The organism is Afipia clevelandensis ATCC 49720, from assembly GCF_000336555.1.
In the GTDB taxonomy this organism is placed as follows: Bacteria; Pseudomonadota; Alphaproteobacteria; order Rhizobiales; family Xanthobacteraceae; genus Afipia; species Afipia clevelandensis.
Genome location: NZ_KB375281.1, coordinates 1,166,103 through 1,220,612 on the forward strand (window position 1 = coordinate 1,166,103; position 54,510 = coordinate 1,220,612).

Annotated in this window: 48 protein-coding genes (1 of these 48 cut by a window edge); 16 read left to right on the forward strand and 32 right to left on the reverse strand. The window is 62.2% G+C overall.

Features of this window, described 5'->3' with window-relative positions; translation table 11 throughout:
* Positions 1-36, forward strand: the 3' end of a protein-coding gene (locus tag HMPREF9696_RS05280) for an HdeD family acid-resistance protein (protein ID WP_002711925.1). It extends 537 nt beyond the left edge of the window; the window shows 36 of its 573 coding nt (coding positions 538-573); the start codon falls outside the window, past its left edge; its stop codon occupies positions 34-36.
* Positions 37-52: 16 nt separating this feature from the next.
* Here the strand turns inward: HMPREF9696_RS05280 and HMPREF9696_RS05285 are convergent, their stop codons facing one another.
* Genes HMPREF9696_RS05285 through epmA form a run of 4 tightly spaced genes read right to left on the reverse strand, consistent with a single transcriptional unit; the run spans position 53 to position 2,654 of the window.
* Positions 53-301: a hypothetical protein gene (locus HMPREF9696_RS05285; protein WP_002711926.1), complete on the reverse strand. Its 249-nt coding sequence runs from the start codon at positions 299-301 to the stop codon at positions 53-55.
* A 39-nt stretch (positions 302-340) separates the two neighbouring features.
* Positions 341-538: a hypothetical protein gene (locus tag HMPREF9696_RS05290; RefSeq protein ID WP_002711927.1), complete on the reverse strand. Its 198-nt coding sequence runs from the start codon at positions 536-538 to the stop codon at positions 341-343.
* Positions 535-1,602, reverse strand: a complete 1,068-nt coding sequence (locus tag HMPREF9696_RS05295; protein ID WP_002711928.1) for a lysine-2,3-aminomutase-like protein — start codon at positions 1,600-1,602, stop codon at positions 535-537. The genes HMPREF9696_RS05290 and HMPREF9696_RS05295 overlap by 4 nt, the downstream gene beginning before the upstream one ends.
* The gene (gene epmA, locus HMPREF9696_RS05300; protein WP_002711929.1) at positions 1,599-2,654 is read right to left on the reverse strand and encodes an EF-P lysine aminoacylase EpmA; all 1,056 of its coding nucleotides are present in this window, start codon (positions 2,652-2,654) and stop codon (positions 1,599-1,601) included. Before epmA ends, HMPREF9696_RS05295 begins: the two co-directional genes overlap by 4 nt.
* Positions 2,655-2,792: 138 nt before the next feature.
* On the opposite strand from epmA, the gene efp reads away from it, so the two are divergent.
* The 3 genes from efp (at position 2,793) to HMPREF9696_RS05315 (ending at position 6,455) form a co-directional block, all read left to right on the forward strand.
* Entirely contained in the window at positions 2,793-3,359 is a 567-nt protein-coding gene (gene efp / locus HMPREF9696_RS05305) for an elongation factor P (RefSeq protein ID WP_002711930.1), read from the forward strand.
* Positions 3,360-3,411: 52 nt separating this feature from the next.
* Entirely contained in the window at positions 3,412-5,121 is a 1,710-nt protein-coding gene (locus tag HMPREF9696_RS05310) for a M23 family metallopeptidase (protein WP_002711931.1), read from the forward strand.
* Positions 5,122-5,216: 95 nt separating this feature from the next.
* Positions 5,217-6,455, forward strand: a complete 1,239-nt coding sequence (locus HMPREF9696_RS05315; protein ID WP_002711932.1) for a lytic murein transglycosylase — start codon at positions 5,217-5,219, stop codon at positions 6,453-6,455.
* 212 nt (positions 6,456-6,667) lie between these two features.
* On the opposite strand, the gene recJ is transcribed toward HMPREF9696_RS05315, so the two are convergent.
* The 7 genes from recJ to HMPREF9696_RS05350 all read right to left on the reverse strand — a co-directional run bounded on the left by recJ (position 6,668) and on the right by HMPREF9696_RS05350 (position 13,926).
* On the reverse strand, positions 6,668-8,509 hold the full coding sequence (gene recJ, locus HMPREF9696_RS05320) for a single-stranded-DNA-specific exonuclease RecJ (protein ID WP_002711933.1): 1,842 nt from the start codon (positions 8,507-8,509) through the stop codon (positions 6,668-6,670).
* 57 nt (positions 8,510-8,566) lie between these two features.
* Complete coding sequence (locus tag HMPREF9696_RS05325; RefSeq protein WP_002711934.1) at positions 8,567-9,277, reverse strand: haloacid dehalogenase type II; 711 nt, start codon at positions 9,275-9,277, stop codon at positions 8,567-8,569.
* A 9-nt stretch (positions 9,278-9,286) separates the two neighbouring features.
* Positions 9,287-9,736, reverse strand: a complete 450-nt coding sequence (locus tag HMPREF9696_RS05330) for a GNAT family N-acetyltransferase (RefSeq protein WP_002711935.1) — start codon at positions 9,734-9,736, stop codon at positions 9,287-9,289.
* A 15-nt stretch (positions 9,737-9,751) separates the two neighbouring features.
* Entirely contained in the window at positions 9,752-10,753 is a 1,002-nt protein-coding gene (gene glpX, locus HMPREF9696_RS05335) for a class II fructose-bisphosphatase (RefSeq protein ID WP_002711936.1), read from the reverse strand.
* 49 nt (positions 10,754-10,802) lie between these two features.
* Positions 10,803-12,125 carry a homoserine dehydrogenase gene (locus HMPREF9696_RS05340; protein ID WP_002711937.1) on the reverse strand — a complete coding sequence of 441 codons (1,323 nt, stop codon included), beginning with the start codon at positions 12,123-12,125 and terminating at the stop codon, positions 10,803-10,805.
* Positions 12,126-12,209: 84 nt separating this feature from the next.
* The gene (locus tag HMPREF9696_RS05345; protein ID WP_002711938.1) at positions 12,210-13,427 is read right to left on the reverse strand and encodes an LL-diaminopimelate aminotransferase; all 1,218 of its coding nucleotides are present in this window, start codon (positions 13,425-13,427) and stop codon (positions 12,210-12,212) included.
* A gap of 211 nt (positions 13,428-13,638) precedes the next feature.
* Positions 13,639-13,926: a hypothetical protein gene (locus tag HMPREF9696_RS05350; RefSeq protein WP_002711939.1), complete on the reverse strand. Its 288-nt coding sequence runs from the start codon at positions 13,924-13,926 to the stop codon at positions 13,639-13,641.
* A gap of 272 nt (positions 13,927-14,198) precedes the next feature.
* On the opposite strand from HMPREF9696_RS05350, the gene HMPREF9696_RS05355 reads away from it, so the two are divergent.
* On the forward strand, positions 14,199-16,013 hold the full coding sequence (locus HMPREF9696_RS05355) for a PHA/PHB synthase family protein (RefSeq protein ID WP_002711940.1): 1,815 nt from the start codon (positions 14,199-14,201) through the stop codon (positions 16,011-16,013).
* A gap of 153 nt (positions 16,014-16,166) precedes the next feature.
* Positions 16,167-16,565: an MAPEG family protein gene (locus HMPREF9696_RS05360; RefSeq protein WP_002711941.1), complete on the forward strand. Its 399-nt coding sequence runs from the start codon at positions 16,167-16,169 to the stop codon at positions 16,563-16,565.
* Positions 16,566-16,640: 75 nt separating this feature from the next.
* Here HMPREF9696_RS05360 and argC read toward each other — a convergent pair whose 3' ends face one another.
* From argC to HMPREF9696_RS05375, 3 genes are all read right to left on the reverse strand, one after another.
* Positions 16,641-17,699 (reverse strand): N-acetyl-gamma-glutamyl-phosphate reductase, encoded by a 1,059-nt coding sequence (gene argC / locus HMPREF9696_RS05365; protein WP_002711942.1) that lies wholly within the window; start codon positions 17,697-17,699, stop codon positions 16,641-16,643.
* Positions 17,696-18,379 carry an FMN-binding negative transcriptional regulator gene (locus tag HMPREF9696_RS05370; protein ID WP_002711943.1) on the reverse strand — a complete coding sequence of 228 codons (684 nt, stop codon included), beginning with the start codon at positions 18,377-18,379 and terminating at the stop codon, positions 17,696-17,698. Before HMPREF9696_RS05370 ends, argC begins: the two co-directional genes overlap by 4 nt.
* 315 nt (positions 18,380-18,694) lie before the next feature.
* Entirely contained in the window at positions 18,695-19,213 is a 519-nt protein-coding gene (locus HMPREF9696_RS05375; protein ID WP_002711944.1) for a DedA family protein, read from the reverse strand.
* A gap of 170 nt (positions 19,214-19,383) precedes the next feature.
* Here HMPREF9696_RS05375 and parE point away from each other — a divergent pair, with 170 nt between their 5' ends.
* From parE to HMPREF9696_RS05390, 3 genes are all read left to right on the forward strand, one after another.
* The gene (gene parE / locus HMPREF9696_RS05380) at positions 19,384-21,435 is read left to right on the forward strand and encodes a DNA topoisomerase IV subunit B (protein WP_002711945.1); all 2,052 of its coding nucleotides are present in this window, start codon (positions 19,384-19,386) and stop codon (positions 21,433-21,435) included.
* A 42-nt stretch (positions 21,436-21,477) separates the two neighbouring features.
* Positions 21,478-21,666 (forward strand): hypothetical protein, encoded by a 189-nt coding sequence (locus tag HMPREF9696_RS05385; protein ID WP_002711946.1) that lies wholly within the window; start codon positions 21,478-21,480, stop codon positions 21,664-21,666.
* A gap of 61 nt (positions 21,667-21,727) precedes the next feature.
* Positions 21,728-22,495 carry a glucose 1-dehydrogenase gene (locus tag HMPREF9696_RS05390; RefSeq protein WP_002711947.1) on the forward strand — a complete coding sequence of 256 codons (768 nt, stop codon included), beginning with the start codon at positions 21,728-21,730 and terminating at the stop codon, positions 22,493-22,495.
* Positions 22,496-22,511: 16 nt separating this feature from the next.
* Here the strand turns inward: HMPREF9696_RS05390 and HMPREF9696_RS05395 are convergent, their stop codons facing one another.
* Positions 22,512-23,996: a caspase family protein gene (locus HMPREF9696_RS05395; protein ID WP_002711948.1), complete on the reverse strand. Its 1,485-nt coding sequence runs from the start codon at positions 23,994-23,996 to the stop codon at positions 22,512-22,514.
* Positions 23,997-24,386: 390 nt separating this feature from the next.
* On the opposite strand from HMPREF9696_RS05395, the gene HMPREF9696_RS05400 reads away from it, so the two are divergent.
* Both HMPREF9696_RS05400 and HMPREF9696_RS05405 read left to right on the forward strand, forming a co-directional pair.
* Positions 24,387-25,796: a DEAD/DEAH box helicase gene (locus HMPREF9696_RS05400; RefSeq protein ID WP_002711949.1), complete on the forward strand. Its 1,410-nt coding sequence runs from the start codon at positions 24,387-24,389 to the stop codon at positions 25,794-25,796.
* Positions 25,797-25,930: 134 nt separating this feature from the next.
* Positions 25,931-26,998: a GGDEF domain-containing protein gene (locus HMPREF9696_RS05405; protein ID WP_002711950.1), complete on the forward strand. Its 1,068-nt coding sequence runs from the start codon at positions 25,931-25,933 to the stop codon at positions 26,996-26,998.
* Here HMPREF9696_RS05405 and HMPREF9696_RS05410 read toward each other — a convergent pair.
* The 8 genes from HMPREF9696_RS05410 to HMPREF9696_RS05445 all read right to left on the reverse strand — a co-directional run bounded on the left by HMPREF9696_RS05410 (position 26,986) and on the right by HMPREF9696_RS05445 (position 34,446).
* Positions 26,986-27,462: a TfoX/Sxy family protein gene (locus HMPREF9696_RS05410; protein ID WP_002711951.1), complete on the reverse strand. Its 477-nt coding sequence runs from the start codon at positions 27,460-27,462 to the stop codon at positions 26,986-26,988. The two genes, HMPREF9696_RS05405 and HMPREF9696_RS05410, sit on opposite strands and share 13 nt — an antisense overlap.
* Before the next feature lie 65 nt (positions 27,463-27,527).
* Positions 27,528-27,935, reverse strand: coding sequence for a HesB/IscA family protein (locus HMPREF9696_RS05415; RefSeq protein WP_002711952.1), 408 nt, complete (start codon positions 27,933-27,935; stop codon positions 27,528-27,530).
* A 72-nt stretch (positions 27,936-28,007) separates the two neighbouring features.
* Entirely contained in the window at positions 28,008-28,388 is a 381-nt protein-coding gene (locus HMPREF9696_RS05420; RefSeq protein ID WP_002711953.1) for an SUF system Fe-S cluster assembly protein, read from the reverse strand.
* Entirely contained in the window at positions 28,385-29,650 is a 1,266-nt protein-coding gene (locus HMPREF9696_RS05425) for a cysteine desulfurase (protein WP_002711954.1), read from the reverse strand. The genes HMPREF9696_RS05420 and HMPREF9696_RS05425 overlap by 4 nt, the downstream gene beginning before the upstream one ends.
* Positions 29,629-30,951 (reverse strand): Fe-S cluster assembly protein SufD, encoded by a 1,323-nt coding sequence (gene sufD, locus HMPREF9696_RS05430; protein ID WP_002711955.1) that lies wholly within the window; start codon positions 30,949-30,951, stop codon positions 29,629-29,631. The genes HMPREF9696_RS05425 and sufD overlap by 22 nt, the downstream gene beginning before the upstream one ends.
* A 12-nt stretch (positions 30,952-30,963) precedes the next feature.
* Complete coding sequence (gene sufC, locus HMPREF9696_RS05435; protein ID WP_002711956.1) at positions 30,964-31,722, reverse strand: Fe-S cluster assembly ATPase SufC; 759 nt, start codon at positions 31,720-31,722, stop codon at positions 30,964-30,966.
* Positions 31,719-33,197: a Fe-S cluster assembly protein SufB gene (gene sufB, locus HMPREF9696_RS05440; protein WP_002711957.1), complete on the reverse strand. Its 1,479-nt coding sequence runs from the start codon at positions 33,195-33,197 to the stop codon at positions 31,719-31,721. Before sufB ends, sufC begins: the two co-directional genes overlap by 4 nt.
* Before the next feature lie 82 nt (positions 33,198-33,279).
* Positions 33,280-34,446, reverse strand: a complete 1,167-nt coding sequence (locus HMPREF9696_RS05445; RefSeq protein WP_002711958.1) for a cysteine desulfurase family protein — start codon at positions 34,444-34,446, stop codon at positions 33,280-33,282.
* 209 nt (positions 34,447-34,655) lie between these two features.
* Between HMPREF9696_RS05445 and HMPREF9696_RS05450 the strand changes: the two genes are divergently transcribed.
* Positions 34,656-35,303 carry an alpha/beta hydrolase gene (locus tag HMPREF9696_RS05450; protein WP_002711959.1) on the forward strand — a complete coding sequence of 216 codons (648 nt, stop codon included), beginning with the start codon at positions 34,656-34,658 and terminating at the stop codon, positions 35,301-35,303.
* A gap of 76 nt (positions 35,304-35,379) precedes the next feature.
* Here the strand turns inward: HMPREF9696_RS05450 and HMPREF9696_RS05455 are convergent, their stop codons facing one another.
* The 3 genes from HMPREF9696_RS05455 to HMPREF9696_RS05460 form a co-directional block, all read right to left on the reverse strand.
* Positions 35,380-36,054, reverse strand: coding sequence for a glutathione S-transferase family protein (locus HMPREF9696_RS05455; protein WP_002711960.1), 675 nt, complete (start codon positions 36,052-36,054; stop codon positions 35,380-35,382).
* Positions 36,051-36,185: a hypothetical protein gene (locus HMPREF9696_RS22110; protein ID WP_002711961.1), complete on the reverse strand. Its 135-nt coding sequence runs from the start codon at positions 36,183-36,185 to the stop codon at positions 36,051-36,053. Before HMPREF9696_RS22110 ends, HMPREF9696_RS05455 begins: the two co-directional genes overlap by 4 nt.
* A gap of 80 nt (positions 36,186-36,265) precedes the next feature.
* On the reverse strand, positions 36,266-37,363 hold the full coding sequence (locus tag HMPREF9696_RS05460) for an anhydro-N-acetylmuramic acid kinase (RefSeq protein ID WP_002711962.1): 1,098 nt from the start codon (positions 37,361-37,363) through the stop codon (positions 36,266-36,268).
* Positions 37,364-37,447: 84 nt separating this feature from the next.
* On the opposite strand from HMPREF9696_RS05460, the gene tyrS reads away from it, so the two are divergent.
* Positions 37,448-38,701: a tyrosine--tRNA ligase gene (gene tyrS, locus HMPREF9696_RS05465; protein ID WP_002711963.1), complete on the forward strand. Its 1,254-nt coding sequence runs from the start codon at positions 37,448-37,450 to the stop codon at positions 38,699-38,701.
* A gap of 9 nt (positions 38,702-38,710) precedes the next feature.
* On the opposite strand, the gene HMPREF9696_RS05470 is transcribed toward tyrS, so the two are convergent.
* Both HMPREF9696_RS05470 and HMPREF9696_RS05475 read right to left on the reverse strand, forming a co-directional pair.
* Positions 38,711-39,154, reverse strand: a complete 444-nt coding sequence (locus tag HMPREF9696_RS05470) for a PaaI family thioesterase (protein ID WP_002711964.1) — start codon at positions 39,152-39,154, stop codon at positions 38,711-38,713.
* Positions 39,151-42,780, reverse strand: coding sequence for a YhdP family protein (locus tag HMPREF9696_RS05475; RefSeq protein ID WP_002711965.1), 3,630 nt, complete (start codon positions 42,778-42,780; stop codon positions 39,151-39,153). Before HMPREF9696_RS05475 ends, HMPREF9696_RS05470 begins: the two co-directional genes overlap by 4 nt.
* A gap of 285 nt (positions 42,781-43,065) precedes the next feature.
* Here HMPREF9696_RS05475 and HMPREF9696_RS05480 point away from each other — a divergent pair, with 285 nt between their 5' ends.
* Entirely contained in the window at positions 43,066-43,755 is a 690-nt protein-coding gene (locus HMPREF9696_RS05480) for a peroxiredoxin (protein WP_002711966.1), read from the forward strand.
* A 98-nt stretch (positions 43,756-43,853) separates the two neighbouring features.
* Entirely contained in the window at positions 43,854-45,212 is a 1,359-nt protein-coding gene (locus HMPREF9696_RS05485; protein ID WP_174309451.1) for a M23 family metallopeptidase, read from the forward strand.
* A 7-nt stretch (positions 45,213-45,219) separates the two neighbouring features.
* Here HMPREF9696_RS05485 and HMPREF9696_RS05490 read toward each other — a convergent pair whose 3' ends face one another.
* From HMPREF9696_RS05490 to HMPREF9696_RS05505, 4 genes are all read right to left on the reverse strand, one after another.
* Positions 45,220-46,158, reverse strand: a complete 939-nt coding sequence (locus tag HMPREF9696_RS05490) for a DMT family transporter (RefSeq protein ID WP_002711968.1) — start codon at positions 46,156-46,158, stop codon at positions 45,220-45,222.
* A gap of 124 nt (positions 46,159-46,282) precedes the next feature.
* Positions 46,283-47,414 (reverse strand): peptide chain release factor 2 gene (prfB, locus tag HMPREF9696_RS05495; protein ID WP_157169998.1). Its coding sequence is split into 2 segments (ribosomal slippage): positions 46,283-47,344 and positions 47,346-47,414, totalling 1,131 coding nucleotides; the frame shifts between segments, so codons are not numbered across the junction.
* Positions 47,415-47,502: 88 nt separating this feature from the next.
* Positions 47,503-49,995 (reverse strand): penicillin-binding protein 1A, encoded by a 2,493-nt coding sequence (locus HMPREF9696_RS05500; RefSeq protein WP_002711970.1) that lies wholly within the window; start codon positions 49,993-49,995, stop codon positions 47,503-47,505.
* Positions 49,996-50,186: 191 nt separating this feature from the next.
* Positions 50,187-51,467 (reverse strand): N-acetylmuramoyl-L-alanine amidase, encoded by a 1,281-nt coding sequence (locus HMPREF9696_RS05505; protein WP_002711971.1) that lies wholly within the window; start codon positions 51,465-51,467, stop codon positions 50,187-50,189.
* Positions 51,468-52,191: 724 nt separating this feature from the next.
* Between HMPREF9696_RS05505 and HMPREF9696_RS05510 the strand changes: the two genes are divergently transcribed.
* The coding region (locus HMPREF9696_RS05510) for an Rne/Rng family ribonuclease (protein WP_081602435.1) at positions 52,192-54,510 on the forward strand (2,319 nt) is incomplete at its 3' end.

The window sequence follows — 54,510 nt, forward strand, 5'->3', positions numbered from 1 at the left end:
CTGATCGGAATGGCGCTCGCCGCACGAAATGCGTGAACTTTAAGGGCTGTGATCAGCAGCCCCGGCAGATGCTCTTGATCTTGCGGTCGAGCGCCTTGTCCTCGGCGGACTCGGTGAAGTTCTTCTCCTGTCCGGACGGTATGTCGGCAGCGCGCGGCTGGCGATGACCGACCGGGGCTGGCGCGACGGTGCCTGCGCCGGATGTCGCCGAGGGACTGCTCGTCCCGCTCTTGCTCTGCGCGTATGCACCCGACGCAACCAGCAGCAAAGCCATCGCGGCAATCGGGATGGATTTCCTCATGTCACACCTCCACCAGTACGATTCCTCAGCGCGGATATCTTACCGGGAACGCGCCGGATTATCCATTGTTGCACAGTTGCGCCTGCCTTGCGCCGCACAATCCTGCGCCTTGCGCACATCGGCCATCGAGCCGAGCAGCCAGATGCCTGCCGCCACCAGCACAACAAAAAAGCCGAGCATCACGGCGTTTTCGACGGCACGATTGTTATCGTTGTCAGGAGGCTCGGGTTTCGTCATCTTTCCACAGGTGGATAGATGTGAACATCGCCGCAATAATCCGCAACGCGGTACCGTCCTTCGCTGTCATCACGTATGCGCGACAGGTATTTCGGGCCGACCGGCGCCTTGCCATGACCGCCGGGAATATCGAGCACATAATCCGGCTGGCAAAGGCCCGACACACGCCCGCGCAGGTGCTGCATCAGTTTCTGCCCTTGCTCCAGCGTGGTGCGCAGATGCGCTGTGCCCGGCGCAAGGTCGCCGTGATGCAGATAGTACGGCTTGATCCGGCACTCGACGAAGGTCCGCATCAAGGCTTCCAGCGTTTGCGGATTGTCGTTCACGCCGCGCAGCAGCACTGACTGGCTGACCATCGGAATGCCCGCGTCGATCATCCGCGCACAGGCCTCGCGTGCCTCGGCGGTGAATTCGCGCGGATGATTGGCATGGACGGCAACCCATGTGGTCGCGCCTTTCACGCGCAGGGCGGCAGCCACATCGTCCGTCACGCGCGCGGGATCGGCCACGGGCACACGGGTGTGAATGCGGATGATTTTCACATGATCAATCGCGGCAAGATCGCTCATGATCTCTTTCAGCCGCCGTGCCGACAGCATCAGCGGATCGCCGCCGGTCAGGATGACTTCCCAGATTTCCGGATGCGCGCGGATGTAATCCAGCGCCTTTGAATAAACTTCATCCGATAGGCCGGTATCCTTGCCCGGCCCGACCATTTCGCGGCGGAAGCAGAACCGGCAATACACCGCGCAGACATGCACCAGCTTGAACAGCACGCGATCCGGATAGCGATGCACGATGCCGCTGACGGGCGAATGTGAATGGTCGCCGATGGGATCGGCGTCCTCCCCGGGCTGGATCTCAAGTTCGTCCGCGGACGGAATGTATTGCCGCGCGATGGGATCGCTTGCGTCATTTGTGTCGATCAGTGCGGCCACGGCGGGCGTCACGGCGACGGCATATCGGGCGGAAACTTTCTCGAGCGCGGGCAGGCTGTCCGGCGAGGCAAGACCTTGCGCGATCAGTTCGGCGGGCGTCCGAAGCGTTGTAGCGCGGCGGCTCATGCCTCGCCCCCCAACATCGGCATCCACACCACCTGATCGACCCGTGTTGCGCCGCTGGCCAGCATCACAAGCCGGTCGAATCCAAGCGCGACGCCGCAGGCTTCCGGCATGTGCGCCACCGCCGCGAGGAAATCCTCGTCGAGCGGATAGCGCTCGCCATAGCGGCGTTCCTTCTCGTCCATCGCCTGTGTGAAACGCTGCCGCTGCTCATCCGCGTCGATCAGTTCGCCAAAGCCGTTGGCGAGTTCAACGCCGCAAGCGTACACCTCGAACCGTTCCGCCACGCGCGGATCGGACGGCTTTACACGCGCGAGCGCGGCTTCCGGCACCGGGTATTCGTAGAGAATGGTCAGGCGCTCCTGTCCGAGGTTCGGTTCGACATGTTCGACCAGCACCTTGCTGAAAATGTCGGACCATGTGTCATCGTCCGTGATCCGCACGCGATCGGCCGACGCCGTAGCAAGCGCATCCCGGCTCCCCTGTCCATCGACAATGGTCACCAGCAGATCAATCGACGCATAACGAGAAAATGCGTCCGCGACCGTGAGCAGTTCCGGCGTCGCAAACGGGTCCGCCGTCCTGCCGCGAAACGAGAACGTCCCGATCCCGGTTTCCTGTGCCGCCCGTGCGATCACCACCACGCAATCGGCCATCACGGCTTCATAGCTCTCGTTGGCCCGGTACCATTCCAGCATGGTGAATTCAGGCAGATGCAGCGGTCCCCGTTCACGATCCCGAAACACCCGTGCGAACTCCACGATTTTGGTCTCGCCCGACGCCATCAGCTTCTTGCAGGCGAATTCCGGGGACGTCCGCAGGTAACAGCGGGTCCTTTCGCCGGAGCCGGAGGTCAGGTCCGCGAATGGAGCATGCAAGTGGGTTTCGTTTCCCGGCGATTTCTGCAGGATTCCGGTCTCCACCTCGGTGAATCCCTCACCGGCGAACCATGCCCGCGTCGCCCGCGTAACCGCGTTCCGCGCCTGCAGAAACGGCCTGCGGTCGAGGTGACGATCCGGCGTCCACCAAGGGGAACGTTCCTGTCCCGCATTCATGCCCGAAAAGCCCGATTCGGCTGTAAAATGCTGGCTTTAACGGTCCAGATCGGTATGTTGCGGCCCGAAACAGCCTTGCCGGACGGCGAAGCGCCGGTTCGGCGCAGCATCCGGCCCTGAACATTAGGAAACCAATCTGTGAAAGTCATCGCCAGTTCGATCCGCAAGGGCAACATCATTGAGCAGGACGGCAAGCTATATGTCGTTCTGAGCGCCGAGAACATCCATCCCGGCAAGGGAACCCCGGTCAGCCAGATCGAAATGCGCCGAATCAGCGACGGCACCAAGGTGTCCGAGCGTTACAAGACCACCGACCAGGTCGAACGCGCCTATGTCGAGGACCGCGACTTCAACTATCTCTACGAAGACGGCGACGGCTTCCACTTCATGAACAACGAGACCTACGACCAGCTCCTCGTGCCGAAGGACGTGGTCGGCACGCAAGCTCCCTACCTGCAGGAAAACATGACCGTGAAGCTCTCGATCCATGAGGGCAACGCGGTCTCCATCGTGCTGCCGCAGCGTGTCACCCTCGAAGTCGTCGAGACCGAACCCGTGACAAAGGGGCAGACCGCATCCTCGTCCTACAAGCCCGCAATCCTCTCCAATGGCGTGCGCACCGGCGTTCCGCCGCACATCGGCACGGGAACGCGCATCGTTGTGCTGACTGAAGACGGCTCCTACGTCGAGCGCGCGAAGGACTAAGCGCGGATTTGGTGAGGGCGGATTGACGGCAGCGCATGCAGCAGACCGCAGAATGATGGCATCGGGAAATATCCGGTGCCATTTTCTGCCCCTTGCCGCGCTGTTCGCCGCCCTGGTTGTTTGCGCTGCCAGCCAATCGGCTCGGGCGCAATCCAGCGAGTTCCGGACACCGGCGATCTCGGTCATGCAGCCGGACTGGCCCGCGGCTGCGATCCAGCTCAAGGCTGAAATCGAGTCGCAGCCGGCGGCTTCTGGCAGTTTCAGCTTCATGGGCCCTCGCCCGCGGCCGCGTCAGGCTGGCGCGAAGCGCATCACCGCGATCTCGCAAATCAATGCGGTCACATCTCCGATCTTTCCAGGCATCGAAACCAGTCCCGTACCGGTGCTGCTGCCGTTCGACAGCGCCCTTTATTTGAACGACCAGCGCAGCGGCGCGGTCAATCTTCTGATTCCGCGCTATCAGGCCGGTTTCAGTTCGGCGGCGATGTTCGAGGCGGGACCCGCCGGTTACGACGCGGTTTTCATGCTGGAGCGCGGCGCCGGCGACAACATGCCGTCCCGGATTTATTCGCTGCCGATTGAAGTCCAGATCACGGCATCGCTTCTGCTCTATGACATCAAGGACCCGCTAGCCGGCAAGGGCGAGCCAGTGAAGGCGCTCGCCACACAGTTTCCGAACCTGCGCCGGGTGATCCGGGAAGGCTATGTGCGCTACGCTTTCACACGGTTCGGCGTGCCTTATGTGGTGTCGATCCAGTGTCTCGACAGCGTGGCGCGCAGCAGGCGCCTGTCCTGCCGTGAAGCATCGCCGGTGGCGGAGCGGTTTATCAAGGCGCTGCGCGTTGCTGGCGGCACGCCGCGCGATCCGCGTTACAATATCGCTTCGTATGAGTCCGAGCGTCCGATCGAATATGCGCCGGATTTCACCTACCGGACACCCGGCGAAATTATCCCGAACAGCGGCTATCGCGGCCAAAGCGGCTATCAGGACTTTACGGTCTATTCGCAGATCCGCTTTCCGGTCGAAAAGGCACCGGCCTTCGCCAACTCGCAATCCTTCATGAACTGGGGTGACTGCAACCTCACGGGCCGCATCTCGTTCTCGCCGACCAAGGGCGATGCCTACCGCTGCAAGCGCAACGACAAGCCGCTCGTGTTCGATGAGTCCGCGAAGGAAAACTACAGTTATCCCTGGCAGGATAATTTCTGCGAAACGCGCGATTTCCAGGTCGGTCAATGCCCCAACGGGATGGGCCATCAGGGGCAGGACATCCGCCCCTCATCCTGCCATTTGCGCAACGACGGCGCTGACCGCTGCATTCCCGATCTCTTCGCGACGGTCGCTGTCCGTGACGGCGTGATCGTCAGGTCGCCGAAACAACAGGCTGCCTTCCTGCTGGTGAACGCGCGCAACGAGCACATCCGCTTTCGCTACATGCACATGAATCCCGCCCGCATGGATGCGGACGGTCTTGTTCACGGGCGGCACGTCAGCGAAGGCGAGAAGATCGGACTGGTCTCGAACTTTCAGGACCGTCCCGGCGGCACCACGACGCATCTGCATTTCGATGTGCAGGTGTTCACGCGCGATGGCTGGCTCTGGGTCAATCCCTACGTGACCCTGATTTCAGCTTACGAGCGCCTGATCGGCGGACGCGGGCGTGAATACATCCAGCCGCCCCCGGAAGCGCCCGCGATGGCGCATGCCCAGCCCCCGGCGGTGACGTCGTCCGAAGCGGCGAAAGAAGGTCAAGGGCACTAGTCGGCGGGGAACCTGCTTTTGCGACATGTCGACCGGCATCATCCGCGGCAGATTGGCCTTTGGCCGAACCGGGCCTGTGGCGCTAGAGTGAGGGCATGACTCAAGCAGATTCTTCGCATCCAGCCTCCCTCACCCGGCGCGAATTGCTCGGCTCCGCACTCGGCGCAGGCGCGCTGATGGCAAGCGCGTCTCATGCGTTTGCAGCGACACCGCCGGGCTTCGATCAGTGGCGCGAGAGTTTCCGCGCCCGCGCGCTGGCACGTGGCGTTTCCGAAGGCACTTATATCCGCTGCCTCGCTCGCATCGAGCCGGACATGAGCGTGTTCCAGAAGATGCGCAAGCAGCCGGAGTTCAACGAACAGCTCTGGCAATACATCAATCGCCGCGTGTCCGACTGGCGGCTGGCTGCGGGCAAGACGGCGCTTCAGAAATACGGCGCGCTGTTTGCCCGGATCGAAAAAGATTTCGGCGTCGAGCGCGGCACGCTGCTGGCGCTGTGGGGCGTCGAGACGGCCTATGGCGATCCGCTGGTTCAGCAGAACCATATGCGCCCGGTGTTTCCGTCCCTCGCCGCGCTGGCGTGGAATGAACCGCGCCGCAAGACATATTGGGAAACCGAACTCATCAACGCGCTGCGCATCGTCGACAAGCACTGGAGCACGCCGGAAGAAATGCGCGGCTCATGGGCTGGCGCGATGGGACATACCCAGTGGATGCCGGAAGTCTGGCTCAATGTCGGCTTTGACTATGACGGCGATGGCCGTGTCTCGCCCTTCGGCAGGCCGGACGACGCGCTGGGCTCCAGCGCGCGCTATCTCGTCAATCGCGGCAAGTACCGGCGTGGCGAACACTGGGGCTATGAAGTGAAAGGCGCGACCGGCAGCGGCGGCCGCAAGAGCTACGCGCAATGGGCCGCGGCTGGCGTCAATCGCGCCGACGGCCAGCCGTTCCCGCGCCCGAACGATTCCGCACAGCTCTGGACGCCCGTTCAGGGCGGACCGTCGTTTCTCCTTGGTCAGAACTTCTATGCGGTGAAGAGCTACAACCCGTCGATGAACTACGCGCTCGCCATCGTCCATCTCGGTGACCGCATTCAGGGCGCTGGTCCCTTCGTTCAGCCGTTCCCCGGCTCGGAACGCGCATTGACGCTCGCTGAAATCCAGGAGGTGCAGACGCGCCTCACCAAAGCAGGATTCGACACCGGCGGCACCGACGGCCGCGTCGGCAACGACACCATGAAGGCGGTGCGCGACTTCCAGACCAAGGCGGGATTGCTGCCTGCGGATGGCTACGCGGGATTGAAGGTGCTCGCGCGGCTGAGGCAGGGAGCGTAGCTGCCACCAAAGACCAGAGTTTGTGAAACGAGATGTTGTCACATATTCGGTCTCGTCCCCGCGCAGGCGGGGACCCATACTCCCCAGGTTTTCGATTCAAGGAATGAGCGGAGCAACCTTCTCGCTGCCATCAAGACATTCAGGGGTTATGGGTCCCCGCCTTCGCGGGGACGACGCATTGGGAGAAACTGCCGGATTTCCAATAGCCATACTTACCGAATAAAATTCGGCCCCGGATCAGGCACAGCAACATCCGTGACGCGCATCTGCACGCGCTCGGAGCCTTGCCAACGATCCACCGTCAGCGATCCGGCGACATGCAGCATCTGGCCGCGATTCTCGATCAGCGCATTGCCGAGTTTCTGGCCAATCGAACGGAACGCGATGCCATTGACGAAAGCGCCGTCACCGGACTTGAAGCGCAGCCGCAGGTGCGCCTGACCGACCTCGTCAGCGAAGACGAGCTGATGCGACGGCAACGCAATCAGCGGCTCCGGGTTGCCTGCGCCGAACGGACCAGCCCGATTCATCATGTTAACGAAATCCGTGGTCACCGCGCGGGCGCTCACCGCGCCATCAATGAAAAGCTCGTTGGCATGCCGCGCCTCGGCGACCGTCGTAGCGAGCGCGGCTTCCACGAAGGCGCGGAACTCCGCAAGGTTCTCTTTCTTTAGCGTGACGCCAGCGGCCATGGCGTGACCGCCGCCCTTGAGCAAAATCCCCTCCTGTACCGCCTCGCGCACCACCTTGCCGAGATCGACGCCCGGAATGGAACGGCCCGAGCCGGTGCCGATGCCTCCGGGCTCGAGCGCGATGGCGAATGCAGGCCGTGAGAATTTCTCCTTCAGACGCGATGCCACAAGCCCGACCACGCCCGGATGCCAGCCCTCTGAAGCCGTCACGATCACCGAGCCTTTGTCGTCAAGACCGAGCGAGGCCAGCGCCTCCGCCTCGGCCTGTGCTTCCGCCATCTGTTCGATGACCCGGCGCTCGGTGTTAAGGCGGTCGAGTTCTGCGGCGATGCGTGCAGCTTCGGAGACATCGCCTTCCAGCAAAAGCCGCACGCCAAGGTCAGCGCGCCCGATGCGTCCACCCGCATTGATGCGCGGCCCCAGCATGAAGCCGAGATGCCAGGCTTCCGGCGGCCCGCTGAGGCGCGCGACATCCATCAGCGCGGTGTGGCCGATGTGATCGCGGCGGCGGAGCGCGATCAGACCCTTCGCGACGAAGGCGCGGTTCAGGCCCGTCAGCACGGCGACATCGGCCACGGTGCCGAGCGCAACATGATGGAGCGCGTCGAGCAGGTTGGGCTCGGGCCGCACATCGCTCCAGAAGTCGCGCGCGCGCAATTCCCGGTTCACCGCCACCAGTGTCACGAATACAAGACCGACAGCCGCGAGATGCCCGAGACCGGACAGATCGTCGAGCCGGTTCGGATTGACCAGCGCATCGACGACGGGAAGCTCATCGCCGCACTGGTGATGGTCGATCACCACGACATCCATGCCGAGGCGCTTGGCCTCCGCCAGCGGTTCCATGCTCGTGGTTCCGCAATCGACCGTGACCAGAAGCGTCGCGCCCTTGCTGGCAAGACCGCGCACGGCTTCGACATTGGGGCCGTAGCCCTCGAAAATGCGATCCGGAATATGGATCAGCGGATCGAGCCCGCAGTGGCGCAGATGCCAGGTCAGCAGCGCCGCCGAGGTCGCACCGTCCACGTCATAGTCGCCGAAGATCGCGACCTTCTCTCCGCGCATTGCCGCATCGGCGATGCGCTTCGCCGCGGCTTCCATATCCGTCACCGTCAAAGGATCGGGCAGCAGCTTGCGGATGGTCGGATCGAGGAAGTCCTCCACCGCGTCGATGTCGATGCCGCGCCCAGCGATGATCCGGGACAGCATTTCCGGCACCTGATAGCGCTGCGCAATCGCCAGCGCCCGCGCCGTGCCGCGCGCATCGAGCCGGTCGCGCCAGACACGGCCGGTCGCGGACCGCTCCACACCCAGAAAGGCGGGACCAGTCTCAACAGGCAATGCGGATGCAGGGAACGTCATGATGCCTTTCGCAGGTAAGCACGAAGCGTCAGCGTTCAATGATTCGCGGTAGCGATCCTAACAGCCGAGCTTGTCCGCCAGATCGTTGAAATCGGTGACCACGTAGTCCCAGTTGCCGTCGGCCTTGAAGTCGCGGTTCTGGTGCGGGCCGTATTCGGTCACGCGCGGCACGAACGCCGTCTTCAGGCCGAGCGCCTGCGCGGCGGCCAGATCGTTGTTATGCGCGGCCACCATCATGACCTGCCCCGGTGTGAGGCCGAGAATTTTGGCTGCGCCGAGATAGGTTTCGGCGTCAGGCTTGTAATGCCGGAACACCTCGGCGCTCAACACGAGATCCCACGGCAGGCCGGCATACTTCGCCATGTTGGTCAGCAGCGCGACGTTGCCGTTCGACAGCGGGCTGATGATGAACTTCGTCTTCAGCCTCGTCAGGCCGCTGACACTGTCCGGCCAGGGATCGAGGCTGTGCCAGCCTTTGGTCAGGTAATCGAAATCCGCCGGGGACAGACCGGTGATGCCGAGTTTCGCCGCCAGCGGCTCGATCGACTGCCGCTGCAGATCGTCGAGAATGACGAAATCGCTTTCCGGGCGCTTTCGGATCACGTCCATGGACGGCATGTACGCTCCGCGCCAGCCATCGACCAGCGCGGTCCAATCGCCCTTGATGCCCTTCCTGGCGGCCCATGCCGTGAAGTTGTCGATCAGGCTGCTGCGCCAGTCGACAACCGTTCCGAACACATCGAACATCAGCGCCTTGATTTCGGACATCGGACTTCCTCAAAAAATCTTGCGGTACTGCATGAAGCCGGACCGGTCGGCCACTTCATCGTACAAGATTTGCGCGCGCGCGTTCTCAAACTGCGTCAGCCAGTGAACCCGGCTTGCGCCGGCCGCCCTCGCCTTCTCGTAGACGGCTTCGATCAGCTTGCGGCCGACGCCGTGGCCACGCGCGCCTTCATTCACGAACAGGTCCTGCAGATAGCAATAGTTGCCGACAGTCCAGCAGGAGCGGTGATAGAGAAAATGGACGATGCCGGTCAGCTTGTCATCGACGAATGCGCCGAGCACGTACATCGGCTCGGCATCGTCATGAAATCGCTGCCATGTGATCGCCGTGGTCTCGTCAGGGACCGTTGACTTGTAGAACCTGAGATAACCCTGCCAGAGCGGCTCCCACGCCTCGCGCTCATCCATGCGAAGCGGCCGGATGACAACGCGATCGGTCATGGGATTTCCTTAAGCTTAGTCGAGATGGAATTTCTCGAACTGGCGATGCTCGCCCTTGATGATGCGGACCGTGCCGGTGACGGAGCGCATCACTACGGTCTCGGTCTCGATCACGTTCTTGCGGAACTTGACGCCCGAGAGCAGCGAGCCATCAGTGACGCCGGTTGCCGCGAACAGGCAGTCGCCCCGCGCCATGTCCTCGATGCCATAGACCATGTTGTGGTCCTTGATGCCCATCTTGGTGGCGCGCTCGCGCTTCTCGGCGGTGTCGAGAATAAGACGGCACTGCATCTGGCCGCCGATGCAGCGCAGAGCCGCCGCGGCCAGCACGCCCTCCGGCGCGCCGCCGGTGCCCATGTAGATATCGACGCCGGTATTCTCGGAATCGGCGGTGTGAATGACGCCCGCCACGTCGCCGTCGGTGATCAGGCGCACAGCCGCGCCCGTCGAGCGGATCGCGTTGATGATGTCGGCATGGCGCGGACGATCCAGCACCAGCGCGGTGATCGCGGACGGATGTACGTCCTTGGCGCGGGCCAGACGGCGGATGTTTTCAGCCGGCGGCGCGTCGAGATCGACGACGTGTTTCGGATAGCCCGGTCCCACCGCGATCTTCTGCATGTAGACGTCGGGCGCGTTCAGCAGCGTGCCGCCTTCCGCCATCGCCATGGTCGCAATCGCGCCCGGCATATTCTTGGCGCACAGCGTGGTGCCTTCCAGCGGATCGACCGCGATATCCACGTCGGGACCGCCTTCCGCGCCAACTTTCTCGCCGATGAACAGCATAGGCGCTTCGTCGCGCTCGCCCTCGCCGATCACCACCGTGCCCTGGATTGGGATTTTGTTGAGCTCGCGCCGCATCGCGTCCACTGCGGCCTGGTCGGCGGCCTTTTCGTTGCCGTGGCCTCTCAGGCGCGCCGCGGACACCGCCGCACGTTCCGTCACGCGAACGATTTCGAGTGTCAGAATGCGTTCCAGCAACAACTGCGGCGGAACGGAAATCGTAGCGGACGACATTGGCTAACTCCTCAAACAAAGTGGCGACGGAGCCGGATGAGCGGTCCTGTCAGTTCTTTTCGATCCGGATGACCTGCGGACGGCCCGTTATCACCCGATCTTGCTGGACGGCATGCAAGGCGCGGCGCACCGCATCCTCGGTGGTGGCATAAGTGATGAGAATGACGGGCACCGGCGAAGGCTTGCCGCGGCCCTTTACCAGTTCGACTGCGCCGTCCGGATGACGCTGCACAATCGATTCAATGGAAATCTTCTGCTCGGCCAGGCGCGTTGCGATGGTCGCCGCCGTGCCCGCGAGGTCGCGCGCCATCAGGCGAATGTAGTAACCGCCCTCATGGCGTTTCATCGGCGCCTTGGTCGTGGTCTTCAACTTGTCGACTGGACGACCGAACGGTGCAGCACGAATACCGCGCGCAACATCCGCGATGTCTGCGAGCACAGCCGAAGCTGTCGCCGCGCCGCCTGCGCCGGGACCCACCAGGGTGATCGGTGGAATGCCCTCGCCATCAATCGTGACGGCGTTGGTCACATCCATCACCTGTGCAATCGAGGACGAGCGCGGCACCATGGTCGGATGCACACGCTGCTCGATGCCGGACTCAGTCTTGACGGCGACGCCGAGCAGCTTGACGCGATAGCCAAGCTCTTCAGCGGCGCGCAAATCTTCCGGCGCAATGGACGAAATACCTTCGACGTAGACCGCGCTCTGGTTCACCTTGGTCCCGAACGCAAGGCTCGCAAGAATGGCGAGCTTCTGCGCGGTGTCATGTCCGTCGACGTCGAACGACGGATTGGCTTCGGCATAGCCGAGGCGCTGCGCATCCTTGAGGCACTCGGCGAACGATAGTCCTTCGCGCTCCATCCTTGTGAGGATGTAATTGCAGGTGCCGTTGAGAATGCCGTAAACGCGATTGATGCCAGTGCCGGCAAGCCCTTCGCGCAATGTCTTGATGACGGGAATGGCTGCGCCGACGGCAGCCTCATAGTTCAACGCGCCGCCATGATTTTCGGCAAGCTGTGCCAGTCGTGAGCCATGCTTGGCGATCAGCGCCTTGTTCGCTGTAACGACCGATTTGCCGTTCCGAAGCGCCGCCTCGATGGCCGAAAGTGCAGGTTCGCCTGCGCCGCCCATCAATTCGACAAAGCAGTCGATCCGTGGATCGTTGGCCAGAGCCAGTGGATTTTTGGCCCAGTCGATTCCGCGCAGGTCGAGGCCGCGCTTCTTGGCCTTGGAGCGCGCGGAAACCGCGACAACCTTGACGCCGCGCCCGCAACGCGCCGACAGCACCCTGCTCTGACTTTCGATCAGGCGGACTACCTCGGCACCCACGGTGCCGAGGCCCGCGATACCCACCTTGAGGGGTGCGACCATCTTGCTAAAAACCTGCCGGAAAACTCGAGTTGGACCTGGCGCGACCGGGTCCGGAAAGCGGCAAGCCGCTTTCCGGGATCATGCCTACCGCCGGTTGGCGAGCGGAACCACGTTGTGCAACGATTCAACGCCACTTTCAAGGAAACGGCGGATATTGCGGGCGGCCTGACGGATTCGCTGCTCGTTTTCCACCATTGCGATGCGGACGTAGCCTTCGCCGTGCTCTCCGAATGCGACGCCCGGTGAAACCACCACGCCGGACTTCTCGACCATCAGGGTCGCGAAGGCCATGCTGCCGACATCGCGGAACTTTTCCGGCAACGGCGCCCAGGCGAACATCGACGCCGCAGGCGGCGGAATATCCCAACCTGCCCGGCCGAAAGTCTCCACCAGCACATCGCGGCGCTTGCGGTAAATGTCGCGCACTTCCTTGATGCAGTCCTGCGGGCCGTTGAGCGCGGCGGTCGCCGCGACCTGCACCGGCGTGAAGGCCCCGTAGTCGAGATAGGATTTCACGCGGGTCAGCGCCGCGATGATGCGCTCGTTGCCGACCGCAAAGCCCATGCGCCAGCCTGCCATCGAGAATGTCTTCGACATCGACGTGAATTCGACGGTGACGTCGATCGCGCCCGGCACCTGCAGCACCGACGGCGGCGGCACGCCTTCAAAATACAGTTCCGCGTAAGCCAGATCGGAGAGAATGAAAATCTCGTGCTTCTTCGCGAAGGCCACCAGGTCCTTGTAGAAGTCCAGCGACGCGACATAGGCCGTCGGGTTCGACGGATAGCAGGCGATCATCGCGATCGGCTTGGGGATCGAATGAACGATCGCGCGCTCAAGCGCGCTGAACAGTTCCGGAGTAGGTTCTGCCGGAACAGAGCGCACCACGCCGCCGGCCATCAGGAAGCCGAACGCATGAATCGGGTAGCTCGGGTTCGGCACCAGGACCACATCGCCCGGCGACGTGATCGCCTGCGCGACGTTGGCGAAACCTTCCTTGGAGCCGAGGGTGGCGACGACCTGAGTTTCGGGATTGAGTTTCACGCCGAACCGGCGCTCGTAATAGGCTGCCTGGGCCCGGCGCAGGCCGGTGATGCCCTTTGAGGCGGAGTACCGGTCGGTGCGCGGCTTGCCCAGGGTTTCCTTGAGCTTTTCGATCACATGCGGCGGGGTCGGCAGGTCCGGATTGCCCATGCCCATATCGATGATGTCGGCCCCGGCGTTCCGCGCGGCCGCCTTGGCCCGATTGACCTGTTCAAACACGTAAGGCGGCAAACGGCGGATGCGGTAAAACTCTTCCATGGGTCGGGGCTCCGGGAGCCGGCAAAGCCGGCGATAACGACAGATAGGTACCGTGTTTTGTACCGAAGTGGAATTCGGCACTGGGGCAGAAAACGCGGAATTTCAGCATATTACGCGGATTCGAGCGCAATGCGGGGATGCACCGCGAAGAATGTGCAATTTTGCGATTGAATCGTGGTCTTTTTAGCACCACCCGCAGTTGCGGCGAAACTTAATTGCTGCGGCGCTGGGCTGCCTTGGCGCCGGATGTCTGGCGATCGCGGGCCGCGAGCAATTCCTTCTCCAGCTTGTCCTGCTGGGCCTGATCCAGCACCGTCTCCTGCCGGGGCGCCGGGACGTCGTGGACAGGAAGATATTCTCCGGGGTTCGCTGGCCGGGGGGGCGTATTCGCAGGCAACCCCATCAGAGGCGCGTCGGCAATCTGGCTCGCGCAGCCACCGAGGGCGAGGCCGAGCATCAGCACACCGGCCAGAGCCGGTGAGCGCCAACCGTGTGGCATGTGGCATCGCACAGAAATGTTTTGTCCCCTGCTCTCAGTCGGCACGATTCCTGCTCTGTCATCGCAGACGAACCTGTGGCGGCGGTGAGCGTTATCCGCGTGTCATGTTCGCAAAGAGCAGATCGTGTTCATGAGGCCCTAATGTGACCGAAGTATTAATCATGCCGCAACGCAGCACATGGAAATCACCACAGCGATCCGAACTATGCCATGATGATCGTGCGAACTCGCGTTGTTCGCAGCAGACCGAAACGAAAGTTCAGAAGTAAGCGATGAGTGACACCCAACTCAGCACAAATTCCGCCAACGGCTCCACCAAAGGTTTCGACCCGGAAGCATTCTCGGCAAATCTCGCACGTGCCCTTGAGTCCAGCGGTCGCGCGCTCTCCGCTTATCTGAAGCCACGCGAGAACGGCGAATCGAAGGATCGTCCGCCCGGCGAGTTGAACGAGCTTGTAAAGACCTTCACGTCGGTCGCGGAATACTGGCTCTCCGACAAGGAGCGTGCCGCCAGCGTTCAGGCGAAACTGGGCAAGGCCTATCTCGATCTGATGACAAGCGCTGCGCGCCGCCTGTCAGGAGAGGCAACCACACGCGCCGCCGATCCCTCGCCGCGCGACAAGCGCTTTCAGGACCCGGAGTGGAAGTCCAACCAGTTCTTCGATTTCGTCATGCAGGCCTATCTGCTGACCACACAGGCTGCGAACGATCTGGTCAAGAACGCCGACGGCCTCGATGCACATACGCGCAAGAAGGCCGAGTTCTACGTCCAGCAGGTCACAAACGCGATCTCACCCTCCAACTTCGTGCTGACGAATCCGGAGGTGTTGCGGCATACGCTGGCCAGCAACGCCGACAATCTCGTGCGGGGCATGACGATGCTGGCGGAAGATATCGAAGCCGGACACGGCAACCTCAAGATCCGCCAGTCCGCCGGCGACCTGCAGATCGGCCGCGATGTGGCAGTGACACCGGGCAAGGTGATCTATCAGAATGATGTCATGCAACTCATTCAGTACTCGCCCGCGACTGAAAGCGTGTTGCGCACGCCGCTCCTGATCGTGCCGCCGTGGATCAACAAGTTCTACATTCTCGATCTCAATCGGGAGAAGTCGTTCGTCCAGTGGTGCGTTAATCAGGGCATCACGGTGTTCCTGATCTCATGGGTGAACCCCGACAAGAAGCTCGGCGGCAAGACCTTTGAAGACTACATGCGCGAAGGCCCGTTGACGGCGATGGACGTCATCGAAAAGGCCACCGGCGAAATGCGCGTTCACACCATGGGCTATTGCGTCGGCGGCACGCTGCTGGCGACAACGCTGGCATGGCTCGCGGAAAAGCGGCAGGTGCGCGTGACATCGGCGACCTTCCTCGCCGCGCAGGTCGATTTCACCCATGCAGGCGATCTCCTTGTATTTGTCGATGAAAGCCAGATTTCAAATCTCGAACGCGACATGAACCGCGCCGGCGTGCTCGAAGGTAGCAAGATGGCGATGGCTTTCAACATGCTGCGCTCGAACGACCTGATCTGGTCGTATGTCGTCAGCAACTATCTCAAGGGCAAGGAGCCCGCCGCCTTCGATCTGCTGCACTGGAATTCGGATGCCACCCGCATGCCGGCTGCGAACCATTCGTTCTATCTGCGCAACTGCTATCTCGAAAACAGGCTGTCTACGGGCACCATGGCGATCGACAATACCCAGCTCGATCTCTCCAAGGTGAAGGTGCCAGTCTACAATCTTGCCACCAAGGAAGATCACATCGCGCCGGCCGAATCCGTGCTGTACGGTTCGCAATTCTTCGGTGGTCCGGTGAAGTATGTTCTCGCCGGATCGGGCCATATCGCAGGTGTGGTCAACCCGCCGGAGATGAACAAGTATCAGTACTGGACCAACGACCGCATCGGCGATGTCACCCTCGCCGACTGGGTCAAGGATGCGCAGGAGCACAAGGGATCGTGGTGGCCGGACTGGCGCTCGTGGCTCGAAACCATCGACGCCGAAATGGTCCCGGCCCGCAATCCGGCATCCGGACCGCTCGAGGTGATCGAGGACGCACCGGGAAGCTATGTCCGGGTCCGCGCCTGACAATAACGCCGTTCGCCACATTGGCCTCGCATCGCCAATCGTCTATGACTTCTCACGTTATTTGCTTCGGCGACTCGCCCCGTTATGTGACGGGGCGATGAAGGCATTTCCACCGGCCTCCGCGCTGGGCCTACAGATTGAAGGAAACCGTCGATGACCCGTGAACTGTTCTGGCTGACGCTGACCGTTATTCTCACCGGCCTGCTGTGGGTGCCCTATGTTCTCAACCGCTGCCAGGTGCGCGGCCTCGGCGGCGCCATGGCAAACCCGTCGCGCAACGACAAGCCATTGTCTGAATGGGCAAACCGTCTGCTGTTCGCACACGACAATGCGGTCGAAAACCTGGTGATTTTCGCGCCGCTGGTGCTGATCCTCAACGCCATCGACTATTCGTCCAAATGGACCGTACTCGCCTGCGCCGTCTACTTCTGGTCGCGGCTGGCCCATCTCATCGTTTATTCGCTCGGCGTGCCGGTGCTGCGCACCCTCACATTCCTGATTGGCTTCGCCGCTCAGGCCGTTCTCGCGCTCGCGATTTTCAAGATTCTCTGATCGCGCGCTGACGGCGCGACAACAAAAAGGGACGGCTCATCGCCGTCCCTTTTCGTTTGCGCATTTGATGCAGCGTTAAGGGAACATCGGCGGCTGGTCGATGCCCATGGTCTCGGGGAAACCAAGCACTAGGTTCATGTTCTGCACCGCCTGTCCCGACGCGCCCTTGGTGAGGTTGTCGAGCGTCGAGACAATGATGGCCCGGCCCGGGATGCGATCCGCGGCGACGCCGATGAAGGTCATGTTCGAGCCGCGCACATGCCGTGAATGCGGTGTTTTGCCGAACGGCAGGACATGAACGAACGGCTCCTTCTCGTATTGCTTGACCAGAATCTCGTGCAGGTCCTGCGCGATTTTGCCCCGCCGTCCCCGCACATAGATGGTCGAGAAGATGCCCCGGTTCATCGGCAACAGATGCGGCGTGAACGACGCCACGACGTCCTTGCCCGCGGCTTTGGAAAACTCCTGATCGAGTTCGGCCATGTGCCGGTGCTGGCCGACGCCATAGGCGTTGAAGCCTTCGGAGACTTCCGAGAACAGCATCTCTTCCTTTGCCGAGCGGCCCGCGCCGGTCATGCCGGATTTGGCATCGATGACAATCTCGTCCGGCTCGATCGCCTTGGCCTTCAGCAATGGGATCAGCGGCAGTTGCGCGCAGGTAGTGTAGCATCCCGGATTGGCGACCAGCCGCGCCTTCTTGATATCGCGCCGGTAGACTTCCGCGAGTCCGTAGACAGCTTCCTTCTGCAGTTCGAGTGCATGATGCTCATGGCCGTACCACTTCGCATAGGCCGCAGGATCTTCCAGCCGGAAGTCGGCTGAGAGATCGACGATCTTGATGCCCGGCCCCTTGGCGAGAACGTCCTTCAACACCTTCTGCGTGGTGGCGTGCGGCAGCGCACAGAACACGAGATCGAGTCCTGCGTTCGCCAAGTCGACCTCGTCGATAGTCACCAGCCGCGGCAGATCGTAAGGCGCAAATTGCGGAAACACGTCGCCCATCATCTGCCCTGCCCGCCGGTCGGCGGTCAGCAGGGCAATTTCCACGCGGGGATGGCGCAGCAGCAGCCGGACAAGCTCCGCCCCGGTGTAGCCGGAGGCTCCGAGAATGCCGATTTTCTTCTTCGTGCTCATGGCGCGATCCCTTCGTGCGCAGTGCTCAACATTTCATTGTCGTCGCCGGTAAAAGCCTGCGGGCGCATGGCGCGCATCGCAGCCGACAGGATGCCCGCGCCCGCCGATGTCTGTAAGGCCAAAGCGCGGGTCACCGCAACATGATCCGCGTCGGATTTATGCTGGTTCAGCTTGAAGCTGCCCTCGACCTCCTCGACGGTCATGACCAGCCCCACGATGGCCTTCATCATCGCCTCGAACCGGCCGGGTGACATCTTGTCCGCCGTCCAGGGCTTTTTCGGCGCGAGATCGTTCTCGAACCCGGCGCTGGCCTGATTGAGATGATCGGGCAGTTGCTGCCCTGTCATAATTCGCACAGCACCGGTCATGTGAACCGACCGGTAGAGCCAGGTCGGCACCTGATCCGGCGACACGTACCAATCGGGCGACACATAGGCGTCCGCCTCATTCACCGCGAACAGCCATGGTGTCACGCCGTCGGCGTGCGCGATCAGCGGGTTATGACGCGCCAGGTGAAAGCACAGCAGCGGGGTGCCGTCGCTTCCATACTCGATATAGAACGGCACCGGCGACGCGACCGGCTTGTCGCCGTCATGAGCGCAGGCCAGCCCGAACCCGCGCGCGGCAGCGAACGCGAGGCAAGTGGCGCGGTCAACTCGGAAGGCGGGTGGAACGTACATGGCTATCTCCTGCTTCTGCGAGGAGCCGCCTGAGATCAAACCGCGTGTTGTGGGAAGCAAAATGTGCCGCGGGTTATCTCCGGCGGCACGGGGGTGATTTTCAAACGCAATCGACCGCCCATACCGCGAAAATGCGGCGGCGGCGGGCGGCGGTGATGGTTGCGCTCAAAATCATGAGCGCGGATATAAGTCCGCGCCCATTTGCCGTCAAGCGATGATCCGCAGGTCAGATGACCGGATTCCAGGGGGCTGGCACCCAGCGATAGCCGGTGCCGTACTATTCCGATCACGACGGGCTTGAAGGAGCAGGTTCTGTCACATGAGCAGTTTGACGCCGAACATGCCGGGCGCCATCAGCAAGCCTGCCCATAGAAACGCGGAGGCGAAATTCGCAAACTGGAAGTGCCAGTACTCCATTTCCACAACGCCGGCGACCAATGGCACGGTTGCACGCAGCGGGCCGGAGAAGCGCCCGATGAAAATGCCGAGCACGCCCCACTTCTTCATGAAGCGTTCCGCACGCGGCAGCATGTCGGGGAAACTCGACATCGGCCACATATGCGCGATGCGATCGTGGAATTTGACGCCGATCCAGTAGGACAGCCAGTCGCCGCAGGCCGCGCCCAATCCGCCCGCGATCCAGACCGGCCAGAAACTGATGCCGCTGACGCCGATCAGTGCGCCGATCGAGACCAGCGCGCCCCAGGCCGGAATGATCAGCGAGAGAAAGGCCAACGACTCCGCGAACGCAAGCGCGAAGACGACCGGCATCGCCCACATCTGATGGTCGCGGACGAACTCCGCCAGTCCGCGCGTCATTTCCTCGAACGTCATACTATGTCCCAATCCGGCTTATCGAATCTGCCGGTTCCCCTAATTCCAGATACCACGGCCAATGGGCACCTGTACGGGAACTGCCTGCGTCACATTTGCTGCTCTAACCGTGGCATAGTAACAGCCTGACGATTCGTCCTCCGATCACGATCTATCAAGATTTAAGAAGCATGGCTAAATCACTGAATAAAAAAGAGAAAACGGACACAGACCTGTTCGCGTCGCAGGGCGGGAAGTCCCGTGCGCCCGCGAAGGCCGCTGCCCGACCGTCGGGCGCCGAGGCCGGCTATACCGCGCAGGACATCGAAGTGCTGGAGGGCCTAGAGCCCGTCCGCCGCCGTCCCGGCATGTATATCGGCGGCACCGACGAGAAGGCGCTGCACCACCTCTTTGCCGAAGTGATCGACAACTCGATGGACGAGGCGCTGGCTGGCCATGCGACCTTCATCGACGTGCATCTCGGCGCTGACGGCTATCTCACGGTCATGGACAACGGCCGCGGCATTCCAGTCGACCCGCATCCGAAATTCCCGAAAAAGTCCGCACTCGAAATCATCATGTGCACGCTTCACGCGGGCGGCAAATTCGACTCCAAGGTCTATGAGACCTCCGGCGGTCTGCATGGCGTCGGCGTGTCGGTGGTGAACGCCCTCTCCTCCGAGCTTGTGGTCGAGGTCGCGCGCAATCAGCAGCTCTACCGGATGACGTTCGAGCGCGGCAAGCCGAAGGGCAAGCTCGAGGAACTCGGCAAGGTTCACAACCGGCGCGGCACCAGCGTCCGCTTCAAGCCGGACACCGACATCTTCGGGGCGAAGGCGCACTTCAAGCCGCAGCGGCTGTTCAAGATGGCGCGCTCCAAAGCGTATCTCTTTGGCGGCGTCGAAATCCGCTGGCGCTGCGATCCCGAACTGCTGAAGGGCATCGAGGAAGTGCCGCCCGAGGCGACCTTCCATTTCCCTGGCGGCCTGAAGGATTATCTGGCGGCAGCGATCCACGCCGACACGCTGGTTCACCCGGACATCTTCTCCGGTAAGTCCGGCCGTAACGGCGCGCATGGCGCTTGCGAATGGGCCGTGGCATGGACCGCGGACGCCGACGGCTTCCTGTCGTCCTACACCAACACCGTTCCGACGCCCGATGGCGGCACGCACGAAGCCGGTTTCCGCAGCGCGCTGCTGCGCGGATTGAAGGACTACGCCGAGCGCATTGGGCAAGGCAAAAAGGCCTCCTCCATCACGTCCGAAGACGTGATGGTCGGCGCGGCCGCCATGCTCTCGGTGTTCGTGCGCGAACCGGAATTCCAGGGCCAGACCAAGGATCGCCTCGCCACTGCTGAAGCGCAGAAGATTGTCGAGCAGGCCATCAAGGACCCGTTCGATCATTGGCTGACCGGCAATCCGGTGCAGGCCAACAAGCTGCTCGAATTCGTGGTCGAGCGCGCGGACGAGCGGCTGCGCCGCCGCGCCGAGAAGGAAACCTCGCGCAAGACCGCGGTGAAGAAGCTGCGCCTGCCGGGCAAGCTGGCCGACTGCACCAACAGCGCGACCGAAGGCTCCGAGCTTTTCATCGTCGAAGGCGATTCCGCAGGCGGCAGCGCCAAGCAGGCGCGCGACCGCAAGACGCAGGCTGTATTGCCTCTGCGCGGCAAGATCCTCAACGTCGCCTCCGCCACCAAGGACAAGCTCACCGCCAACGCGCAGCTTGCCGATCTCATCCAGGCCATCGGGGCCGGCATTGGCGCGCAGTACCGTGAAGAGGATCTGCGCTACTCCCGTATCATCATCATGACCGACGCAGACGTGGACGGCGCGCATATCGCCTCGCTGCTCATCACGTTCTTCTACCGCCAGATGCCGCGCCTGATCGACGAGGGTCACCTCTATCTGGCGGTGCCTCCGCTCTATCGCCTCACTCATGGCTCCAAAACCTTCTACGCCCGCGACGAGAAACATCGCGATGAACTGCTCAAGAAGGAATTCCACGCCAACGCCAAGGTCGATATCGGCCGCTTCAAAGGCCTCGGCGAAATGATGCCTGCGCAGTTGAAGGAAACCACCATGGACCCGGCGAAGCGCACCATGCTGCGCGTCGTGCTGCTACCGGACGATCGCGAAGGCACCGCCGATTCGGTCGAGCGCCTGATGGGCACCAAGGCTGAAGCGCGCTTCGCCTTCATTTCCGACAAGGCGGAGTTCGCCAGCGAGGAATTGCTGGACGTATAATCCCCATTTGAAACCACTTCGCGGCTGGCGCGTATCTCCGAGATGAAGTCCACACTCTCAATCATCGGCGGCCTCGCGATTGCTGTCGGCCTCCTATGGGTTGGCCAAGGCACCGGTTACGTGAACTGGCCGCAATCCAGTTTCATGATCAGCCAGGTCCAATGGGCATACTACGGCGCCGGTCTGGCCATTGCCGGCTTGCTGGCGATCGTGTTCGCGCAACGCCGCTAGGCGGCAGCTTTTCGATGTGATTTGATCCCCGCGAGCGGCGAAGACCGCAGCGGAGAAAAAAATGACATCATCCCCTTTCGACCTCACTGGTAAGATCGCCATCGTCACCGGCGGCAATGGCGGTATCGGCCTCGGCATGGCGCGCGGACTTGCACGCGCGGGTGCAGGCATTGTGATCGCCGGGCGCAACAACGAGAAATCCGCGGAGGCCGCGTGCGAAATCGAAGCGCTCGGCGTCAGCGCGCTCGCCGTCTCCGTGGACGTGACAGACAAGGCGTCCGTTGCGGCAATGGTGGAAACGACCCTTCTGCTGCGCGGCAGGATCGACATCCTGATCAACAATGCCGGCATGAGCGTGCGCCAGCCTGCTCATCTGCTCGAACTGGATGACTGGAACAAGGTGATCGACACCAACCTCACCAGCGCTTTTATCTGCTCGAAAGCGGTTTATCCCGTGATGAAGCAGGCAGGCGGCGGCAAGATCATCAACATCGGGTCGATGATGTCGATCTTCGGCGCAAGCTATGCCCCCGCCTATGCCGCCAGCAAGGGCGGCATCGTGCAGTTCACCAGGTCGATTGCCGTGTCATGGGCGGCGGACAACATTCAGGCCAATACCATCCTGCCCGGCTGGATTGATACCCACCTCACAAGAACCGCGCGCAGCCAGATTCCCGGCCTTAATGAAAATGTGCTCAACCGCACGCCCGCCAAACGCTGGGGAAATATCGGCGATCTCGCCGGCGCCGCGGTGTTCCTTGCATCATCCGCGTCCGACTTCGTGACGGGCACCGCGATCCCGGTGGATGGCGGCTATTCCGTGCAGTGAGCGAGGCACGCGGCTCTCATCGCCGGAAGTTCTTGATCTCCGACAGACTGCCGTCCTGATAGGTCAGTTCGACCGACACGGATCGCGTCGACGCCGGAATCTTCATATAGGACGCTGCGTTTTCCGGAATCGCAGACGGGTCCTTCGGATTGCACGGCGGAATTTTTACCACCTGATTGGGCACAGTCGTGTCGATGCCGATGCGCATTTCCCGCACCGCGCAGCGGAAGGACAGGATCTGCGAATAGTAAACCAGCGGTCCGCTGTAACCGCCGAACGAGAGCCAGCTATTGGAGGTCATGTCCAGCAGCTTGCGGTGGCTGGCGATCAGCGCGGCTTCCGGATCGAACTTGATCGGGAACGGTCCCTGCATCTGGCCGGTGGGATCGACATAGCGCACCTGGATGGTCGCGGCCGGCGCATCGCTCGGCAGCTCAATTGAAGGATTTGGCATGCGCCGCCGCGTGCGCGGATCGAGCGCATCGGTGAAACCGGTCTCCCTGAATTCGCCGCTCTCCCCGAGCCGCCAGGAAATCGCCAGCGCCGGATCGGCGATGGAGAACGCAATCGACCATCCGCCGTTGTGGCGCATGAAGCTCGCGATCGGGGCATTGCCGTTGTCGATCACAAGGGGCGGCGTCGGCTGCACGGGCAGCGCGGCAACCTGGGTCTGTGCCTCGACGGCAATGGCGCGCTCGCCTTCCTTGGCGGGCTTCAAGACGAAATCGCCGACGATCTGGTCGTAATAGGCCGGCGTCTGCATCCGGTTTGCGGCCATCGTCAGCTTGCGCACGTCGGACTGCGTGCGCTTGGCGATCTGCACAAGGTTCAAACCCGGCTGCGCCAGTTCGCGCACAAAAGTCCGGGTGAAAACCGAATTCGGATTGGGATCGTTGTCGTTGAGGCGATCGAGCGCGGTCTGCTTGGCGCCTGCGGAGAAAATCACGAACACACCTTCCGGCGGCGAGATCGGCGCAAGTCCGCCGGTGCCGCCCAGCGCGCGGGTGCCGGTCGCCTCGAACGGATTGTTGCGGCAGGCATCGAACACAAAAATCGAGGTGCGCGCGCCGCGCGCCTGCAGACGCGAGATCACGCGCTCGGCAGCAAACGCGCCGTCGCGGATCAGTTCTTCCTGCCCCTGCTTCACCGCGTCGATGTCGGTTGGCAGCAGATAGTTCTGTCCGTTGATCTCGAACCCATGTCCTGCGAAGAAGAAGAACGCGGTGTCGCCCGGCTCGACCGCCTTGTCGAAAGCCAGCATGGTTTCGCTGAAGGCCTTGCGGTTCTGGTTCTCGGCAAACAGCACCGTGAACCCGAGTTGCTTGAGCGCATCGCTCATGGTGCGCGCATCGTTCACGGCCTTCTGCAATGGAGGCACGTTGCGATAATCGTTATTGCCGATCACCAGCGCGACCCGCTTCTCGGCCGAAGCCGGAGCCACGAAGGCCGTCATCATCACGAAGAGGCCTGTCAAAACCCTGAACGAGTATGTTCTCATCATGCCGTCCCCTGACGTCCCGCCCGGCGGGCAGGCCCGGTTCTGGCGGTTAGTATCTCATAGTCGTCCGGCCCGGGAAGGTGGTTCAGGGAACTCTCCGGAACGTCAAAGTCCTTCAACTTGTTGTCGTATTAAGGTTTTTCGCGGCTTTTACCGTCAAATTCATTGACTTTCAGCGTTTCCGGCCTATGTTCCGCTGCAACGCGGTCAGAATCGGAAATGTGAGTTCCTGACCTGCCGTCTGTCGGCGAAATAACTCCTCCCCGTGCCCATAAAGCGTGCCGTTCCGGGGTGAGCGCGACAGCATTTTTCCAGAGTCAGGACGGCGATTTCGACCAAAGGCATGATCCGAAAAGTAGTTTTCGGCCAGATCATGCCAAAAACAGAGGCTCAATGTCCTTTTCCAATCTCGGCCTGTCCGACAAGGTTCTCGCCGCAGTCGCGGCCACCGGTTACACCACCCCAACCCCCATTCAGGAACAGGCGATCCCCCACGTCCTCTCCCGGCGAGACGTGCTCGGCATCGCCCAGACCGGCACCGGCAAGACCGCTGCCTTCACCCTTCCCATGATCACGCTGCTCGAAAAGGGCCGCGCCCGCGCGCTAATGCCGCGCACGCTGATCCTGGAGCCGACCCGCGAACTCGCCGCTCAGGTCAAAGAGAACTTCGACAAATATGGCGCCGGCCAGAAGCTCAACGTGGCGCTGCTGATCGGCGGCGTGTCGTTCGGCGATCAAGACCTCAAACTGTCCCGTGGCGTCGACGTGCTGATCGCGACCCCGGGCCGCCTGCTCGACCACACCGAGCGCGGCAAGCTGCTGCTGACCGGCATCGAGGTGCTGGTGATCGACGAAGCCGACCGCATGCTGGACATGGGCTTCATTCCGGACATCGAGCGCATCTGCAAGCTCGTCCCGTTCACCCGCCAGACCCTGTTCTTCACCGCGACCATGCCGTCGGAAATCCGGCGCATCACCGAGACCTTCCTGCACAATCCGGTCAAGGTCGAAGTCTCGAAGCCGGCCTCGACCGCGGTCACAGTCACCCAGTTCCACGTCAACACCGGCCGTGAACCGCACGAGAAGCGCGAAATGCTCCGGCAGTTGCTGCGTGACGCTAAAGACCTCAAGAACGCGATCATCTTCTGCAACCGCAAGCGGGATGTCGCGGTTGTTTATAAATCCCTGCAGAAACATGGCTTCAGCGTCGGCGCGCTGCACGGGGATATGGATCAGTCAGCCCGTACCGCCTCGCTCGATCAATTCCGCAAGGGTGAACTGCCCCTGCTTGTCGCTTCCGATGTCGCGGCGCGCGGCCTCGACATTCCGGAAGTCAGCCACGTCTTCAATTTCGATGTGCCCCATCATCCGGACGATTACGTCCATCGCATCGGCCGTACCGGCCGCGCGGGCCGTCTCGGAACGGCGATTTCGATCGTCAGCCCCGCCGACCAGAAATCCCTCGCTGCCATCGAAAAGCTGATCGGACAGCCGATCGCGCGTGCGGACGTTGCAGTGGTGCAGTCCGAAGAAGCTCCGGTTGCAGACCATACCGGCGAACATGCATCGGAAGAACGCAAGCCGCGCCGCGAGTCCCAGCGGACGCGTGGTGGCCGCAACAAGTCCCGCAAGCCGAATAACGGCGAACGCAAGCCGCATGCCGCCGCCGAACGAGCTGCACCGCAGCAAGCACCATCCATCGGACGCCCGATGCCGGTCGCAGCGCGCGAACAGCATGCCGAACCTGGCGATCACTCGCATCTTCCGGCATTTCTGCTGCGCCCCGTCCGCGCGCGCGGATAGCCGCAACCGATTGACCCGTCTGCGGATTGGAACCGTTTACGGGTCATTCATTCTCATCCCTTAACGTGCCCAGTATAGTTTTAGCCATTTCATCGAAAGGGCGGGCAGAAGCTCGCCTTTGAAAGGCACTGAACGTGATTGGCCTTCTGGAAGAATACGAACGTACATTGGCGTTCGCTGAAGTCGCATTGGGTCAAATCCGATCCTTGCGCCAGAACGCAGTGCCCCGGAACTATGAAATCTGGTACATCTACGCGACCGGCTACAACGCAGCGCTCAACAAGATCATCAACGAGACCCTCAGCCGCAACGGCAAGCTGACCGAAGCCGATCTCGAACAGATCTACGAAACCTACCTCTCCCAGACCCGGACCACCGAGCGTATCGACACCGTCGGCACGCGGGTGATCAACGAGATCGACGACGTGATGAACCTCATCACGGATGCGCTCGGGATGACATCCACGTTCGGACGCAATCTGGAAGGCGCGACCCAGAAGCTGTCCGGCGCGCGGGACCGCGAGCAGGTCAAGGCCGTGGTGGAAGCGCTTGTCGCCACCACGCGCGAAATGCAGGAAACCAACCGCGCGCTGGAAACACGCCTCGCCACGTCGAAGCAGCAGATCAGCAGCCTCCAGCACAGCCTCGAAGCGATCCGCAACGAAAGCCTGACCGACCCCCTCACCTCGCTGGGCAACCGCAAGTTCTTCGACCGCGCCATCGAAAACGCGGTCGCACATGCTGCGAAATGCGGCGAGCCGCTATCGCTGCTGATGCTCGATATCGACTACTTCAAGTCTTTCAACGACAACTACGGCCACCTCACCGGCGACCAGGTGCTGCGCCTGGTGGCAATGTCGCTGAAGCAGACCACCAAGGGGCAGGACATTACGGCGCGCTACGGTGGCGAGGAATTCGCCGTGGTACTGCCGAATACAGCCCTGCGTCAGGCGCTCACGGTGGCCGACAACATCCGCCGCGCGGTGATGTCGAAACAGCTCAAGAAGAAATCGACCGGCGAAATCCTCGGCCGCGTCACCATCTCTGTCGGCGTTTCGATGCTGCAACCCGGCGACGATCGCGACCGGCTGATCGAACGCGCGGATGCCTGCCTCTATGCCGCCAAGCGCAACGGCCGCAACCGCGTGATCTGCGAAGCCGATCCCGAGTTTTCGCCGACTGAGCGCATTCAGGTCGCCTGACGCTTCTTCGCGCTGCTGCGTTTGGAAGCGGCTTTCCTGCCCTTGGCAACCTTTGCCGGGGCTCTTTTGCTTTTAGGCGGCTTGGCTTTCTTCGCTGCGGGCTTCGCCACTTTCTTCGGCGCACGCTTCCTTACGCCCGACTTCCTCGCAGCGGCACGCTTCGCAGCGCCCACGGCCTCGCGCGCCCATTCCGCAAGCTCTTCCGGATCGTCATAAAGCCGTTCCGGCAAATGACGGTAGGAATTGACGACAACGGTCTTGTTGCGGGTGTCGTACTGAAACGGCTTGGCGCCTTCGGCGTCATAGCGAGGGATGGTCAATTCATCGACCCGAAAGATAATCCCCGCGCGCAGCGCCATGGCGAAGTTCACGCCATCGGCGGTGATGCCGAAGCCGCTGAACATCTTGCGCAGGGAGATCGGCCCGAACTCGGAGAAAAGATCGATCAGGTGGTCACGGTCCATGCGCGTATTCCGCAAAAGCATGCCCTCGGGCGTGACCCGAGGGTGGGCAAAGCCGGACCGTGCTCTCAGCCGTCGATCTTCGCAGGCGTGAGCTGAACGGACTCGCCGCAGCCGCAGGCGCTGATCTGGTTCGGATTGTTGAACACGAACTGGGCCTGCATCTTGTCGGCCTTGTAGTCCATCTCGGTGCCCAGCAGAAACAGGACCGCCTTCGGATCGACAAGGATCTTCACGCCCTTGTCTTCCACAACCTCGTCGGTCGGCTTCACGTCGTGGGCATATTCGACCGTGTAGGACTGGCCGGCGCAACCGCCGTTCTTGATGCCGACGCGCAGACCGACGATTTCAGAGTCCGCACGTTCGGCGAGCTCCTTGACGCGCGATGCCGCGGCGTCCGTCAGGCGCATCACCTGAGGGCGCGGGCGCACAGCGGGCTTGGATGGAGAGGGAGCATTTGGCGTCATACCGGTCATTTGTTCATTCCTCGTGGCGGTTCAAGGCCGCCCTGAAATGCAGAATAGATACCGAAACTGAGTCGTGTCAGCTCACCACATGTTGAGGACGAGGCGCGCCTCGTCGGACATCCGGTCAGGGGTCCAGGTCGGTTCCCAGACCACGTTGACGCTGACGGGACCGACGCCCGCGACGCTCGCCACCGCGTTCTCCACCATGGTCGGCAATTCGCCGGCGGCGGGACAGTTTGGCGTGGTCAGCGTCATCTCGACGTCCACCGAGCGGTCATCCTTGATGTCGACCTTGTAGATCAGGCCGAGTTCATAGATGTCCGCCGGAATTTCCGGGTCGAAGACGGTCTTCAGCGCGGCCACGATATCGGTGCCGAGACGTTCGGTTTCCTCGGGCGGCAGCGCCGACTGGGTATCGAACTTCAGGCCTGCCGGTTCGGCTGTCTGGACGGTGTCGTTCATGCGAAGAGCTCCCGCGCCTTGATAAGCGCCTGCGCCAACTGATCGACTTCAGCGCGCGTATTATACATGCCGAATGAGGCCCGGCACGTCGCCGTGACGTTGAATCGCTCCAGAAGCGGCATGACGCAGTGGGTTCCTGCCCGGACCGCGATGCCGCTGCGGTCAATGACCGTCGCCACATCATGTGGGTGCGCTCCGGCCATTTCAAAAGAGATCACTGGTCCCTTGCCCCTGGCATTGCCGATAACGCGAATGGAATTGATCTCCCGCAGCCGGTCGGTGGCATAGGTCAGCAAATCATGCTCATGGGCCGCGATGCGGTCCTTGCCGATCGAATTGACGTAGTCAATCGCCGCGCCAAGCCCGATGGACTCGACGATCGCCGGTGTACCGGCCTCGAACTTGTGCGGCGGATCGCCATAGGTGACCCAGTCCTTCGTCACCTCACGGATCATCTCGCCGCCGCCGTTATACGGGCGCATCGCAACCAGATGATCGTATTTCGCGTAGAGCACGCCAATACCGGTCGGCCCATAGAGCTTGTGGCCGGTGAAGACGTAGAAATCGCAGTCGATGTCCTGCACGTCGATGGTCTGATGCACAGCCGCCTGACTGCCATCGACCAGCACCGGAATGCCGCGGGCATGGGCGATCTTCACGACCTCCTTGACGGGCACGACAGTGCCCAGCGCATTCGACATCTGCGTGATCGCGACGATCTTCGTCTTCGGCGTCAGGAGCTTCTCGAACTCCTCGATCAGGAAATTGCCTTCGTCATCGACCGGCGCCCACTTGAGAACGGCGCCCTGCCGTTCGCGCAAGAAGTGCCACGGCACGATGTTGGAGTGATGCTCCATGATCGAGAGGACGATCTCGTCGCCCTCCTTGATGTTCGGAGCGCCCCATGACGACGCGACGAGGTTGATTGCCTCGGTGGCATTACGCGTGAAGATGATTTCTTCATTGCGCTTTGTATTCAGGAATTGCGCAACCCGCGTGCGGCCGCCCTCATAGGCATCGGTTGCCGCATTGGCGAGATAGTGCAATCCGCGATGCACATTGGCGTATTCGGACTTGTAGGCTTCGCTCATGCGATCGAGCACTGCGTTCGGCTTTTGCGCCGATGCGGCGTTGTCGAGATAGACAAGCGGCTTGCCGTAGACCTTCAGCGCGAGCGCCGGAAAATCCTGGCGGACCCGCTCGACATCGTATGAGCCGTTGGCAACAGCCGGATGCATGATCAGCCCCGCACCGCCAGCCATCGTCCGGCAGCCGCCATCGCGACGTCGCGCAGATTGTCATCCACGATCGACTCGATGGCTTCACCGACGAAGGCGGCGATCAGAAGCGCCTGCGCTTCCTTCTCCGGAAGGCCGCGCGCACGCAGATAGAACAGCAAGCTCTCATCTAGCGCACCGGCCGTCGCGCCGTGACCGCACGTCACGTCATCCGCGAAGATTTCCAGCTCCGGCTTGCTGTCCGCTTCGGCCTCGTCCGACAGAAGCAGCGCGCGGGTCATCATCTTGCCGTCAGTCTTCTGTGCGTCGGGCTGCACAATGATGCGACCCTGGAACACGGAATGCGCACGGTCATCGAGCACCGCGCGGAAAACTTCGCGGCTCGAGCAATGCGGCACCGCATGATCGACCACCAGCGTGGTGTCGCCGTGGCGGCGAGCACCGAGCAGGTTGACGCCGTTTGTCGTCAGTTCGCTGCCCTCGCCGGCGAACCTGATGAAGCCCTGATACCGGCTGACGCTGCCGCCATTGGTCAGGTTGAACGTATTCAGCTTCGCCTTCGCGCCGATGGTGAAGATGCCCGTTGTCACATGCGCCGCATCGAGCGCATCTTCCATCAGGCGGACGTGCTGCAGCTCGGCCTCATCGCCGATCCAGATCACGACGGAGTCGTGGGTTTGATAGGACTTTGCACCCTCCGCAGCGACAAAGCTCTCCACGAGCGTTGCCTGCGCGCCCTTCGCCAGTTTCAGCAGCGAGCGCGTCACCAGCGAGGTGCCGGAATCGGTCGCGACATGCACGATATGAATCGGCTTGGTCAGCGTGACGCCTTCGGCCACGTCGACAACAACACCGTCCGTCGCCAGTGCGGCATTCAGCGAAATCATCGCATCCGATGCGACGCTGGTCTGCAGCAGATCGGCGCGCACCTTGTTGCCGCCGTCCTCAAGGACTTCACGCAGGGTCCGCAGGTGAACACCCGCTTCCAGCGTGGTCACGTCCGAGAGTTGCGGCGTGAACACGCCGTCCACCAGCACCAGCTTCTGCGTATTCTCGATGCCGAGCGCCTTGATTGCCTTTGCCGCGCGGGTCAGGTCGGCCTGATCCGGTGCAGCAGCCAACGGCGCGACCTCGCGCAGCAGCGCGCGCAGATCGGTGTACTTCCATTCCTCGATGCGCCGGTGCGGCAGGCCGCGGCGGACGAAGTCGTCGAAGGCATTCTGACGGACTTCGGCAACCGGACCCGATCCGGGCAAACGGCTGCGCGCCGCGGCGAACAATTCGCCAAGCGCATCCGTTGTCGATTGAACCAATGCAACGTTCATGATCGGACCTGCTTACGCTGCCTTGCCTTCATACTGGGCGTAACCGGACTTCTCCAGCTCCAGCGCCAGCTCCTTGCCGCCGCTCTTGACCACGCGGCCCTTCGACATGACGTGAACCACGTCCGGGACGATGTAGTTCAGCAGCCGCTGATAGTGAGTGATGACGACCATCGCGCGATCGGGCGAGCGCAGTGCATTGACGCCGTCGGCGGCGATGCGCAGCGCGTCGATGTCCAGACCCGAATCCATTTCGTCGAGGATGCAGAGGCTGGGCTGGAACAGCCCCATCTGCAGCACTTCGTTGCGCTTCTTCTCGCCGCCGGAGAAGCCGACGTTGACGCCGCGCTTGAGCATATCCATCGGAATGTTGAGCGACTTGGCGATCTCGCGCACCTTCTTCAGGAACTCTGGCGCCATCAGTTCGGTCTCGCCCCGCGCCTTGCGCTGCGCGTTGAGCGCCGTGTGCAGGAAGTTCATCGTGGTGACGCCGGGGATTTCCACCGGATACTGGAATGCGAGGAACACACCCTTGGCGGCGCGCTCGTCCGGCGCCATCTCCAGCAGGTCTTCGCCCTTGAACAGGATCTCGCCGCCGGTCACTTCATAGCCGGGTTTGCCGGCGATGACGTGGCTCAGGGTCGACTTGCCCGAACCGTTCGGGCCCATGATGGCGTGAACCTGCCCCGCGTTCACAGTGAGGTCGAGACCATGAAGGATCTCGTTATCTTCCACCTGAACCTTGAGGCCTTTGACTTCGAGTAACGCGGTCATCCAACACTTCCTTCCAGCGAGATCGAGATCAGCTTCTGCGCCTCGACCGCAAATTCCATCGGCAACTGCTGCAGCACGTCCTTCACGAAACCGTTGACGACTAGCGCCACGGCTTCTTCCTGAGAGAGACCGCGCTGGACGCAGTAGAACAGCATGTCTTCGGAAATCTTCGACGTCGTCGCTTCGTGCTCGAAATGCGCCGACGAGTTCTTGGCTTCGATATACGGCACGGTGTGCGCGCCGCACTTGTCGCCGATCAGCAGCGAGTCGCACGCCGTAAAGTTGCGCGCGCCCGTCGCCTTGCGATGCGCGGTGACAAGACCGCGATAGGTGTTCTGCGACTTGCCGGCCGCAATGCCCTTCGAGATGATGCGGCTCGACGTGTTCTTGCCGAGGTGAATCATCTTGGTGCCCGAGTCGACCTGCTGGAAGCCGTTCGAGATCGCGATCGAATAGAATTCGCCTTGCGAGTTGTCGCCGCGAAGGATGCAGCTTGGATACTTCCAGGTGATCGCGGAGCCGGTTTCCACCTGCGTCCATGAAATCTTGGAGTTCTTGCCGCGGCAGTCGCCACGCTTGGTGACGAAGTTATAGATACCGCCCTTGCCTTCCGAGTTGCCCGGATACCAGTTCTGGACCGTCGAATACTTGATCTCGGCATCGTCCAGCGTGACGAGTTCGACCACGGCGGCATGCAACTGGTTCTCGTCGCGCTGCGGCGCCGTGCAGCCTTCGAGGTACGAGACGTAAGCACCCTTGTCGGCGATGATCAGCGTGCGCTCGAACTGGCCGGTGTTGCGCTCGTTGATGCGGAAATAGGTCGACAGCTCCATCGGGCAGCGCACGCCTTCCGGCACGTAGACAAACGAGCCGTCGGAGAACACCGCCGAGTTGAGCGTCGCGAAATAGTTGTCGGAGGTCGGCACCACGGTGCCGAGATATTTCTTCACCAGTTCGGGATGTTCGCGGATCGCTTCCGAGATCGGCATGAAGATCACACCGGCCTTCTTCAACTCGGCCTGGAACGTGGTCGCAACCGACACTGAATCGAACACGGCATCGACAGCGACGCGGCGCTCGCCTTCGGGACGCACGACACCGGCGAGCATTTCCTGCTCGCGCAGCGGAATGCCGAGCTTCTCGTAGGTCTTCAGAATTTCGGGATCGACTTCGTCGAGCGAAGCCAACGCCTTCTTCTTCGGCGCGGAGTAGTAATAGAGATCCTGATAGTCGATCTTCGGATAATCGACACGCGCCCAGGTCGGCTCTTCCATGGTCAGCCAGCGGCGGAACGCCTCAAGGCGCCACTCGAGCATCCACTCCGGCTCATTCTTCTTGGCGGAGATGAATCGGACGGTGTCTTCGGAGAGACCCTTCGGGGCCTTTTCGGATTCGATGATGGTTTCGAATCCATAGCGATATTGATCGACGTCGATCTGGCGAACCCGATCGACCGTCTCTTGTACGGCCGGCATCTTTATCCTCCGCTCGCGGTTTCAAGGACCGCGGTGGACCGCGTAAGTTGTAGCAGGCAAAAACACTCGCAAAACGAGAATGTTAGAACTGTTCAAGCCCGATTGCTGGAGCTTTACGTAATACACTCGCGAGCTTTATCCAAGCCTCCAGACAACGATCTATGCCCGCTTCGGTGGTGTCCCAGCCCAGACTGAGGCGAATAGCTCCCTGCAGTAGCACTGGATCAACGTTCATCGCTTGAAGAACGTGCGACGGCTGAACCTTGCCGGACGAGCAGGCGGAGCCGGACGACACCGCAATACCCTCCAGATCGAAGCCGATCACCGCGGTTTCGGCCTTGAGGCCGGGCGCGGACATCAGCGTCGTATTGGGCAATCGCGGAACAGAATCCGAGAAAATCACCGTCCCGGGATGGCTTCTGAGGCCCTTTTCGAGCCGCGCCTGAAGGGCCTTCATCCGGGTGACGTCGGCGGCGTCCATGGACGCCATTGCCGCCGTCACGGCTGCTCCAAAGCCGGCGATACCGGGGACATTTTCGGTTCCGGCCCGCCGGCTCTGTTCCTGGCCGCCGCCTCTTATCAGCGCTTCCAGGCCGGACAGGGTATCGCCCACAATCATGGCCCCGACGCCCTTCGGGCCGCCGATCTTGTGCGCGGAAACCGTGAGAATATCCGCTCCGAGTGATCTGATATTTATAGGTATTCTTGAAAAAGCCTGCACGGCATCGACATGCAGGACGCCCCCTGCGGCATGGACGCGTTCCGCCACCTGCGAAACCGGCTGGATCGCGCCGGTCTCGTTGTTGGCCATCATCACCGACACCAGCGCCGGCGGCTGATCGGCCAGCAGCTCGGCAAGTGCGTTAAGGTCGATCACACCCGACGGAAGTACCGGCGCGATCTTGATCGCATCCGCCGCGAATCGCCCGCCCGCGAGCACCGAGGGATGCTCGATGGCGGAGACGATCAGCCGCTGCACCGGTTCCGCGCGTCCCCGGCGCAGTCCGGGCGTCAGCGCCAGGGCGTTGGCTTCGGTGCCGCCGGAGGTGAAAACCACGTTCCGCTGGTCCGCGCCGAGCGCGGCAGCGACCGCAGAGCGCGCGTCCTCAACCAGCTTCCGCGCCGCCCGGCCCTCGCTGTGCACCGACGACGGGTTCCCCTCAACATCGAAGGCATCCGCCATCGCACTGCGCGCCTCGGGCCGCAGCGGTGTCGTCGCATTCCAGTCGAGATAAACCCGCTCACGCATGTGGCCGCACAGTCCAATCCGCCTTGAGAGGCATTTTTATCCCGCAATTGCATGAAAATAATCAGCAATCCGGCCTAACAGCACCTCCCGGCAGGCGCAATATGCTTGCTTTTTGCCCCTTGCCCCATGCTAGAAGGCGGCACCATTCGACAGACATTTCGTTTGCAATGGCCGCTCGGCCAGCACAACGACGCTTCAAAGGAATTTTGATGCCTGAAGTCATTTTCACCGGCCCTGCCGGCCGTCTTGAAGGCCGCTATCATCCGGCGAAGCAGAAGAACGCGCCGATTGCGATGGTGCTGCACCCGCATCCGCAGTTCCAGGGCAATATGAACCACCCGATCGTTTATCAGGTCTACTACGCGTTCGTCGCACGCGGGTTCTCCGTGCTGCGTTTCAACTTTCGCGGCGTCGGCCGCAGCCAGGGTTCGTTCGATCATGGCACCGGCGAACTGTCGGATGCAGCCTCCGCCCTCGACTGGGCACAGACCATCAATCCCGAAGCACGCGCCTGCTGGGTCGCGGGATTTTCGTTCGGCGCATGGATCGGCATGCAGCTCTTGATGCGCCGTCCCGAGGTCGAAGGCTTCATCTCGATCGCGCCGGAGCCGAACCGTTACGACTTTTCGTTCCTCGCACCCTGCCCGTCTTCCGGCCTGATCGTTCACGGCGACAAGGACATCGTGGCGCCTGCGAAGGACGTCACCACGCTGGTGGAGAAACTCAAGACGCAAAAGGGAATCGTGATCGACCAGCAGGTCATTCCCGGCGCCAACCACTTCTTCGTGGACAAGATGGAGCCGCTGATGGAGTCGGTGACATCCTATCTCGACATGCGGCTTGCCAACGTGCGCTAACCTTCACTCCTTCTCAAATGAAAAATGGCGCGGACGAATGTCGCCCGCGCCATTTTCATGAACTGAACCTGCGCCCTTAAGCAGCGGCACGCCGGTCCAGTTGGGAAAGGTACGACTTGTGCTTTTCCATGAAGGCCCGCAGTAGCGCCGGATAGTCCGCGCTCACCGCCTCACGAACTGAGGCGCGCTCGCGCAAGCTCTTGCGCCAACGCGCGATCCTCGGCTTGTTATCGAGAATGCCGAAATCGCCGATCTCGTCGAACACATCGAAGTAACGGAAGACGGGCGCGAACACGGCATCGACCAGCGAGAATTTTTCGCCGTCAAAAAACGGCGTCGCGACCAGACGCGCTTCCAGCCGCGCGAACTTGTCAGCCGCCTGCTTTGCTTTCGCCTTGAAGGCGGATTCGTCCGCGACAGTTTCAAGCCCCCAGATGTCGCCCAGCACGGCCGAGCCGAACTCGATCCATGCGCGATGTTCGGCGCGGGTCAGCGGATCCTGCGGATGTAACGGATTGGGTAGGGTCTCTTCCAGATATTCCAGAATGACCGCGGACTCGAACACCGCCTTGTCGCCGACCTGCAGCACCGGCACCTTGCCGAGCGGCGAAATCTTCAGGAACCAGTCCGGCTTGTTGTCGAGATCAATGTCGATCCGCTCGAACGGCACGCCCTTTTCTTTAAGAGAAATCACGGCGCGCTGAACATAGGGGCAGAGCTTGTGGCTGATCAGATTCAGCGGCGCGCTCATGGCGTGTCCCTCCAGCGATGAGAGCACGGCGGGGGTCTGTCGCTCTCGACATTGGCGGTTGTTTCGCGCGCATAGCGCAAAAAGCCCTCGCGAATGACCTGAACGACGTGAATCAGTTCGACGACCAGCATCGGGAATCCCCTTCAATGCATTTGCATTGAAGTTAATGCGATCGCATGAAGTTTGTCAATATTCATGCATATGCATGCAATCACGGTTTCGCGAGGACGCCCCCGGTCAGGGCCGCAGGGACGCCTGTCGTCCCGGGGAATGTCAGCGGCAGGCTCTTGAGGCTGCGGACAGCCATGTAGGCGAAAGCCTGCGCCTCCACCGCATCGCCGGACCAGCCGAGATCGGCCCCACGCACCACCGTTGCGGGAGCCAGACGTTTGCCCAGCATCGTCATCAGGGTTGGATTGCTCGCACCGCCACCCACGACGATCCAGCGCGCAGGGAGTTTTGGCAGCATCTGCGCGATTGCGGCGATAGAAACCGCGGTCAGAGCGGTCAGCGTCGCCGCGCCATCCTGCACACTCATGCCTTCAATCGTCAGCGCTGCGAAATCGTTGCGGTCCAGCGATTTCGGTGGCGGCAAGGCAAAGAACGGACGGCTCAGAGCGCGTGAGATCCATTCCTCGTCAATGCGTCCTGAGGCCGCCGCGCGCCCGTCGCGATCCACCGCCTCGCCTGTTCTGCGCAGCATGAAGTCATCGAGCAGCGCATTGCCAGGACCCGTGTCGCAGGCGATCAAGGTATCTCCGTCGATATAGGTGATATTCGCAACACCGCCGATATTCACAACAACAGTCGGCCCGTCGCTGTTTTGCATGTTCACCAGCGCGCGGTGATAAACCGGGACAAGCGGCGCGCCCTGCCCGCCGGCGGCGACGTCCGCCGCGCGCAAATCGAAGACGACCGGAATCCCGAGCGTTCTGGCAAGCGCCCGACCGTCGCCGATCTGCACGGTCAGTTTTCGTTCGGGACGGTGCAGAACCGTCTGGCCATGAAATCCGACGACATCAATATGGGAGCGCGAAAGACCGTTGGCCTGCAGAAAATCTTCGATTGCCTCGGCATGCGCGCGGGTCACCAGTTTTTCCGCATCTGCCGACGCGCCCGGCCGTGCATCCCGATCCGTCATTGGCGCGGCATCGGCGAGCGCCCGTCGCAGCAGGTCACGCTCGGCGCCGGTATAGGCGCGGTACGCGGTCGGGCCGAACCGCCCGATACGCTCGCCATCCGTTTCGATCAGTGCGACATCCACCCCATCCAGGGAGGTGCCGCTCATGAGGCCAATCGCAGTCAGCACAGGCCGTTCCTCGTTTGAATCCGACAGCGGACCTGATACACCACAGGCCCCAATAAATGGCTAAATCTCCCGAAGAGTCCCGATATGAGCGCCCACAAGTCCGATTTCCTCAATGTCCTGCAGAGCCGCGGCTTCATCCACCAGATGTCGGATGCCGCCGGTCTCGATGCCCTTGCCGAAAAGGGCGATGTGACAGCCTACATCGGATATGACTGCACGGCCTCATCCCTGCATGTCGGACACCTGCTCTCGATCATGATGCTGCACTGGCTTCAGAAGACCGGCAACAAGCCGATCGTGCTGATGGGCGGCGGCACCACGCGTGTCGGCGATCCGTCCGGCCGCGACGAAACGCGCAAGCTGCTGACTTACGAACAGATCGACGCCAACAAGGAAAGCATCAAGGGAACCTTCACCAAGCTCATCAGGTTCGGCGCGGGCAAGAGCGATGCGGTGATGGCCGACAATGCCGAATGGCTAACCACGCTGAACTACATCGAAATGCTGCGCGACGTCGGCCGGCATTTCTCGATCAACCGCATGCTGACCATGGACTCGGTACGCATGCGGCTCGAACGCGAGCAGGAGCTGTCGTTCATCGAATTCAACTACATGATCCTGCAGTCCTACGATTTCGTCGAACTGTCGCGCCGTTACGGCTGCAACCTGCAGATGGGCGGCTCCGATCAGTGGGGCAATATCGTCAACGGCATCGACCTCGGCCGGCGCATGGGCACGCATCAGCTCTATGCGCTGACCTGTCCGCTGCTCACCACCTCATCCGGAGCGAAGATGGGCAAGACAGCCGCGGGCGCGGTCTGGCTGAATGCCGATCTCCTCAGCAACTACGACTACTGGCAGTTCTGGCGCAACACCGAGGACGCGGACGTCGAGCGCTTCCTGAAACTGTTCACGCTGCTGCCGATGGACGAGATCGCGAAGCTCGCCGCGCTGAAGGGCCAGGACATCAACGAGGCGAAGAAGGTTCTCGCGACCGAAGCCACCGCGCTCATTCGCGGGCGCGAGGCCGCCGACGCCGCCTCGGAAACCGCCCGCAAGACCTTCGAGGAAGGCGCCATCGGAGGCGACCTGCCAACGCTGGAAATTCCGCGCGCCGAACTCGACGCCGGCGCGCCAGCGCTCGGACTGTTCGTCAAGGCGGGCCTTGTCGCGTCGAACGGCGAAGCACGCCGTCAGATCAAGGGCGGCGGACTGCGTATCAACGATACGCCCGTTACCGATGACAAGATCAGCCTGACGCCGAAGGACCTGACATCGGACGGCGTGGTGAAGCTATCCATGGGCCGCAAGAAGCACGTCCTGCTCAAGCCGGTGTGACGCCGGCGGCTAGCTTCGCTGGACCATGGTCATCATGGTCGCCGACATCGTGGCGATCAGCTTTTCGCGCTCGCCCTCGACGGCATAGGCACGGCCTTCCGAGACCACCAGCGTGCGTCCCGGCTTGATGACATGACCGACGAAGCGGAACGTCAGGCCCTTCGCGGGCGCCAGCAGGTTGATCTTGAACTCGACGGTGAGAATGTCGGCATTCGCGGGCATCAACGTGTAGGACGCGAGGCCGCACGCTGTATCGAGACCGGCGGAGACGATCCCGCCATGCAGAAATCCGTTCTGCTGCGAGAAATTCGCATCATACGGCATTCGCAGTTCGAGCGTTCCCGGCTCGATCCGGGCCAGCGTGATCCCGAGCGTTGTCAGCGCCGCCTGCCCGGCGAACGTCTTTCGCACCCGCGCTTCATAGTCGGGATCCTGAACCTGAAACGCGCTCATTGCTGGGTCGGCGACGAAAAATCGTTCGGCGTGCTCTGCCGGCCGGTATTGAAATCGAAAATCTTGCGGAACACACCGGGGGCCATCGCCGAGATCGGATTGACGCGCAACACCGGCGCACCGGGCGTGCCAACGACTTCGTAGGTGATGCCGATCAGGCCTTCGTTGCTGCCGCCGCCGAGGAACAGTCCGACGATCGGAATCTGCCCGAACATATTGTTCAGGCCATAGAGCGGAACGAAGGTGCCGCTCATCTTCACCTGATTGACCGGATAGTCGATGAACCCTTCGATGGTCGCGCCGATGGTCGGCCCGCGCAGCACGCCATCCTTCACTCGCAACTGCCCGCTCTGGCGCGAAAACTCCGCACGCATGCCGGAGAACGCCACGCCTTGCGAATTCGCATTCGGCGCATTGGCCACGGCGCGATCCAGCGCAGCTTCGCCCTTGATGGTGAAGTCACGGACGTTCAGCAATCCTTCCTGCGGCGACGTATCGGAGGTCGGCGGGTCCACCGCCAGCCACATCTTGCCGCCGCTCATCTTCGCGTAGGTATCGGTGAAACGGAAAAACGCGCCGGCGTCGTTGGTTTCGAGATACATCACCTCGCGTCCCTGCCCGCGGCTCCGCATATCGCCGATCACCGGCGTATCGCGTCCCAGCTTGCCGCTCAGGGAGAACGTCCGGACCGTGCCGTTGCGGCGCGTGAGTTTCAGGTCGATGCTGCGCACCGCTTCGCCGTAATATCCCGCGAGCGCGCCCAGCTTGGCGTCGATATCAATATCGAAGTTCTTCGACTTTTCCTTGGTGCTCTGATCGCGGCCCGACATCGCGCTCTTGATGAAGCCGCGGCCGTCGAACACCTCTCCGCGCATCGTCACCTTGAGCATTCCGTCAGGCTGGCGCTCGGCCTTCAGGTTCGCCTTGTCGCCTTCCGACGGCGAAAATACAGGGAACGACGCATTGACCAGATCGTTCTTGTCATCGACTTCGAGAGACCCCTTGATCGAGGTACCGTTGCCTTCGACGACGATATCCTCGAAGCGTGTGCCCTGGGGCTTCTGCACGACGTTGAATGTCATCTTCGTCGTCTTGCCGGCGACCTTGGTCCAGCCCGGCAACAGGTTGTCGATGCGCGCGGCGGTCAGATCGGCCTCGACGCCGAACCGGTTATCGCGATTGTCGCCTTCGTTGCCGGAAATCTTGCCGGTCAGCTTGATCGGGATCGCGCCGCTCAGGCTCGATCCGAGATCGACGCCGAGACGCGCCCGGGCCGCATCGTCCAGGGTCGCCGCAAGACGGACATCGGCATCGCCATCGCTGTTCTTGCGATAATCGAGCGCCGCCGGTTGCCCCGCGATCTTGACATCGCCCTTCACGCGGTAGCCCTGGTTGTCGGCAACAACCTTCAGCGAATTCGCCTCGAGCTTCTGGTTCATCGCCAGCTTGTCGACGGCAAGCGCGCCGAGATCGAGGCTGATGGAATATGTCGTATCGGCCTTGGTCAGCGCGTTCTTCAGCGGCATCGCAAGCGTGACGATTGCTGAGACCGTGCCCTTGCTCGAATTCGGATCGATCACCGTATCACCGGCTTCTCGCAACCTTTCTGACTGCAGCACTTCGGCGGCAGCCGGCACCGGTCCGTCGACACGGAAACGCACCTTGGTGGGCGCCGGCTTCGGCGCGAGATCGGGCACTTCAAAGGTCAGGTCCGAAATGTTCAGCCGCCGTCCCGCAGGTGTATCGACGGCCCCCTGTCCAACATTGATATTGACGGTGCGTCCGCTGACGCGCCCCTTCATGTCGGCGTCGCGGACCAACGGCAGATCATCCACGGGCCTGATTGTGAGACCACTCGCCAGGAAATTCACCGACAGACCATCATCCGGAATCGGCGGACCGCCGCGAACGAGCGTATGTACCGGCGCATTCACCGCCACATCGAGCCGCTGGAGGTTTCCGCGATCGACACGTTCGGTGACCCATTCACGGACCTCGGGGACGATCAGGACCGGCCAGATGCGTTTGAGGACCGACACTGGCATCGGTGTCGCGGCCATTCCGAGAGTCAGGCGCGGCTCGCCCGAATAGTCGAGACTTCCCGAACCCGCCACGCCGATCTCGCCGTTGCTGATGTCGCACTGGGTCAGCAGGATCCGGCGGTTGTCGGTGTCGAAGCGGATGCGGATCGCGATCCGGTTGAAGATCGAGGCTGGTTCTCCCGCTTCGCCCGCGAGCAGAATGGTTCCGCCACTCAGGCCGAGTTGCCAGTTTGGAATGCTGCCGTTAGGCGGTTCAAGATGCGCGAGCAGCGTGATGCGGTTGGAACCGGCATTGACGTGGAACGGCGCGACCATGACGCGGCGTCCTGCATCCCATTCGACCCGGGCATCGGCCTGGTCGATGACCATCGGGTAGTCGGGCACGTTGAGATCGACGATAGTACCCTTGCCCGCGACGATCTCGCCGCGGAAGTAAGTCGGCAAACCGTCGCGGCCGAGTTCACCCTTGAACTCGCCGCTGAGTGGCATGTCCGCCGAATAGGTAAAATCCTTCAAACGTGCGGCGAGCAGCAGGTTGTTGGCCGGCACCTTGTTGGCGCTGATATCGATCGAGCGCACGCCGTTGGACGGTGCGCCCACCGCGACCTTCAGCTCCCAGCCATTCTTGCCCTCTTCACCGACACTAAGGGCGACGCCGCCGCCGGCAGGCCGCCGCAGGCTCATGCTGATATTCGAGAAATTCAGGGTGCCGCCGCTGCGCTGGTCTTCGACGACCAGCGCACCGTTGCGCAATCCGATTTCGTTGAGGCTTTTGCCGTCGAGGCCGTTAGCGCTCAAGCTGTCAAGCCAGTCAAGCGCGGCGATCAATCCGCCGGTGCCATTGGACGATGCTGCGGATGACGCGGCGACGGTCGGCGGCGGCGCGGGCGATGCCTGGAACGGCAGTGGCGCCGGTGCCGATGAAGTCTGCGCCGCAGGCTTGACCGGCACCTTGCCGGTCGCGAGCGGACTGTTGCCCTGTCCCGTTGAAACGATCACCCGGCCGTCCGGCGTGATCTTCACCGCAAGTTCGGCACCCACAAGCCGCAACGTTTCCGCGCGAAGTCGCCCGGTGAGCAGCGCCATACCGGAAAGCCTCACTTCGGCTTTGGGCGCGTTCGCGACGATGTGGTGGTCGTGGTCGCGCACGACAATGTCACGCAGGCGCACGGCGATGCGAATGCGGCCTGCACGCTCGATCTGGGTCCCGCCCACCTCGACGGTATGATCGTGTCCGAGATTTTCCTCGATCGCCGATGCAAGCCACGGCGTCATGATGTCGAGGTTGACCGGCCCCGCGCCGAGGCGCAGCCACAGCGCGCCGAACGCGCCCCCGAAAACCACGCCCAGCGACGCCAGCACGAGCAAGGTCCGCCCGATCCATGGACTGCCGCCACCGCCGCCTCGGCGGCGCAGCCGGCGGAACCAGTCCGTGAACCGATGAACGCCGATGGTCGGGCGGTTGAGAAGTTTGATGGCCCGATCGCAGGCCGCATCGTCATGGTGATTCCAGCCGGAATCGTCCCAATGCCGGTGCTCATCTGCCGCCTTGGCAAAGGCTTTCTGGGGCTCTGATCTCGGCATTGCCTCTCGGTCGTGATGTCAGCCTGGTCGAGCCGCCGGGCGTCAAAGCGTAAAACTGGAGACTCGCTCCGTCGGTGTCTGCCAGACTAAACGCCCAGTCTTAGTTTATCGTTTTATGTGTCGTTCGAGCGGTGGCCTGAGAAAGTCTTAAATTCAATAGTTTGGGCTGTTCAGCATACCTCGGGAGCGTCGGATTTGCCCAGCCGAAGAAACCGGCTTTGATGTCCTCGTCGCCGTTCTGATGATTCCCTAAATACCCTGCTGAAAGCGACGAAAGGAAGGCGTATGTCCAAGAAAACGCGCAAGAAATCGTCCAAATCGCCACCGAAATCGGCAGGCGGAAAACCCAAAGCCGCGAAACGGCTGGCTACCAAAGCCGCCGCCGGTCAATCGGCGAAAAAGACCGCGGCCAAACGCCCCGCTGCGAAAGCTCTTGCCTCCAGGACGGTAGCCGCGAAGGCCGCCAAAAAGACTCCTGCAAAGACCCCAAAACCGGTGGGGAAATCCGCTCCGGTGCTGTCCGAGGGACAATCGGCCCCGGCCTTCTCGCTCCCGCGCGATGGCGGGCAGACCGTGTCACTGGCGAACTATGCCGGGCGCAAGCTGGTGATCTTCTTCTATCCGCGCGCCGATACGCCGGGCTGCACTCTGGAAGCGATCGCCTTCAGCCGCCTCGCGGACGAATTCGCCGATGCCGGGACTGCCGTCCTTGGCGTCTCGGCGGATTCCGTGACCAAGCAAGAGACCTTCCGCGACAAGCATGACCTGACGGTTCCGCTCGTCTCGGACGAAACGCTGGGCATGCTGAAGGCCTATGGCGTCTGGGGCGAAAAGTCCCTGTATGGTAAAACCTTCATGGGAATTGTTCGGACCACGGTTCTGGTCGATGCGGACGGCCGGATCGCCAGAATCTGGCGCACTGTCAGGGTCGATGGCCACGCCGATGCCGTCCTGGACGCAGCGCGTGCTCTTTAAGTCATCAGGTATCATTTTCCGAAAATTAACCATGAAAGGTTCAAATCGGCCCCTGTAATTGAGCCGTCTGGATGAGTCCGGCCGGCGCGGGAGTGCTGATGTCGAACCGTTCTGCCCACCACCATCCTGATCGTCACCAGCACCATCACGGCCACCATGACCATGCGAGGGCGCAGCAGCGGCGGCCTGCGCATCCTCGTCCGGATCGCAACGGCTACACCATTGTCCATCACGGCAAGGCTGTCCGGTTCGGACCCGTCGTGTTCTGGATCGTGGTCGGATCGGTCGTGGTGATGGGCGCATGGTCGGCGGCGACCGCGACCTATTTCGCCTTCCGCGACGACGTGCTGACCCGGCTGATCGCCCGTCAGGCGGAAATGCAATACGCCTACGAAGACCGCATCGCCGAACTGCGCGCGCGCGTTGACCGCACCACCAGCCGCCAGTTGCTCGATCAGGAGCAATACGATCAGAAGCTCAACCAGATCATGCGGCGGCAGGCGCTGCTTGAGTCGCGCGCCGCCGCGCTCAACGCGATGCCCGACGCAACCCCGACCGGTTCGATCAGGCCCACGGCGCGTGGAGCGCAGGCGACAGATGCCGGCTCATCGACGGGTGTGCCGAAGCCCTCGCCGATCAACGACACCGTTATTTTCGTTACGCCGCCGGATCGCGAAGCCCGCCTTGAGTCCCGCACACCGGCCGCCGCGCACCCGCGTACCGAATTTGCCAAGGCCAACGGCGTCGACAGCGTGCTGACGAATCTGAATTCGGCGCTCGACAAGGTCGAAGGCCGCCAGGTCGCGGTTCTCAGCTCGGTCGAGGGCACCTACGAATCCAAGATGCGCCGGATGCGCGGCCTGATTACCGACCTCGGCCTCGACATGGCGCAGCTTGAGGCCGCTGCGCCGAAAGGCGGCATGGGCGGCCCCTATATACCGGTCACCAAGCCATCGTCGGACGCCAGCGCCTTCGACCGTCAGCTTTACCGGATCAATCTGAGCCGTGCGCAGGTCGACAAGCTCACGCGCACGCTGTCGCTGGTGCCTTATCGCAAGCCGGTTGTCGGCAATGTCGAATTCTCGTCCGGATTTGGCGTGCGCAGCGATCCGTTTCTCGGCCGCCCTGCGATGCACAGCGGTCTGGACTTCCGCGCCTCGACCGGCGATCCGGTTCGCGCCACCGCAAACGGCAAGGTCGTCAATGCGGGATGGAGCGGCGGCTATGGCCGCATGGTCGAAATCGACCACGGCAACGGCCTGTCGACGCGCTACGGGCATCTGTCGGCGATCAACGTCAAGATCGGCGAGCGCGTGACAATCGGTCAGGTGATCGGCGAGGTCGGCTCGACCGGACGTTCCACCGGCCCTCACCTCCACTACGAAACCCGTATCGACGGCGAGGCCGTGGACCCTCAGAAATTCCTGCGCGCCGGGGTCCGCCTGACGCAGGGGTGAGTCCGGCTCATGCCGCGCCGGAGCGGACGAACAAGCGAAACACGCGGCCGTCCATCACCAACAGCGCGCTCGCGATCACCAGCGCGCCGACGATCTCCCGCGCTTCAATCCGCTCCCCGAGAAAGAAATAGCCAAGCAGGATCGCGCTGACCGGCACAAGCAGCGTCACCAGCATGACATTGCTGGCGCCGGATCGCTCGATGATCTGAAAGAACAGAATGAACGCCAGCGCGGTCGAGAGCGCGGCAAGGCCGAGAACGGCCAGCCACGTCACCATTCCCGGCATCTGCAATTGCCACGGACGATCGAAGACGCTTGCCAGAACGATCATCATCAGCGCCCCCGAAGCGAGTTGGAAGGTCGCCGCGCCTATCGGCGGGGCGCCAGCCAGCTTTCGCCTGGCCCACAACGCGGAGAAGCCGAAGCAGGTCGTGGCCCCAAGGCAGAACAAAACGCCGACGGTCTGCTTTGAACCGATATCGAATTCAAACCCCTTCAGGATGAAGACGCCGCACAGGCCCAGCAAGACGCCCGCAACGCGGCGCAGGATCAGCCGCTCCTCCCCGAACGCCGCAGCGACCAGAACAGTGAAAACCGGTGTGGTGGCATTCACCACCGCGGCTGTTCCACTCGGAATATAGGTCTGCCCCATCACGATCAGCGAGAACGGCATCACATTGTTGATCAGCGCCATGACCGCGAACGGCCACCATCCCGCAATGCCCCTTGGAAAAGGAATCCGATTGGCCCACAGCACGGGCAGAAGGATCAGCGTCGCGAGCGACAGCCGGATGCAGACAAGCGTGAGCGGCGGCAGTTCTTTCAGGGCGACGCCAGTGAAAAAGAACGTCCCGCCCCAGAGAAGGGACAGAAAGACAAGCCGCGACCAGTCGCGCTCATCCATCCGCAGTTCGGTTTCTGAGAGTCGGTCCTGAACAACAGCCATGGCGAACAGGAATACGCGGCGGTCCGGCAATGAACCACCCGCTTCCCGGCAACCCGGCTCCGCGTTTGGAGCGCTATCAAACGAAGTGGAGCCGGCTCGCGTCAGGAAAACGCGAGCATCAAACCTAATCCACGTCCTCGATCGCGCCTGGCGAGGTGCCGAACGCCTTCTGCGCCAGCGTCGCGGCCATGAACTCGTCGAGATCGCCGTCGAGCACGCCCTGGGTGTCGGACGTCTGCACACCGGTGCGCAGGTCCTTCACCATCTGATACGGCTGCAGCACGTAAGACCGGATCTGGTGGCCCCAGCCGATGTCGGTCTTGGCCGCCTGATCGGCCGCGGCCTTCTCTTCGCGCTTCTTGAGTTCGATTTCATAGAGGCGCGCGCGCAGCATGTCCCAAGCCTGCGCCCGGTTCTTGTGCTGCGAACGTCCGGCCTGACAGACCACCGCCACGCCGGTCGGAATGTGCGTCAGACGCACCGCGGATTCGGTCTTGTTGACGTGCTGGCCGCCTGCCCCACCCGAACGCATCGTATCGGTGCGGACGTCGGCCTCCTTGATGTCGATCTTGATGCTGTCATCGACCACGGGGAAAATCGCGACGCTCGAGAACGACGTATGCCGACGGGCGCTGGAATCGAACGGCGAGATGCGCACGAGGCGATGCACGCCCGCTTCGGTTTTCAGCCAGCCATAGGCGTTGTGACCGCTGATCTGGATGGTCGCGGACTTGATGCCGGCTTCCTCGCCTTCGGTTTCTTCGAGGTACTCGATCTTGAAGCCGTGCTTTTCCGCCCAGCGCGTATACATGCGCAGCAGCATCGACGCCCAGTCCTGGCTCTCGGTGCCGCCGGCGCCGGCGTGGACTTCGAGATAGGTGTTGAACTTGTCGGCTTCGCCGGACAGCAGTGCTTCCAGCTCCTGCTTGGCAACGTCCTTTTTCAGCCCCTTGAGCGCATTCTCGGCTTCGAGAACGACACCCTCATCTTTTTCGGCCTCGCCGAGTTCGATCATGCCGATCTGATCTTCGACCTCACGCTCAATACGGCCGATGCCGGTGAGCTGCCCCTCGAGCGAGGTGCGCTCCTGCATCAGCTTCTGGGCTTTCTGCGGATCGTTCCAGAGATTGGGATCTTCGGCGAGAGCGTTCAGTTCGGCGAGACGCGCCGTGGCAGCATCGACGTCAAAGATGCCTCCTCAGCAGCCCGACTGACTGCTTGATCTCTTCAACAAGGCGTTCGATTTCAGGACGCATGACAATTCCAGCTAGCAGCAACGCGGCTGCGATTCAAAAGACGACAGGGATTTAGCGGCTGGCGGCGGCCAGCGCAACGTGGCGCTGGCTAGTAAAGACCGCCCGTCCCCGGCCGGAAGATCGCCCGATCTGCATCGGGCGAAACGCCGCCCGGCGAGCGATCCGCATCCGCAACGCCGATAACCGAATAGTTGTCAGGCGGCGCAGTGCCGGGCTTGAAGGCTTCGAGGATCGTCCGTCCGCTGTCGCCGGGCCCCGCGCGCATGCCGGACTTCGCATCGACGCGGATCAGCTTGATGCCGGCGGGAACCTTGAACGGCACCGCGGGCTTGTCGGCGAGCGCGAGCTTCATGAAGTCCTTCACCACGGGCGCAGCCAGATGGCCGCCGGTGCCGCCACGGCCGAGATTGCGCGGCTTGTCATAGCCGATATACACGCCGACCACGAGATCGGGCGAGAAGCCGATGAACCACGCATCCTTCTCGTCGTTGGTGGTGCCGGTCTTGCCCGCGATCGGCTTGCCGACTTCGCGCAGAACCGTCGCTGTACCGCTCTGCACGACGCCTTCCATCATCGAGGTGATCTGATAGGCGGTCATGGAATCGAGCACCTGCTCGCGCCGGTCCACAAGAGTCGGCTCCGGTTGGTTCTTCCAGCCGTCGGGAGCATCGCAGCCACGGCATTCGCGCTGGTCATGCCGGAAGATGGTGTGGCCGTAGCGGTCCTGGATCCGGTCGATGAGCGTCGGCTTCACCCGCTTGCCGCCGTTCGCAAACATCGAATAGGCGGTGACCATGCGCATCACCGTCGTCTCGCCGGCGCCGAGCGCGTAGGACAGATAGTTCGGCAATTCGTCATAGATGCCGAAACGCTTGGCGTATTCGCCGATGAGCGGCATGCCGACGTCCTGCGCGAGCCGCACGGTCACCGTATTGAGCGAGCGGATCAGCGCGTTGCGCAGCGTGGTCGGACCGTAATACTTGCCGGTCGAATAGTTTTCCGGACGCCAGACGCCAGCGCCCTGCCCCTGGTCGATTTCGATCGGCGCGTCCACCACCACGGTGGATGGCGTGTAGCCGTTGTCCATCGCGGTCGAGTAGACGATGGGCTTGAAGGATGAACCCGGCTGACGATAGGCCTGCGTCGCGCGGTTGAACTGGCTCTGATCGAACGAGAAGCCGCCGACCATGGCCAGCACGCGGCCGGTCCACGGGTCCATCGCCACCATCGCGCCGGAGACTTCCGGCACCTGGCGGAGCCGGTACTGCCCCTCAACCTTGTTGCCATCCTTGTCCAGAAGCGGATCGACATAGATCACATCGCCCGGCGACAGCACCTGCGTCACAGCCGTCGGCGTCTTGAACCGGGTCGGCCCGCTCGCGGCCTTCGCCCAGCGCACGCCATCGAGCGAAATCAGGCCGGTGTCGCGCGTTTTGGAGACCGCGCCGCCAAGCTCGCGTCCCGGCTGGAAGCCGATACGTGCCGACTGATCGCTGGTCTCGAGCACCACGGCCATGCGCCACGGGGAAATATCGGAAAGTGACTTCACTTCCGCGAGTTTCACGCCCCAGTCACCGGTAATGTCGATCTTGTTTTGAGCGCCGCGCCAGCCCTGCGCCTCGTCGAACCTGACAAGACCGGCCACCACCGACTTGCGCGCCATCACCTGCAGCTTCGGATCGAGCGAGGTGCGGACCGACAGGCCGCCTTCATAGAGCTTCTTTTCGCCGTAGCGCTCGAAGATGTCGCGGCGGACTTCCTCGGCGAAATACTCACCGGCAAAAATATGCGCGGCATTGGAACGCGAGGTCACGACCAGCGGTTCCTTGCGGGCCGCGACGGCGTCGGCCTGCTTGATCCAGCCGTTTTCAAGCAGGCGGTCGATCACGTAGTTGCGGCGCTCGATGGCGCGGTCACGGTTGCGGACCGGATGCAGCGCGGCGGGCGCTTTCGGCAGCGCGGCCAGATAGGACGCTTCCGCGATGGTGAGTTCGTTCACCGACTTGTCGAAGTAAACCAGCGACGCGGCGGCGATGCCGTAGGCGCCGAGGCCGAGATAGATTTCGTTGAGATACAGTTCGAGAATCTTGTCCTTGGTGTAGGTGCGCTCGATGCGCATCGCCAGCAAGGCTTCCTTGATCTTTCGGTTGAACGACACCTCGTTGGTCAGCAGGAAGTTCTTCGCGACCTGCTGTGTGATCGTGGACGCGCCCTGCGGGCGGCGGTTGGACCCGAAGTTCTGCGCATAGAGGATGGCGGCGCGCGCCATGCCGGTGAAGTCGATGCCGCCGTGCTCGTAGAAGTTTTTGTCTTCCGCCGCGAGAAACGCATTGATGACGGGCTTGGGGATTGCCTGGATCGGCAGATACAGCCGGCGCTCCTTGGAGTATTCGCCGAGCAGCGAGCCGTCCGCCGCATGCACGCGCGTCATCACCGGGGGTTCGTAATCCTGCAACTGCGAATAATCCGGCAGGTCCTTTGAAAAGTGCCAGATCAGGCCCGCGACCGCCGCGACGCCGACAAGGAACACGATCGTTCCGGCCGCGAACAGAAAGCCCATGAACCGCAACAGCAAGCGCATCGTCAGTATCCGTCCTTAGCGTCGGGGCGCGATCATGGCGCACATCGGAGATTCCGAACCGGACTATACCATCCGGCCTTCGGGCGTGGGCCGATTCTGGTCCGTTTCTGATCTGAAATCCTATAGAGCCGCCGCTGTGGCCAAACTAGGGCCTCGGCGGCAATACCGCTGCAAATTCAAGCCGAACGCTTTTATTTTGAAGCGCCCGCGGAAACCACGCGCTTGCCGAGAAACGCATCCACCGCCTGGGCGACCGACCCGACCGTGCGGGATCGCCAGCTTTCCGAGACCAGATGCTGAAGATCACCCTTGTTCGACACATAGCCGAGTTCGACCAGAACCGAGGGAACGTCATGCGCCTTCAGGACTCGGAAACCGGCCGACTTCAGCGGGTGCTTGTGCATCCGGGCGACCGTCTTCATCTCGTTGACAAGCGTTCTTGCAAAACGGTTTGAAAACGCACGGGTCTCGCGCTGGGTAAGGTCGATCAGGATATCGGCGACCTCAGCCGGTTCCTCGGTCAGATTGATACCGGCGATGGCGTCGGCCTTGTTTTCCGCCTCGGCGAGCCGTTCGGCTTCGGCGTCAGAGGCCCGATCCGAGAGTGTGTAAACGGTGGCGCCCTGCGCATCGCCTTCCCGCTTTGGCAGCGCGTCGGCATGGATCGAGACGAACAGCGCGGCCATATGGCTGCGGGCGATTTTCACGCGGTCGCCCAGCGGAATGAAGGTGTCGTCGTCGCGGGTCATCACAACACGGAACTTGCCGCTCTTTTCGATCCGGTCCCGGAGCGCCTTGGCAAAATCCAGCACGATGGTTTTCTCGGCCTCGCCGGTCGCGGCCTGTGTACCATTATCGACGCCACCGTGACCGGGGTCGATCACAATGACCGGCCGGGGATCGTTGGCCTTGCCCGATCCGGTTGTGCCCGTTGTGTCACTGGCATCGGCGATCGCCGGACGCAGTTGGACCCGCTCATCATTCGCCGGTGTCGGCTTGAAAGCAGAGCGCTCCACCGCCACGAGTTCGACCACCAGCCGCGCCGGCTGGCCGTTCGCAGCATCCATCACGAAGGCCTTTTCGACCCTGGCCGGGCCGGTCAGATCGAACACCACGCGCGAGCCTCCCGGCATGACAAGGCCATAGCGAAAGGCTCGGATCAGCCCCCGGCCCGAAGTTCCCGTTCCGGCGGGAAGATTGAAGGTCACCTGCGGGATGTCGAGGACGACCCGATACGGATCGCCAAGGACAAAAGCCCGGACATCGACCTTGCGGTCGAGATCGAGAATAAAGCGCGTCTGTTTGTTGTCGCCCGCCACGCGCACGTCGGAGGCGACCGGAAAGGCCTGCGCAACCGCTGGCTGCGGGGGCTGGGATTCGACGGCTTGGGCCAAGGGAATCGCGAAACACAGGAATGCTGCGGCGCACACCCAAGAAGTGACCAAGAATGCGCGATTTTTCCAGAGGGGCATCGACAAATCCGCAGTTTCCGGACACCTCATATCGCAATAGAACCGCACAGTTAACGGCGCCTTACTGCGCCTCAGAACGATTGCCGCGCTGTGTTGCAGCGTTGTGACGCTTCCCTTGCCAGAGGGCGGTGTTCGACGTATGTATGAAGGGCTGACGGTTTAAACTTGCGGTTGTGTCGCGTTCAGCTTCCCGGTGCAGCGCCAGGTCCTCGCATAGAGTTAGAGGTTCCAGCGTACCTTCCGACCCTCCACAGCCAGCGCAGCGCGCGGCTGACACGGAGCGGCGGTTACCAGCCCGAGCGGCTACTCCCATAACCGGCGACCGCTATTGAAAGGTGGCGGACCATCGAGAGCCAGCGCGCGCATTTGCGACCGCGTTGGCGCTGCCAGCACCGAATCCGCTGGCGATGTCGGCGGCAGAATACGGCGGCGCTTTGCCGCCCCAGAATACGGCGGCGTGTTTGCCGTCCAATGAATTAAACGGGCCGACGCTTGATGCGCCAGACTCTAATGCCGACCGGGATCGCACAGATCCCATCGACGACAGCAACGATACGACGCGGAGTTTTTGCGCGTCGCGTTTCGCTGGCGTCGCGGTCGGCACGGTGCCTCGGGCGGCGTTTTGGCCTTCCCCTCACCCCCGAATCAGGTGGACCGTTACGAACCCCGGCCATGCGCCATGCGCTGGCCGCCGAACGTGCCGTTCGCCGTCAAGAGCTCCAAAATGCCCAACAAGATGTTGATCGATGCGACCCATCCGGAAGAGACCCGGGTGGTCGTGGTCCGCGGCAATCGCGTCGAGGAATTTGATTTCGAATCTGCCCAGCGCAAGCAACTGCGCGGCAATATCTATCTCGCCAAAGTCACGCGCGTAGAGCCGTCACTGCAGGCCGCCTTCATCGAGTATGGCGGTAACCGGCACGGCTTCCTGGCCTTCAGCGAAATCCATCCCGACTACTACCAGATCCCGGTTGCCGACCGTCAGGCCCTGATCGAGGCCGACGAGCGTGCGCACCGCGAGGCCGAGGAAGAGTCGGAAAATCGCTCCAGCCGCCGCCGTTCGCGCCATCGCAATTCCCGCCGCCGCGACCGTGGCGAGCGTGTACAGAGTGAAATCGTCGAGAACGCAAGCGCTGAAACCGACGCACAGCCGCAGGGCGACGCGGCGCAGGTCGGCGATCACGCACCCGACTACCCGCATGACGCTGAAGCCGCGCATCATGACGACCATGGTCACGACGGCGACGATCATCCAGCGCATGCGCACGATGAGCATGGTCACGGCGATCACAGCGATGACGATCACACGCACGACCATGGCGTACACACCGAGGCACATGCAGCGGCGGATGCAGATGCGCCTGCCGTGTCTCCGGTCAGCGAAGATTCCGGCGCAGTGCACGACCATGCGCACGACGATCACGCGCACGACGATCAGCCGCATGAACACGACGCGACCGACGCCTCTCATGCCGACGAACCTCTCACGCTCGGAGAAGATCACCAGGACGAGCACCACGCCGACGACGCGGACGACGAGGATGACGAAGACGACGGCGAAGACGCCGAGGAAGAAGTCGTCGAGTCGGTCGGCGGCGATGATGTGCTCGAGGAAGTTCCGGAGCGCGCCTTCCGTCCGCGCCGCCAGTACAAGATTCAGGAAGTCATCAAGCGCCGCCAGGTGATGCTGGTGCAGGTCGTCAAGGAAGAACGCGGCAACAAGGGCGCCGCGCTGACGACTTACCTCTCGCTTGCCGGCCGTTACGCCGTCCTGATGCCGAACACCGCCCGTGGCGGCGGCATCAGCCGAAAGATCACCTCGGCGCAGGACCGCAACCGTCTCAAGGATGTGGTGCAGGACCTCGACGTGCCGGAGGGAATGGGGATCATCCTGCGCACCGCAGGCGCCTCCCGCACCAAGCCGGAAATCAAGCGCGACTTTGAATACCTGATCCGGATGTGGGAAACCGTCCGCGACACCACGCTCAAGTCGCAGGCGCCGACCCTCGTTTACGAGGAAGGCTCTCTCATCAAGCGTTCGCTGCGCGATCTCTACAACAAGGAAATCGACGAGGTTCTCGTGGCCGGTGAAGCCGGCTTCAACGAGGCGCGCGATTTCATGAAGATGCTGATGCCGAGCAATGTCCGCGCGGTGAAACAGTATCGCGACGGCCAGCCGCTGTTCTCGCGGATGGGCGTCGAAAGCCAGCTCGACGCGATGTTCTCGCCCACGGTAACGCTGCGCTCCGGCGGCTACATCGTCATCAACCAAACCGAAGCGCTGGTCTCGATCGACGTGAACTCGGGCCGCTCGACCCGCGAGCACCACATCGAGGACACCGCGCTCAAGACCAATCTTGAAGCTGCCGAGGAAGTCGCGCGCCAGCTCCGCTTGCGCGATCTTGCGGGCCTGATCGTGATCGACTTCATCGACATGGATGAGAAGCGCAACAACCGCGCGGTCGAACGCAAGCTGAGCGACTGCCTGCGGCAGGATCGCGCGCGCATCCAGGTCGGGCGCATCTCGCATTTCGGCCTGCTGGAAATGTCGCGTCAGCGCATCCGTGCCAGCGTGCTGGAAAGCTCCACCGAGCCCTGCCCGCATTGCGGCGGCTCCGGCCATGTCCGCTCGGTCTCGTCGGTCGCCCTGCAGTTGCTGCGCGGTCTCGAGGAAACCCTGATGAAGGGTCCGACCCACAATCTCACGGTGCGCACCCGCACCGACGTCGCGCTCTATGTGCTGAATCACAAGCGCGGCCATCTGCGCGATCTCGAAAGCAGCTTCAAGGTGACGCTGTCCGTGATTGCCGATCCGACCATCAGCGGGCAGCAGTCCTATGTGATTGACCGCGGCGAAGCCGTGCACACGCTTGAGGCCGCCAAGGCCATTCTGGCCGCGCAGCTCGCCGCGGCTCCCGCAGTGATTGAAGACACCTACGACTACGGTGACGACGAAACATTCGAAGCCGAAGCCGAATTTGAAGGCGACGATGAAGCCGAGGGCGAAGGCGACGGTGACGACGCGCAGGCCGCCGGTGCCACG

What these genes read in the sequence shown, in the direction of transcription:
- HMPREF9696_RS05285 (WP_002711926.1), bottom strand. Translation starts at nt 301, where the DNA reads ATGAGGAAATCCATCCCGATTGCCGCGATGGCTTTGCTGCTGGTTGCG.
- HMPREF9696_RS05290 (WP_002711927.1), bottom strand. Translation starts at nt 538, where the DNA reads ATGACGAAACCCGAGCCTCCTGACAACGATAACAATCGTGCCGTCGAA.
- HMPREF9696_RS05295 (WP_002711928.1), bottom strand. Translation starts at nt 1,602, where the DNA reads ATGAGCCGCCGCGCTACAACGCTTCGGACGCCCGCCGAACTGATCGCG.
- epmA (WP_002711929.1), bottom strand. Translation starts at nt 2,654, where the DNA reads ATGAATGCGGGACAGGAACGTTCCCCTTGGTGGACGCCGGATCGTCAC.
- HMPREF9696_RS05310 (WP_002711931.1), top strand. Translation starts at nt 3,412, where the DNA reads ATGATGGCATCGGGAAATATCCGGTGCCATTTTCTGCCCCTTGCCGCG.
- HMPREF9696_RS05315 (WP_002711932.1), top strand. Translation starts at nt 5,217, where the DNA reads ATGACTCAAGCAGATTCTTCGCATCCAGCCTCCCTCACCCGGCGCGAA.
- recJ (WP_002711933.1), bottom strand. Translation starts at nt 8,509, where the DNA reads ATGACGTTCCCTGCATCCGCATTGCCTGTTGAGACTGGTCCCGCCTTT.
- HMPREF9696_RS05325 (WP_002711934.1), bottom strand. Translation starts at nt 9,277, where the DNA reads ATGTCCGAAATCAAGGCGCTGATGTTCGATGTGTTCGGAACGGTTGTC.
- HMPREF9696_RS05330 (WP_002711935.1), bottom strand. Translation starts at nt 9,736, where the DNA reads ATGACCGATCGCGTTGTCATCCGGCCGCTTCGCATGGATGAGCGCGAG.
- glpX (WP_002711936.1), bottom strand. Translation starts at nt 10,753, where the DNA reads ATGTCGTCCGCTACGATTTCCGTTCCGCCGCAGTTGTTGCTGGAACGC.
- HMPREF9696_RS05340 (WP_002711937.1), bottom strand. Translation starts at nt 12,125, where the DNA reads ATGGTCGCACCCCTCAAGGTGGGTATCGCGGGCCTCGGCACCGTGGGT.
- HMPREF9696_RS05345 (WP_002711938.1), bottom strand. Translation starts at nt 13,427, where the DNA reads ATGGAAGAGTTTTACCGCATCCGCCGTTTGCCGCCTTACGTGTTTGAA.
- HMPREF9696_RS05350 (WP_002711939.1), bottom strand. Translation starts at nt 13,926, where the DNA reads ATGCCACACGGTTGGCGCTCACCGGCTCTGGCCGGTGTGCTGATGCTC.
- HMPREF9696_RS05355 (WP_002711940.1), top strand. Translation starts at nt 14,199, where the DNA reads ATGAGTGACACCCAACTCAGCACAAATTCCGCCAACGGCTCCACCAAA.
- HMPREF9696_RS05360 (WP_002711941.1), top strand. Translation starts at nt 16,167, where the DNA reads ATGACCCGTGAACTGTTCTGGCTGACGCTGACCGTTATTCTCACCGGC.
- argC (WP_002711942.1), bottom strand. Translation starts at nt 17,699, where the DNA reads ATGAGCACGAAGAAGAAAATCGGCATTCTCGGAGCCTCCGGCTACACC.
- HMPREF9696_RS05370 (WP_002711943.1), bottom strand. Translation starts at nt 18,379, where the DNA reads ATGTACGTTCCACCCGCCTTCCGAGTTGACCGCGCCACTTGCCTCGCG.
- HMPREF9696_RS05375 (WP_002711944.1), bottom strand. Translation starts at nt 19,213, where the DNA reads ATGACGTTCGAGGAAATGACGCGCGGACTGGCGGAGTTCGTCCGCGAC.
- parE (WP_002711945.1), top strand. Translation starts at nt 19,384, where the DNA reads ATGGCTAAATCACTGAATAAAAAAGAGAAAACGGACACAGACCTGTTC.
- HMPREF9696_RS05385 (WP_002711946.1), top strand. Translation starts at nt 21,478, where the DNA reads ATGAAGTCCACACTCTCAATCATCGGCGGCCTCGCGATTGCTGTCGGC.
- HMPREF9696_RS05390 (WP_002711947.1), top strand. Translation starts at nt 21,728, where the DNA reads ATGACATCATCCCCTTTCGACCTCACTGGTAAGATCGCCATCGTCACC.
- HMPREF9696_RS05395 (WP_002711948.1), bottom strand. Translation starts at nt 23,996, where the DNA reads ATGATGAGAACATACTCGTTCAGGGTTTTGACAGGCCTCTTCGTGATG.
- HMPREF9696_RS05400 (WP_002711949.1), top strand. Translation starts at nt 24,387, where the DNA reads ATGTCCTTTTCCAATCTCGGCCTGTCCGACAAGGTTCTCGCCGCAGTC.
- HMPREF9696_RS05410 (WP_002711951.1), bottom strand. Translation starts at nt 27,462, where the DNA reads ATGGACCGTGACCACCTGATCGATCTTTTCTCCGAGTTCGGGCCGATC.
- HMPREF9696_RS05415 (WP_002711952.1), bottom strand. Translation starts at nt 27,935, where the DNA reads ATGACCGGTATGACGCCAAATGCTCCCTCTCCATCCAAGCCCGCTGTG.
- HMPREF9696_RS05420 (WP_002711953.1), bottom strand. Translation starts at nt 28,388, where the DNA reads ATGAACGACACCGTCCAGACAGCCGAACCGGCAGGCCTGAAGTTCGAT.
- HMPREF9696_RS05425 (WP_002711954.1), bottom strand. Translation starts at nt 29,650, where the DNA reads ATGGCTGGCGGTGCGGGGCTGATCATGCATCCGGCTGTTGCCAACGGC.
- sufD (WP_002711955.1), bottom strand. Translation starts at nt 30,951, where the DNA reads ATGAACGTTGCATTGGTTCAATCGACAACGGATGCGCTTGGCGAATTG.
- sufC (WP_002711956.1), bottom strand. Translation starts at nt 31,722, where the DNA reads ATGACCGCGTTACTCGAAGTCAAAGGCCTCAAGGTTCAGGTGGAAGAT.
- sufB (WP_002711957.1), bottom strand. Translation starts at nt 33,197, where the DNA reads ATGCCGGCCGTACAAGAGACGGTCGATCGGGTTCGCCAGATCGACGTC.
- HMPREF9696_RS05445 (WP_002711958.1), bottom strand. Translation starts at nt 34,446, where the DNA reads ATGCGTGAGCGGGTTTATCTCGACTGGAATGCGACGACACCGCTGCGG.
- HMPREF9696_RS05450 (WP_002711959.1), top strand. Translation starts at nt 34,656, where the DNA reads ATGCCTGAAGTCATTTTCACCGGCCCTGCCGGCCGTCTTGAAGGCCGC.
- HMPREF9696_RS05455 (WP_002711960.1), bottom strand. Translation starts at nt 36,054, where the DNA reads ATGAGCGCGCCGCTGAATCTGATCAGCCACAAGCTCTGCCCCTATGTT.
- HMPREF9696_RS22110 (WP_002711961.1), bottom strand. Translation starts at nt 36,185, where the DNA reads ATGCTGGTCGTCGAACTGATTCACGTCGTTCAGGTCATTCGCGAGGGC.
- tyrS (WP_002711963.1), top strand. Translation starts at nt 37,448, where the DNA reads ATGAGCGCCCACAAGTCCGATTTCCTCAATGTCCTGCAGAGCCGCGGC.
- HMPREF9696_RS05470 (WP_002711964.1), bottom strand. Translation starts at nt 39,154, where the DNA reads ATGAGCGCGTTTCAGGTTCAGGATCCCGACTATGAAGCGCGGGTGCGA.
- HMPREF9696_RS05475 (WP_002711965.1), bottom strand. Translation starts at nt 42,780, where the DNA reads ATGCCGAGATCAGAGCCCCAGAAAGCCTTTGCCAAGGCGGCAGATGAG.
- HMPREF9696_RS05480 (WP_002711966.1), top strand. Translation starts at nt 43,066, where the DNA reads ATGTCCAAGAAAACGCGCAAGAAATCGTCCAAATCGCCACCGAAATCG.
- HMPREF9696_RS05485 (WP_174309451.1), top strand. Translation starts at nt 43,854, where the DNA reads ATGTCGAACCGTTCTGCCCACCACCATCCTGATCGTCACCAGCACCAT.
- HMPREF9696_RS05490 (WP_002711968.1), bottom strand. Translation starts at nt 46,158, where the DNA reads ATGGCTGTTGTTCAGGACCGACTCTCAGAAACCGAACTGCGGATGGAT.
- HMPREF9696_RS05500 (WP_002711970.1), bottom strand. Translation starts at nt 49,995, where the DNA reads ATGCGCTTGCTGTTGCGGTTCATGGGCTTTCTGTTCGCGGCCGGAACG.
- HMPREF9696_RS05505 (WP_002711971.1), bottom strand. Translation starts at nt 51,467, where the DNA reads ATGCCCCTCTGGAAAAATCGCGCATTCTTGGTCACTTCTTGGGTGTGC.